The organism is Vibrio sp. DNB22_10_4 (genome assembly GCF_052879755.1).
Window position 1 is genome coordinate 1 of the sequence record NZ_JBNNXW010000019.1, and the last position, 56,068, is coordinate 56,068.

Annotated in this window: 55 protein-coding genes and 4 tRNA genes; 23 read left to right on the forward strand and 36 right to left on the reverse strand. The window is 48.0% G+C overall.

The genetic code is table 11. From position 1 onward, the window contains the following. The 5 genes from ACVA6Q_RS22625 to ACVA6Q_RS22645 form a co-directional block, all read right to left on the reverse strand. Positions 1 to 290, reverse strand: a 290-nt coding sequence (locus tag ACVA6Q_RS22625) for a GTP-binding protein (protein ID WP_446649004.1), incomplete at its 3' end; no start/stop codon positions are given. 137 nt (positions 291 to 427) lie between these two features. Beyond that, positions 428 to 503: transfer RNA gene (locus ACVA6Q_RS22630), tRNA-Thr, on the reverse strand. A 13-nt stretch (positions 504 to 516) separates the two neighbouring features. Next, positions 517 to 591 (reverse strand) — tRNA-Gly (locus ACVA6Q_RS22635). 35 nt (positions 592 to 626) lie between these two features. Further along, a tRNA-Tyr gene (locus tag ACVA6Q_RS22640) sits at positions 627 to 711 on the reverse strand. A gap of 48 nt (positions 712 to 759) precedes the next feature. Continuing rightward, positions 760 to 835: transfer RNA gene (locus tag ACVA6Q_RS22645), tRNA-Thr, on the reverse strand. Positions 836 to 1,044: 209 nt separating this feature from the next. On the opposite strand from ACVA6Q_RS22645, the gene coaA reads away from it, so the two are divergent. After that, complete coding sequence (gene coaA / locus ACVA6Q_RS22650) at positions 1,045 to 1,968, forward strand: type I pantothenate kinase (RefSeq protein WP_446649005.1); 924 nt, start codon at positions 1,045 to 1,047, stop codon at positions 1,966 to 1,968. A gap of 41 nt (positions 1,969 to 2,009) precedes the next feature. Here coaA and birA read toward each other — a convergent pair whose 3' ends face one another. Further along, entirely contained in the window at positions 2,010 to 2,972 is a 963-nt protein-coding gene (gene birA / locus ACVA6Q_RS22655; protein ID WP_446649006.1) for a bifunctional biotin--[acetyl-CoA-carboxylase] ligase/biotin operon repressor BirA, read from the reverse strand. Next, complete coding sequence (gene murB / locus ACVA6Q_RS22660; RefSeq protein ID WP_446649007.1) at positions 2,969 to 4,003, reverse strand: UDP-N-acetylmuramate dehydrogenase; 1,035 nt, start codon at positions 4,001 to 4,003, stop codon at positions 2,969 to 2,971. The genes birA and murB overlap by 4 nt, the downstream gene beginning before the upstream one ends. Positions 4,004 to 4,062: 59 nt before the next feature. Between murB and ACVA6Q_RS22665 the strand changes: the two genes are divergently transcribed. Next, positions 4,063 to 4,494 carry a GNAT family N-acetyltransferase gene (locus ACVA6Q_RS22665; protein ID WP_353497582.1) on the forward strand — a complete coding sequence of 144 codons (432 nt, stop codon included), beginning with the start codon at positions 4,063 to 4,065 and terminating at the stop codon, positions 4,492 to 4,494. 90 nt (positions 4,495 to 4,584) lie between these two features. Continuing rightward, positions 4,585 to 5,925, forward strand: coding sequence for a CDP-diacylglycerol--serine O-phosphatidyltransferase (gene pssA / locus ACVA6Q_RS22670; RefSeq protein WP_353497581.1), 1,341 nt, complete (start codon positions 4,585 to 4,587; stop codon positions 5,923 to 5,925). 90 nt (positions 5,926 to 6,015) lie between these two features. On the opposite strand, the gene typA is transcribed toward pssA, so the two are convergent. Next, complete coding sequence (gene typA / locus ACVA6Q_RS22675) at positions 6,016 to 7,848, reverse strand: translational GTPase TypA (protein WP_353497580.1); 1,833 nt, start codon at positions 7,846 to 7,848, stop codon at positions 6,016 to 6,018. A 511-nt stretch (positions 7,849 to 8,359) separates the two neighbouring features. Here typA and glnA point away from each other — a divergent pair. The 5 genes from glnA (at position 8,360) to ACVA6Q_RS22700 (ending at position 15,856) form a co-directional block, all read left to right on the forward strand. Next, positions 8,360 to 9,769, forward strand: a complete 1,410-nt coding sequence (gene glnA / locus ACVA6Q_RS22680) for a glutamate--ammonia ligase (protein WP_353497579.1) — start codon at positions 8,360 to 8,362, stop codon at positions 9,767 to 9,769. A gap of 135 nt (positions 9,770 to 9,904) precedes the next feature. After that, positions 9,905 to 10,465, forward strand: a complete 561-nt coding sequence (locus ACVA6Q_RS22685) for a DUF4124 domain-containing protein (protein ID WP_446649008.1) — start codon at positions 9,905 to 9,907, stop codon at positions 10,463 to 10,465. A gap of 134 nt (positions 10,466 to 10,599) precedes the next feature. Continuing rightward, positions 10,600 to 11,649, forward strand: a complete 1,050-nt coding sequence (glnL, locus tag ACVA6Q_RS22690; protein ID WP_353497577.1) for a nitrogen regulation protein NR(II) — start codon at positions 10,600 to 10,602, stop codon at positions 11,647 to 11,649. 45 nt (positions 11,650 to 11,694) lie between these two features. Next, the gene (gene glnG, locus ACVA6Q_RS22695) at positions 11,695 to 13,098 is read left to right on the forward strand and encodes a nitrogen regulation protein NR(I) (RefSeq protein ID WP_446649009.1); all 1,404 of its coding nucleotides are present in this window, start codon (positions 11,695 to 11,697) and stop codon (positions 13,096 to 13,098) included. 199 nt (positions 13,099 to 13,297) lie between these two features. Next, the gene (locus ACVA6Q_RS22700) at positions 13,298 to 15,856 is read left to right on the forward strand and encodes a bifunctional diguanylate cyclase/phosphodiesterase (protein WP_446649010.1); all 2,559 of its coding nucleotides are present in this window, start codon (positions 13,298 to 13,300) and stop codon (positions 15,854 to 15,856) included. A 53-nt stretch (positions 15,857 to 15,909) separates the two neighbouring features. On the opposite strand, the gene hemN is transcribed toward ACVA6Q_RS22700, so the two are convergent. From hemN to lexA, 5 genes are all read right to left on the reverse strand, one after another. Continuing rightward, positions 15,910 to 17,301 (reverse strand): oxygen-independent coproporphyrinogen III oxidase, encoded by a 1,392-nt coding sequence (gene hemN, locus ACVA6Q_RS22705; RefSeq protein ID WP_446649011.1) that lies wholly within the window; start codon positions 17,299 to 17,301, stop codon positions 15,910 to 15,912. 200 nt (positions 17,302 to 17,501) lie between these two features. Further along, a complete protein-coding gene (locus ACVA6Q_RS22710; RefSeq protein ID WP_353497573.1) occupies positions 17,502 to 17,996 on the reverse strand; it encodes a DUF2489 domain-containing protein in 495 nt (164 codons plus the stop codon). Positions 17,997 to 18,011: 15 nt separating this feature from the next. Further along, on the reverse strand, positions 18,012 to 18,569 hold the full coding sequence (yihI, locus tag ACVA6Q_RS22715) for a Der GTPase-activating protein YihI (RefSeq protein ID WP_446649012.1): 558 nt from the start codon (positions 18,567 to 18,569) through the stop codon (positions 18,012 to 18,014). Next, positions 18,569 to 19,207, reverse strand: coding sequence for a class I SAM-dependent methyltransferase (locus ACVA6Q_RS22720; protein ID WP_353497571.1), 639 nt, complete (start codon positions 19,205 to 19,207; stop codon positions 18,569 to 18,571). Before ACVA6Q_RS22720 ends, yihI begins: the two co-directional genes overlap by 1 nt. Before the next feature lie 160 nt (positions 19,208 to 19,367). Beyond that, positions 19,368 to 19,991 carry a transcriptional repressor LexA gene (gene lexA, locus ACVA6Q_RS22725; RefSeq protein WP_353497570.1) on the reverse strand — a complete coding sequence of 208 codons (624 nt, stop codon included), beginning with the start codon at positions 19,989 to 19,991 and terminating at the stop codon, positions 19,368 to 19,370. Positions 19,992 to 20,274: 283 nt separating this feature from the next. Between lexA and plsB the strand changes: the two genes are divergently transcribed. Beyond that, the gene (gene plsB, locus ACVA6Q_RS22730) at positions 20,275 to 22,737 is read left to right on the forward strand and encodes a glycerol-3-phosphate 1-O-acyltransferase PlsB (protein WP_446649013.1); all 2,463 of its coding nucleotides are present in this window, start codon (positions 20,275 to 20,277) and stop codon (positions 22,735 to 22,737) included. Positions 22,738 to 22,848: 111 nt separating this feature from the next. Here the strand turns inward: plsB and ubiA are convergent, their stop codons facing one another. Together ubiA and ACVA6Q_RS22740 are read right to left on the reverse strand one after the other, a co-directional pair. After that, on the reverse strand, positions 22,849 to 23,709 hold the full coding sequence (ubiA, locus tag ACVA6Q_RS22735) for a 4-hydroxybenzoate octaprenyltransferase (RefSeq protein WP_446649031.1): 861 nt from the start codon (positions 23,707 to 23,709) through the stop codon (positions 22,849 to 22,851). Positions 23,710 to 23,717: 8 nt separating this feature from the next. Next, entirely contained in the window at positions 23,718 to 24,260 is a 543-nt protein-coding gene (locus ACVA6Q_RS22740; RefSeq protein WP_353497568.1) for a chorismate lyase, read from the reverse strand. Positions 24,261 to 24,420: 160 nt separating this feature from the next. On the opposite strand from ACVA6Q_RS22740, the gene ACVA6Q_RS22745 reads away from it, so the two are divergent. Next, complete coding sequence (locus ACVA6Q_RS22745) at positions 24,421 to 24,828, forward strand: flagellar basal body-associated protein FliL (RefSeq protein ID WP_446649014.1); 408 nt, start codon at positions 24,421 to 24,423, stop codon at positions 24,826 to 24,828. 42 nt (positions 24,829 to 24,870) lie between these two features. On the opposite strand, the gene glpG is transcribed toward ACVA6Q_RS22745, so the two are convergent. The 6 genes from glpG to ftsY form a co-directional block, all read right to left on the reverse strand. Next, positions 24,871 to 25,701, reverse strand: coding sequence for a rhomboid family intramembrane serine protease GlpG (gene glpG / locus ACVA6Q_RS22750; protein WP_446649015.1), 831 nt, complete (start codon positions 25,699 to 25,701; stop codon positions 24,871 to 24,873). An 11-nt stretch (positions 25,702 to 25,712) separates the two neighbouring features. After that, entirely contained in the window at positions 25,713 to 26,039 is a 327-nt protein-coding gene (gene glpE, locus ACVA6Q_RS22755) for a thiosulfate sulfurtransferase GlpE (protein WP_446649016.1), read from the reverse strand. A 567-nt stretch (positions 26,040 to 26,606) separates the two neighbouring features. Continuing rightward, on the reverse strand, positions 26,607 to 27,464 hold the full coding sequence (rpoH, locus tag ACVA6Q_RS22760) for an RNA polymerase sigma factor RpoH (RefSeq protein ID WP_353497564.1): 858 nt from the start codon (positions 27,462 to 27,464) through the stop codon (positions 26,607 to 26,609). Positions 27,465 to 27,727: 263 nt separating this feature from the next. Next, positions 27,728 to 28,681, reverse strand: a complete 954-nt coding sequence (gene ftsX, locus ACVA6Q_RS22765; protein WP_446649017.1) for a permease-like cell division protein FtsX — start codon at positions 28,679 to 28,681, stop codon at positions 27,728 to 27,730. Beyond that, positions 28,671 to 29,342, reverse strand: coding sequence for a cell division ATP-binding protein FtsE (gene ftsE / locus ACVA6Q_RS22770; protein WP_042502875.1), 672 nt, complete (start codon positions 29,340 to 29,342; stop codon positions 28,671 to 28,673). The genes ftsX and ftsE overlap by 11 nt, the downstream gene beginning before the upstream one ends. A gap of 75 nt (positions 29,343 to 29,417) precedes the next feature. Then, positions 29,418 to 30,689, reverse strand: coding sequence for a signal recognition particle-docking protein FtsY (gene ftsY / locus ACVA6Q_RS22775; RefSeq protein ID WP_446649018.1), 1,272 nt, complete (start codon positions 30,687 to 30,689; stop codon positions 29,418 to 29,420). Positions 30,690 to 30,892: 203 nt separating this feature from the next. Here ftsY and rsmD point away from each other — a divergent pair, with 203 nt between their 5' ends. Both rsmD and ACVA6Q_RS22785 read left to right on the forward strand, forming a co-directional pair. Then, a complete protein-coding gene (rsmD, locus tag ACVA6Q_RS22780; protein WP_429761684.1) occupies positions 30,893 to 31,495 on the forward strand; it encodes a 16S rRNA (guanine(966)-N(2))-methyltransferase RsmD in 603 nt (200 codons plus the stop codon). Further along, positions 31,492 to 31,800 carry a DUF1145 domain-containing protein gene (locus ACVA6Q_RS22785; protein ID WP_353497560.1) on the forward strand — a complete coding sequence of 103 codons (309 nt, stop codon included), beginning with the start codon at positions 31,492 to 31,494 and terminating at the stop codon, positions 31,798 to 31,800. Before rsmD ends, ACVA6Q_RS22785 begins: the two co-directional genes overlap by 4 nt. A gap of 70 nt (positions 31,801 to 31,870) precedes the next feature. Here the strand turns inward: ACVA6Q_RS22785 and ACVA6Q_RS22790 are convergent, their stop codons facing one another. The 4 genes from ACVA6Q_RS22790 to ACVA6Q_RS22805 all read right to left on the reverse strand — a co-directional run bounded on the left by ACVA6Q_RS22790 (position 31,871) and on the right by ACVA6Q_RS22805 (position 34,797). Further along, positions 31,871 to 32,455, reverse strand: a complete 585-nt coding sequence (locus ACVA6Q_RS22790; RefSeq protein ID WP_429761683.1) for a YhgN family NAAT transporter — start codon at positions 32,453 to 32,455, stop codon at positions 31,871 to 31,873. A 53-nt stretch (positions 32,456 to 32,508) separates the two neighbouring features. Then, positions 32,509 to 32,748: a YecH family metal-binding protein gene (locus ACVA6Q_RS22795; protein WP_042502888.1), complete on the reverse strand. Its 240-nt coding sequence runs from the start codon at positions 32,746 to 32,748 to the stop codon at positions 32,509 to 32,511. A 99-nt stretch (positions 32,749 to 32,847) separates the two neighbouring features. Then, a complete protein-coding gene (locus ACVA6Q_RS22800) occupies positions 32,848 to 33,486 on the reverse strand; it encodes a lysoplasmalogenase family protein (RefSeq protein ID WP_353497558.1) in 639 nt (212 codons plus the stop codon). 939 nt (positions 33,487 to 34,425) lie between these two features. Continuing rightward, a complete protein-coding gene (locus ACVA6Q_RS22805) occupies positions 34,426 to 34,797 on the reverse strand; it encodes a DUF4145 domain-containing protein (RefSeq protein ID WP_353497557.1) in 372 nt (123 codons plus the stop codon). 258 nt (positions 34,798 to 35,055) lie between these two features. On the opposite strand from ACVA6Q_RS22805, the gene ACVA6Q_RS22810 reads away from it, so the two are divergent. Both ACVA6Q_RS22810 and ACVA6Q_RS22815 read left to right on the forward strand, forming a co-directional pair. Beyond that, positions 35,056 to 35,376: a DUF2500 domain-containing protein gene (locus tag ACVA6Q_RS22810; protein WP_042502891.1), complete on the forward strand. Its 321-nt coding sequence runs from the start codon at positions 35,056 to 35,058 to the stop codon at positions 35,374 to 35,376. Positions 35,377 to 35,472: 96 nt separating this feature from the next. After that, a complete protein-coding gene (locus ACVA6Q_RS22815) occupies positions 35,473 to 36,492 on the forward strand; it encodes an amidohydrolase family protein (protein WP_446649019.1) in 1,020 nt (339 codons plus the stop codon). A 2-nt stretch (positions 36,493 to 36,494) separates the two neighbouring features. On the opposite strand, the gene ACVA6Q_RS22820 is transcribed toward ACVA6Q_RS22815, so the two are convergent. Together ACVA6Q_RS22820 and rhtB are read right to left on the reverse strand one after the other, a co-directional pair. After that, positions 36,495 to 37,721 (reverse strand): EAL and HDOD domain-containing protein, encoded by a 1,227-nt coding sequence (locus ACVA6Q_RS22820; protein ID WP_446649032.1) that lies wholly within the window; start codon positions 37,719 to 37,721, stop codon positions 36,495 to 36,497. Positions 37,722 to 37,736: 15 nt separating this feature from the next. After that, on the reverse strand, positions 37,737 to 38,354 hold the full coding sequence (rhtB, locus tag ACVA6Q_RS22825; RefSeq protein ID WP_353497553.1) for a homoserine/homoserine lactone efflux protein: 618 nt from the start codon (positions 38,352 to 38,354) through the stop codon (positions 37,737 to 37,739). 127 nt (positions 38,355 to 38,481) lie between these two features. Here rhtB and ACVA6Q_RS22830 point away from each other — a divergent pair, with 127 nt between their 5' ends. Beyond that, positions 38,482 to 39,486: an alpha/beta fold hydrolase gene (locus tag ACVA6Q_RS22830; protein WP_446649020.1), complete on the forward strand. Its 1,005-nt coding sequence runs from the start codon at positions 38,482 to 38,484 to the stop codon at positions 39,484 to 39,486. A 165-nt stretch (positions 39,487 to 39,651) separates the two neighbouring features. Next, positions 39,652 to 40,473 carry a Cof-type HAD-IIB family hydrolase gene (locus tag ACVA6Q_RS22835; protein ID WP_446649021.1) on the forward strand — a complete coding sequence of 274 codons (822 nt, stop codon included), beginning with the start codon at positions 39,652 to 39,654 and terminating at the stop codon, positions 40,471 to 40,473. Positions 40,474 to 40,620: 147 nt separating this feature from the next. On the opposite strand, the gene ACVA6Q_RS22840 is transcribed toward ACVA6Q_RS22835, so the two are convergent. Next, complete coding sequence (locus tag ACVA6Q_RS22840; protein ID WP_446649022.1) at positions 40,621 to 41,079, reverse strand: EVE domain-containing protein; 459 nt, start codon at positions 41,077 to 41,079, stop codon at positions 40,621 to 40,623. 43 nt (positions 41,080 to 41,122) lie between these two features. Here ACVA6Q_RS22840 and ACVA6Q_RS22845 point away from each other — a divergent pair, with 43 nt between their 5' ends. Together ACVA6Q_RS22845 and ACVA6Q_RS22850 are read left to right on the forward strand one after the other, a co-directional pair. Then, positions 41,123 to 42,151 (forward strand): COG3650 family protein, encoded by a 1,029-nt coding sequence (locus ACVA6Q_RS22845; RefSeq protein WP_446649023.1) that lies wholly within the window; start codon positions 41,123 to 41,125, stop codon positions 42,149 to 42,151. A 9-nt stretch (positions 42,152 to 42,160) separates the two neighbouring features. After that, entirely contained in the window at positions 42,161 to 42,745 is a 585-nt protein-coding gene (locus tag ACVA6Q_RS22850; protein ID WP_446649024.1) for a tRNA-uridine aminocarboxypropyltransferase, read from the forward strand. 6 nt (positions 42,746 to 42,751) lie between these two features. On the opposite strand, the gene yigB is transcribed toward ACVA6Q_RS22850, so the two are convergent. The 6 genes from yigB to lptM form a co-directional block, all read right to left on the reverse strand. Beyond that, positions 42,752 to 43,471: a 5-amino-6-(5-phospho-D-ribitylamino)uracil phosphatase YigB gene (gene yigB / locus ACVA6Q_RS22855; protein ID WP_446649025.1), complete on the reverse strand. Its 720-nt coding sequence runs from the start codon at positions 43,469 to 43,471 to the stop codon at positions 42,752 to 42,754. Then, on the reverse strand, positions 43,471 to 44,427 hold the full coding sequence (gene xerC, locus ACVA6Q_RS22860) for a tyrosine recombinase XerC (protein ID WP_353497548.1): 957 nt from the start codon (positions 44,425 to 44,427) through the stop codon (positions 43,471 to 43,473). Before xerC ends, yigB begins: the two co-directional genes overlap by 1 nt. Beyond that, positions 44,405 to 45,121 carry a DUF484 family protein gene (locus ACVA6Q_RS22865; protein WP_446649026.1) on the reverse strand — a complete coding sequence of 239 codons (717 nt, stop codon included), beginning with the start codon at positions 45,119 to 45,121 and terminating at the stop codon, positions 44,405 to 44,407. Before ACVA6Q_RS22865 ends, xerC begins: the two co-directional genes overlap by 23 nt. An 82-nt stretch (positions 45,122 to 45,203) precedes the next feature. After that, the gene (gene dapF, locus ACVA6Q_RS22870) at positions 45,204 to 46,034 is read right to left on the reverse strand and encodes a diaminopimelate epimerase (RefSeq protein ID WP_446649027.1); all 831 of its coding nucleotides are present in this window, start codon (positions 46,032 to 46,034) and stop codon (positions 45,204 to 45,206) included. 10 nt (positions 46,035 to 46,044) lie between these two features. Beyond that, positions 46,045 to 47,298 (reverse strand): diaminopimelate decarboxylase, encoded by a 1,254-nt coding sequence (gene lysA / locus ACVA6Q_RS22875; protein ID WP_042502916.1) that lies wholly within the window; start codon positions 47,296 to 47,298, stop codon positions 46,045 to 46,047. Positions 47,299 to 47,334: 36 nt separating this feature from the next. Further along, complete coding sequence (gene lptM / locus ACVA6Q_RS22880) at positions 47,335 to 47,454, reverse strand: LPS translocon maturation chaperone LptM (RefSeq protein WP_420822964.1); 120 nt, start codon at positions 47,452 to 47,454, stop codon at positions 47,335 to 47,337. A 74-nt stretch (positions 47,455 to 47,528) separates the two neighbouring features. Between lptM and cyaY the strand changes: the two genes are divergently transcribed. Beyond that, positions 47,529 to 47,843 carry an iron donor protein CyaY gene (gene cyaY / locus ACVA6Q_RS22885; protein WP_353497545.1) on the forward strand — a complete coding sequence of 105 codons (315 nt, stop codon included), beginning with the start codon at positions 47,529 to 47,531 and terminating at the stop codon, positions 47,841 to 47,843. Positions 47,844 to 47,857: 14 nt separating this feature from the next. Here the strand turns inward: cyaY and ACVA6Q_RS22890 are convergent, their stop codons facing one another. Next, complete coding sequence (locus ACVA6Q_RS22890; RefSeq protein ID WP_446649028.1) at positions 47,858 to 50,392, reverse strand: class I adenylate cyclase; 2,535 nt, start codon at positions 50,390 to 50,392, stop codon at positions 47,858 to 47,860. Between the two features lie 344 nt (positions 50,393 to 50,736). Between ACVA6Q_RS22890 and hemC the strand changes: the two genes are divergently transcribed. The 4 genes from hemC to ACVA6Q_RS22910 are packed head-to-tail and all read left to right on the forward strand — an operon-like array spanning position 50,737 to position 54,786. Beyond that, positions 50,737 to 51,675 (forward strand): hydroxymethylbilane synthase, encoded by a 939-nt coding sequence (gene hemC, locus ACVA6Q_RS22895; RefSeq protein WP_353497543.1) that lies wholly within the window; start codon positions 50,737 to 50,739, stop codon positions 51,673 to 51,675. Between the two features lie 6 nt (positions 51,676 to 51,681). Continuing rightward, the gene (locus tag ACVA6Q_RS22900; RefSeq protein ID WP_353497542.1) at positions 51,682 to 52,440 is read left to right on the forward strand and encodes a uroporphyrinogen-III synthase; all 759 of its coding nucleotides are present in this window, start codon (positions 51,682 to 51,684) and stop codon (positions 52,438 to 52,440) included. Next, positions 52,424 to 53,605 carry a uroporphyrinogen-III C-methyltransferase gene (locus ACVA6Q_RS22905; RefSeq protein ID WP_446649029.1) on the forward strand — a complete coding sequence of 394 codons (1,182 nt, stop codon included), beginning with the start codon at positions 52,424 to 52,426 and terminating at the stop codon, positions 53,603 to 53,605. The genes ACVA6Q_RS22900 and ACVA6Q_RS22905 overlap by 17 nt, the downstream gene beginning before the upstream one ends. Continuing rightward, positions 53,605 to 54,786, forward strand: a complete 1,182-nt coding sequence (locus ACVA6Q_RS22910; RefSeq protein WP_353497540.1) for a heme biosynthesis protein HemY — start codon at positions 53,605 to 53,607, stop codon at positions 54,784 to 54,786. Before ACVA6Q_RS22905 ends, ACVA6Q_RS22910 begins: the two co-directional genes overlap by 1 nt. Positions 54,787 to 54,847: 61 nt before the next feature. Here ACVA6Q_RS22910 and ACVA6Q_RS22915 read toward each other — a convergent pair whose 3' ends face one another. After that, a complete protein-coding gene (locus tag ACVA6Q_RS22915; protein WP_446649030.1) occupies positions 54,848 to 55,840 on the reverse strand; it encodes a phosphotransferase in 993 nt (330 codons plus the stop codon). Between the last annotated feature and the right edge of the window lie 228 nt (positions 55,841 to 56,068).

Below are 56,068 nucleotides of genomic sequence, written 5' to 3' on the forward strand. Positions count from 1 at the left end.
GCAGCACCTGTGATCATGTTCTTAACATAATCCGCGTGTCCTGGACAGTCTACGTGTGCGTAGTGACGTGCTGGAGTATCGTACTCTACGTGAGAAGTAGCGATAGTGATACCGCGCTCACGCTCTTCTGGAGCGTTATCGATAGATGCGAAGTCTTTAGCTACACCGCCATACACTTTAGCAAGAGTAGTACAGATAGCTGCAGTTAGAGTTGTTTTACCGTGGTCAACGTGGCCGATAGTACCAACGTTTACGTGCGGTTTCGTACGTTCAAATTTTTCTTTAGACATGAGTTGTCCCTCTAGGTACGGATTTTGGTGGCTTTGAAGACCACGTAACCAAAAAATCTTGGTAATAAAGCTTCCTTCAACCAATAAACATAGTTTAGGCAAAAGAAAGTATCAAAAGGAAATATTGCTTTGAGAGCTGGTGCTGATAGGCAGACTCGAACTGCCGACCTCATCCTTACCAAGGATGCGCTCTACCACCTGAGCTATATCAGCACTCTAAATGAGTTGGAGCGGGCAGCGGGAATCGAACCCGCATCATCAGCTTGGAAGGCTGAGGTAATAGCCATTATACGATGCCCGCAACACGTAACTCTGAGAGCTATTCCCTAAAGAATATGGTGGGGGGGGACGGATTCGAACCATCGAAGGCAGTGCCGGCAGATTTACAGTCTGCTCCCTTTGGCCACTCGGGAACCCCCCCAAATTTTACTTACCATTTTCGTCATCATTGCCCTAGGCAAAGTGAAAATGGTGCCGACTACCGGAATCGAACTGGTGACCTACTGATTACAAGTCAGTTGCTCTACCTACTGAGCTAAGTCGGCATAAGTGGAGCGCATTCTATTGAATGAATCTTTTCGATGCAACCGTTAAATTAAAAAAAAATCCGATTTTCACCACATTCTTTTTGTTTGACGACTTTTTGTACACATTTCGGGGAATTAGCATCAGCCCATTGCATGAATTATTTGATTTATCCCTTGCTTCAGGTATGTTCAGCACTCTGTCACTTTATTCCATGGTTAGGTTACCTATGAGTCCCTTTATGTCATTCAGTCGAGAGCAATGGTCAGCGCTTCGCAACGCCGTACCCATGACCCTCACAGAAGAAGACCTAAAAGAGCTTCAAGGCATCAATGAAAAGCTAACTATGCAGGAAGCCACTGACGTCTACCTGCCTCTTTCTAGGTTGCTTAACCTTTATGTTGCAGCAAGGCAGCGCCGTAACTCTGTACTTGGTGAGTTTTTAGGCAATACCGAACATACGCCGCCGTTTGTCATCGGCATCGCGGGCAGTGTTGCTGTCGGTAAAAGCACCACCGCACGTCTTTTAAAAGCACTATTAAGCCGTTGGGACAATCACCCAAAAGTTGAGTTGATTACCACTGACGGCTTCTTGTACCCGAATAAGACGCTACTCGAAAAGGGGCTGATGGGTAAAAAGGGCTTTCCAGAGTCTTACGATATGCGCCGCTTAGTGCAGTTCGTGTCCGATGTGAAAGCGTGCAAAAGAAATGTTCAGGCGCCGGTCTATTCGCACATCACGTATGATATTACTGAGGAAGAAAAGGTCGTTGACCTTCCTGACGTGTTGATTATTGAAGGGCTGAACGTGCTGCAAAGCGGTATGGACTACCCACACGATCCACACCGCGTGTTCATCTCCGATTTTCTCGACTTTTCGCTCTATGTCGACGCAGACAGTGAGCAAATTGAGCAGTGGTACGTCAATCGCTTTATGAAGTTCCGTGAGGGTGCCTTTACTAAGCCTGGCTCTTACTTCAGCCACTATACCCAATTGAGCACAGCAGAAGCCGAATCAAAGGCAAAGAACATTTGGGCGTCGATCAACGGCCTAAACCTGGTCGAAAACATCCTACCGACCAAAGAGCGCGCTCAGCTGATCTTGCAGAAAGGCGCTGATCACAGCGTTGAAACGGTGTATTTGAGAAAGTAAATAACAACTATGGTTCCTAAGCTCTAGGAACCATAACACCATTAAACATCAGCTTTTCGTAGCGAAATTTCACCGCCAACGTACGACTCAATCCCTCTCTCGGTTTCAAGCAAGACCGCACCTGTGGCATCAATACCTTGCACGATACCTTTTATCTCACGCTGACCCATGATGAGTTTCACTTCCCTACCTAAGAAGTTATCGTGCTGGTTCCAGCGCTCTACAAAACCATGCAAACCGCGCAGTTCATAATCTTCCAATGCCGCTTGCCACGCTTTAATAAACGCGACGACTAAATCATTACGGCTAAACGGTGTGTCTACCACTTCACTGAGCGATGTCCAAGGCTGATCGATACCCGTCACTTGCTCACTCATGTTGAGGTTCATACCCATGCCAATCACTAAGTTGGCTGCACCGCCCGCTTGACCTGACATTTCAACCAAAATCCCTGCTAACTTCTTATCTCGGTAGTAAAGATCATTCGGCCATTTGAGCTTCACTCCCTCAATACCCAACTCTTGCAGCGCTTCGACTATAGCAACACCCACGACGAGGCTCAGCCCCATCGCCGCTGCCATACCCGCCTCTAAACGCCAGTACATCGATAGGTACAGGTTACTGCCAAACGGCGACACCCATTGTCTGCCGCGGCGTCCGCGACCTTTAGCTTGATACTCTGAGATGCAGACGCTACCAGAGTCTAAGGACTCTTGTTTGTCGAGTAGGTACTGGTTTGTTGAGTCAATGATTGGGATCAGCTCAAACGGTGTCGAAACACTCTGTGCAAGGCGCTTTTCGCTCAATAGCTCCATCGGCTGAGCTAATTGATAACCTTTGCCCTGAACTCGGAAAATATCTACGCCCCACGCTTGAATGCCTTTAATGTGCTTACTCACTGCCGCACGCGAGATCCCGAGCTCTTCACCCAATGCCTCACCAGAGTGGAAGCGACCAGTGGCGAGCCTAGCGAGAATGGCCAGTTTCATTTGATGCTCTTTCATAGCACGTCCTTTAAATACACTTCATGGCTTGCGCCCATAAAGCGCACCTCATGCTCAAGTTCAACACCAAACTTATCAAGCACGTTTTGACGTACAAACGCCGCCAGACGCACCACATCGTCAGCAGTTGCATCATCATGATTAACCAGAACCAAAGCTTGGTTTGGGTGCACCATAGCACCACCAATTTGATGCCCTTTCAGGCCACATTGGTCAATAAGCCAGCCCGCCGCAAGCTTCATCCCATCCTCAGCTGGATAAGCCACAACCGCGTCATGTCTAGATTTAACTGAGGCATACAGGGCTTGGCTGATAATTGGGTTTTTGAAGAAGCTACCCGCATTCCCAGTAATAGCAGGATCAGGCAGTTTCTCTTGGCGAACCTTCACAACCACATCAAACACCTGCTTAGGTGTTACTGTGGTCAGATCCAGCGATTGCAAAGGTCCATAGCTAAGGTTCGGTCGCCACTGCTTATCCAGCTCTAGACCTATAGCAGTAACGATCGCTTTATCTTTCAACGCATGTTTGAAAATGGAATCACGATAGCCGAACTGACATTCATCTCGAGAAAGCCTTTTGACTTCGAACGTTTGCAAGCAAAGATAATCAACGTAACGACAAACATCTTTTAGCTCAATGCCATAAGCGCCAATATTTTGGATCGGTGCACTGCCCGAACAGCCCGGTATCAAGGCCAGATTTTCAATGCCTGCATAGCCATGCTCCACGCACCACTTCACCAGGTTTGGCCAATCTTCACCGCCGCTAATATGAAGCTTGTGTGTGGTCGCCGTATCGCTCACCTCAATACCGCTCAAGCGATTGATGATCACCACCCCTTCAAATGGTTCAGTGAACAGCATATTACTGCCCTTACCTAACATCAGTTTTGGTAGAGCTTGCCACTCTGGGCGCTGATAGACAGTAATTAAGTCTTCAACCGAGTGAACCTCGACTAAAGCGTGACATTGCTGACTAATACCAAAGGTGTGATACGGGCGGAGCTGAGCGTTGTTTTGAATTTGCATGGGCGTCGATTGATGGCTTACACTGCCGCTATTCTATCCTTTTGGAGTCCGAATTGGCTATGGATACGTTAAATTTCGGTGTGCTTGACCCGATAAAGCTCCCTATTGCAAAAAAACTCTACAAAGCGCACTACCCTGCTGGTAAGCCTAAAAGCGATGAACGCATACTGACGCTAAGTCGTAATCAAACCCTAAGTGCCTTGGTTCGATTTCGCACCATTGAGCAGTATCGTCTCATGACAGGCATGCTGGTTATCCCCGAGCAGCGAGGCTTGGGGTTGGGTCACCAACTGATGGCGCATCTGCAACAAACTGAGCTCAATGATGGCGATTTTTGTTTCGCCCTGGGTCACCTTGAGAGTTTTTACGCACAGCATGGCTTTAAAACTCTAGCAGAAGAGGATCTGCCCAACCCACTTAAGCAGCTGTTTTGTCGCTATATTCAGGGTGGTAAGTCACTCGTTTCGATGCGTTACCTTGATCCCAGTTAAACTTATCAACGGTTTACTACCCATTAAGGACAAGAATTTGGTAAAATTCTAGGTTCGCAATTTTGCAATGACCAAAGGTACAGTCTCTACATGATGGCTTTTAGGAACTCTTTTGAACAGCTTCCCTCAATCGCGCAGGATCCGAGTAAACTCGATGTTTTGCTCTCTGCTAGCGACTATCGCGAACATATCATTCAAGCGATACGCGAAGCAAAGTCAAGAATCTACCTAGTCGCACTGTATTTGGAAGATGACGACGCAGGACGCCAAATTCTTAGCGAGCTTTATCAAGCGAAACAAAATAACCCAGCCCTGGATATCGCAGTCTGTGTTGACTGGCATCGAGCTCAGCGCGGCCTTATTGGCGCTAAGCAATCTGACGGCAACGCGGTGATGTATCGCGAGTTTCGTGAAAAACACCAATACGGCGTCCCTGTCTATGGCATACCGGTTCGCGGCCGTGAAGTGTTCGGCGTGCTGCACCTAAAAGGCTTTATCATCGACGATACCGTCATTTATAGCGGTGCTAGTCTTAATAACATCTACCTAAACTACAAAGATCGCTATCGTTTCGACCGCTATCACGTGCTCGAAAACGCCAAGCTTGCCGACAGCATGGCAAACTTTGTGGCCACAGAGATGATCGCCAATCCAGCAGTCAATGACTTGTCACAGCCACAAAAGCCAACCACAAAAGAAATCAAAGCGGAGATCCGCCAACTGCGTGGTTCACTCTCTCAAGCACGTTACGAGTTTGATGCCGAGCCTGCGAATGAGAACCAAGTGTCGGTCACGCCGATTGTGGGCATTGGCAAACGCCGCAACAAGCTAAATCAGAGCATCAATCAGCTTCTTGCTAGCGCTAAAGACGAAATCTTTATTTGTACTCCTTATTTCAACTTCCCTAAATCGGTGGCGAAAGAGATCAAACGCGCGCTAAAACGTGGCGTCAAAGTGCGTATTGTCGTTGGCGATAAAACCGCGAACGATTTCTACATTTCACCAGAAGAAGACTTTAAGACCATAGGTGGTCTACCGTATCTGTATGAAATGAACCTGCGCCGTTTCGCAAAAGCCAACGAAGCACACATTGCCAGCCGTAATCTGTGTATTCGCCTTTGGAAACACGATGCCAACAGCTTCCACTTAAAAGGCATTTGGGTCGATAAGCGCTACATGCTGATTACAGGTAACAACCTTAACCCACGCGCTTGGAGCTTGGATTTAGAGAACGCAATTCTAATTCAGGATCACTACTCGCACTTGGTTGAGAAGTTTGATGCTGAGATTGAGAATATTCTTGAGCATACTCAGTTGATTTGTACTTATAAGCAGCTTGAGAAAGTTGAGAATTATCCGCTGCCGGTGCAGAAGTTGTTGAAGAAGATTACTCGGGTTAGGGCTGATCGGGTTTTGAAGCAGTTGCTTTAAGCCTAAGAGATTAAATAGCGCTACGATCACCTAAACTCCAGACACAAAAAAACCAGCCTATATCGGCTGGTTTTTTTCATCTAACGAAGCTTACGCTTTCGCTGGACGGCTCGCACGCTTACGTTCGTTCTCGGTAAGAAGCTTCTTACGAATACGAATGTTCTCAGGCGTAACTTCTACTAGCTCATCTTCATCGATGAACTCTAGAGCTTGCTCAAGGGTGTGCTTAATTGGTGGCGACAGAACCTGCGCTTCATCAGTACCTGATGCGCGAACGTTTGTCAGCTGCTTACCTTTCAAACAGTTTACTGTTAGATCGTTCGAACGGTTGTGAATACCGATGATTTGGCCTTCGTATACCTCATCAGCGTGCTCAGCAAACAAGCGACCACGTTCTTGTAGGTTAAACAGCGCGTAAGTCAGAGCTTTACCTGTTGCGTTTGAAATCAGTACACCGTTGTTACGTTGACCAATTACGCCGCCTTTGTGTGGGCCGTAATGATCAAAAGTATGGTACAGCAGACCTGAACCAGACGTTAGTGTAAGGAATTCAGTTTGAAAACCGATAAGACCACGTGAAGGCATCATAAAGTCCATACGTACACGGCCTTTACCATCCGGAGCCATGTCCGTTAGTTCACCTTTACGCAGACCGATGTTTTCCATGATGCCACCTTGGTGTTCTTCTAGAACATCAATGGTAACTGTCTCGTATGGTTCTAGTAGCTGACCATCTTCTTCTTTGATGATAACTTCAGGACGAGATACCGCTAGCTCAAAACCTTCACGACGCATGTTCTCGATCAGGATAGATAGGTGAAGCTCACCACGACCTGAAACGCGGAACTTGTCTGGATCGTCCGTTTGTTCAACACGTAATGCTACGTTGTGAACTAGCTCTTTCTCTAAGCGCTCTAGGATGTTACGAGAGGTAACAAACTTACCTTCTTTACCAGCGAAAGGAGAAGTGTTTACTTGGAACGTCATAGTTACTGTAGGTTCGTCCACTGACAGTGGAGTCATCGCTTCAACAGTATTGACGTCACAGATTGTGTCCGAGATTTTCAGCTCACCAAGACCTGTGATCGCAATGATGTCACCTGCATTCGCTTGCTCAACTTCGTGACGGTCAAGGCCAAGGTAGCCAAGAACTGTACCAACTTTACCATTGCGTTTCTTACCGTCAGAACCAACGACAGTCACTTGCTGGTTTGGCTTAACAGAGCCGCGAGTTACACGACATACGCCAATGACACCCACGTATGAGCTGTAATCTAGCTGAGAAACCTGCATTTGCAGTGCGCCGTCAAGATCAACGTTTGGAGCATCTACGTTGTCAACGATAGCTTGGAACAATGGTTCCATGTTCTCGCCTTCTTCGCCTTCTTCTAGTGTTGCCCAACCATTAAGTGCTGATGCATAAACTACTTGGAAGTCCAATTGATCATCAGTTGCACCTAGGTTATCGAACAAGTCAAACACTTGGTCCATAACCCAATCTGGGCGAGCGCCCGGACGGTCGATTTTGTTGATAACAACAATCGGCTTAAGACCGTGAGCAAATGCTTTTTGTGTTACAAAGCGAGTTTGCGGCATTGGGCCATCTACTGCGTCTACGATAAGTAGTACAGAGTCTACCATCGACATAATACGCTCAACTTCGCCACCGAAATCCGCGTGTCCCGGAGTATCAACGATGTTGATGCGGTGATCGTTCCAGTTGATCGCTGTGTTTTTAGCAAGGATCGTGATACCACGTTCCTTTTCGATATCGTTCGAGTCCATAACTCGCTCTTCAGTTTCACCGCGAGACTCAAGAGTACCGGATTGCTGAAGCAGCTTGTCAACAAGGGTAGTTTTACCGTGGTCAACGTGCGCGATAATCGCAATGTTTCTTAACTTATCAATCTGTGGAGTTGACATAGATTTCTTTCACTCAGTCAAGAGTCGCCGCACGATAGCCGCTGACTCGATTAAAAAAACGCCCGCAATATACCAGAAATAACGAGAGTTGTGATCTTCTTCGTTGAAATCTTGCTTAAACATAGTCGCTTTAGACTGGTTTTGCCGTAAAACGACGCCATAAAGCGGTTGTTTCACCAAATCAAAGCATGACGAAAGCCAAGCTTCACGTATCGGTTGACAGGTGAGCCAAAACCATGCTGAATGTATGGGCTATTTGATTCAACTTGGTGCAAGAATTTAACATTGCACACTTATGGTGCAATCAATGATCATTTTGGTGCAAACGTTTGCTCCAATTTGGAACTAAGTTTTTTATAGTATTGAAAAATAACGGATTTATTTTTTGGCACGGTTCTGGCTTTATTAGAATCAGCATCGATTAACGCACTTCATTAAGCAGACGTTAATCAATGCCGATTAACACTAATCGAGCACTTAACCGCTTTAATAACACTGGAGGTTTTCCAAGATGTCAGTAGAAAATGTTCTATCGCTGATCCAAGAGAACGAAGTTAAATTCGTAGATCTACGCTTTACAGATACTAAGGGTAAAGAGCAACACGTTTCTATCCCTGCACACCAAGTAGACGCAGACTTCTTTGAAGAAGGTAAAATGTTTGACGGTTCTTCTGTTGCTGGCTGGAAAGGCATCAACGAGTCAGACATGGTGATGATGCCAGACGCAGCAAGCGCGGTTCTTGACCCATTCACTGAAGACGCAACTCTGAACATTCGTTGTGACATCCTAGAGCCTGCAACTATGCAAGGCTACGACCGTGATCCACGCTCAATCGCTAAGCGCGCTGAGGACTACCTACGTTCAACAGGTATCGCAGATACTGTTCTAGTGGGTCCAGAGCCAGAATTCTTCCTATTCGACGACGTTAAGTTTGCAACAGACATGTCTGGTTCATTCTTCAAAATTGACGACGTAGAAGCAGCTTGGAACACAGGTACTGACTTCGAAGGCGGTAACAAAGGTCACCGTCCTGGCGTTAAAGGTGGTTACTTCCCAGTAGCTCCAGTTGACTCTTCTCAAGACATCCGTTCTGCAATGTGTCTAGTTCTAGAAGAAATGGGTCAGGTTGTTGAAGCGCACCACCACGAAGTAGCGACTGCGGGTCAGAACGAAATCGCAACTCGTTTCAACACGCTAACGGCTAAAGCGGACGAAATCCAAGTTTACAAGTACGTTGTACACAACGTTGCTCACGCATTTGGTAAGACGGCAACATTCATGCCTAAGCCTCTAGTAGGTGATAACGGTTCTGGTATGCACGTTCACCAATCTCTAGCGAAAGACGGTGTTAACCTGTTCGCTGGCGACAAGTACGGCGGCCTATCTGAAATGGCTATTTACTACATCGGTGGTGTTATCAAGCACGCTAAAGCAATCAACGCATTTGCTAACGCATCAACTAACTCGTACAAGCGTCTTGTACCAGGCTTCGAAGCACCAGTTATGCTTGCTTACTCTGCACGTAACCGCAGCGCTTCTATCCGTATCCCAGTGGTACCAAGCCCGAAAGCACGTCGTATCGAGCTACGCTTCGGTGACCCATCTGCAAACCCATACCTATGTTTTGCAGCAATGCTTATGGCTGGTCTTGACGGTATCAAGAACAAGATCCACCCAGGCGAAGCAATGGATAAAGACCTTTACGATCTACCAGCTGAAGAAGCGGCAGAGATCCCAACAGTGGCTTACTCACTAAAAGAAGCGCTAGAGTGTCTAGACGCTGACCGTGAGTTCCTAACGTCTGGCGGTGTATTCTCTGATGACTTTATCGATTCTTACATCGACCTTAAGTCTCAAGACGTAGAGAAAGTAAACATGACCACTCACCCACTTGAGTTTGAACTGTACTACTCAGTTTAATCGACAAAATGGCATGAATTTCATGTTTTCATAAATATTAGGCTCGCCTCGCAGGTGGGCCTTTTTTCTATTCGAAATCCTCTCCCTGCGCGTTAGCATAACCAAACTCTTTAAACGCTACCTAAGGTCTCTTGCATGGTTACCGCGCGGCGCACTGTCACTCATCTCGTTGCTTTACTGTGCCTGGTTGGCGTATTGAGCCTTGCTGGTCATCACGTTTCTGCCACCGATATTTATCATTGGAAGGACGAGCAAGGAAACATTCACTTTAGTGACTTTCCCGACAGCCCAAACGCGCAGGCTCTATCGCTTCCAGACGTTCCTCCCCCCCCACAAGTCCTCAATGAGGCTCCTGTAGATTGGACATCAAGCCCGTATCTGGAGCAGAGTCAAAAGCAAGCAAGTACTAAGCTAGCGGTGGCTATCACGCGTCCACAGCATGATGCGACGCTGCGAAATAACTCCGGAGACTTCTCCGTCAGTGCCTCTATCTCAGGCTCTCTAACTGACATACAAACCCTGCAGCTTCTTCTCGATGGCAGGCCTTATGGCTCCCCACAAACCACGGCGAGTTGGAGTTTGACCAACATAGATCGCGGTACTCACACCTTAACCATACAAGTGCAGCAAAGCGGCAAGGTAATTGCATCATCCAATACTATAACAGTGCATCTTCATCGTGCATCGGTGCAATAGTAAGCAGAGCCGCCCTAACGCTTTTACTCTAGTTTAAATTGCGCCATACTTAGCTTATGCAATGCACCATTTTAGTGCACAGGGCGAACCTCGCTCGTGCAGTGCACCAATATAGAACAGAGTAAGGAGAGCGTGTGGCAAATTGTGAATTGACCGATGCAATACTCAACAATGTTGTGACTGCAACATTGATGCTCAACGAAGGGCTGACGGTTCAATATGCCAACCCTGCTGCCGAACAACTTTTTGCTCAAAGCGCCAAACGCTTGGTTGGCTGCCATTTATCGCAGTTTATCCAGCATGCATCACTCGATCTCGCGCTGCTGACCCAGCCGCTACAGAGCGGCCAAAGTATCACCGACAGCGACGTAACCTTTGTGGTCGATGGCAAACCTCTACTACTTGAAGTGACGGTCAGTCCGCTCTCTTGGAACAAGGAGCTGATGCTATTAGTAGAGATGCGCAAAATTGGCCAGCAAAAGAGACTGTCCCAAGAGCTCAACCAACATGCTCAGCAGCAAGCAGCAAAACTTCTGGTTCGTGGCCTTGCCCATGAAATTAAGAACCCGCTAGGTGGTTTACGTGGCGCCGCTCAGCTGCTGTCAAAGATGTTGCCCGATCCTTCTCTCAACGAATATACCAACATTATTATTGAGCAAGCTGACCGACTAAGAGCTCTTGTCGATCGGCTACTCGGCCCACAAAAACCTGGCACCAAAAAACAAGAAAACCTCCATCTGATTTTGGAGAAGGTACGCCAGTTGGTGGAGCTAGAGGCCGGTACAAGTCTTGCTATCGAGCGCGACTACGATCCTAGCCTGCCGCCGATATTAATGGATACGGATCAAATCGAGCAGGCGCTACTCAATATCACCAGCAATGCTGCGCAAATTCTCAGCCGCCAGGAGAATGGCAAGATCACCATGCGTACCCGCACCGTGCATCAAGCCAATATTCACGGCCAGCGCCACAAGCTCGCGGCTCGCATAGAAATTATCGACAATGGGCCAGGCATTCCTGCCGACCTTCAAGACACACTGTTTTACCCAATGGTCAGTGGCCGAGAAGGCGGTACCGGACTTGGCTTGTCCATTTCACAAAACTTGATCGACCAACACAATGGAAAAATAGACGTAGAAAGTTGGCCCGGTCGTACCATTTTTACAATTTATCTGCCCATTTAAAGCCCTAAGAGGCTATTGGATGGCTTGCTGTAAGGAAGTTTGGCTATGAGTAAAGGATATGTATGGGTCGTCGATGACGACAGCTCGATACGATGGGTAATGGACAAAACCCTATCGTCGGCAAACATCAAGTGTGAAACCTTCGCTGATGCAGAAAGCGTGCTAATGGCATTGGAGCGCGAAACACCAGATGTGTTGGTGTCCGACATTCGCATGCCTGGCATCGATGGCATTGAGCTGCTAAATCGCGTTCAGCAGAGCGCACCAGAGCTGCCAGTTATCATCATGACTGCGCATTCCGACTTAGACGCAGCGGTCAACGCTTATCAAAAAGGGGCGTTTGAGTACCTACCGAAACCGTTCGATATCGACGAAACCCTCACCTTAGTCGAGCGTGCTATCACCCATAGTCAGGAGCAAAAAAGCGCCCTATCCAGTGAAGAGACCATAGCCGCTGAAGCGCCAGAAATCATCGGTGAAGCACCAGCGATGCAAGAAGTGTTTCGCGCCATCGGCAGACTGTCACGCTCTTCCATCTCGGTGCTCATCAACGGTGAATCTGGTACAGGTAAGGAGCTCGTCGCTCATGCGCTGCATCGCCATAGTCCTCGCTCAAGTAAGCCGTTTATCGCCCTGAACATGGCGGCAATTCCAAAAGACCTCATTGAGTCAGAGCTGTTCGGCCATGAGAAAGGCGCATTTACTGGCGCCAACAGTGTTAGACAAGGCCGCTTCGAGCAAGCCAATGGCGGTACCCTGTTTCTCGATGAAATTGGCGACATGCCACTCGACATTCAAACTCGCTTACTGCGCGTACTGGCCGACGGTCAGTTCTATCGTGTTGGTGGGCACTCTGCGGTCAAAGTGGACGTGCGTATCGTCGCCGCTACGCACCAAAACCTCGAAAAACTGGTTAACGAAGGAGAGTTTCGTGAAGACTTGTTCCATCGTCTAAATGTTATTCGCATCCATATCCCTTCTCTAAGAGAACGTAAACAAGATATTGAAAAGCTCACGCTGCACTTCCTATCATTAGCTGCGGAAGAACTGGGCGTAGAAACCAAGTCACTCAACGCCGATACGGTCGAGATCCTCAATCAACTTGATTGGCCTGGTAACGTACGTCAGCTAGAAAACACCTGTCGCTGGCTAACAGTGATGGCAAGCGGTAGTGAAATACTGCCCAATGACTTGCCACCAGAGCTACTTGATGAACCCAAACGTATAACCGAAATGAGCGGCGGTGATTGGCAGCAACTGCTTTCGTCATGGGCACAACAAGCTTTAGCATCGGGAGAAACTGAGATCCTCAATCGCGCTCAACCTGAGTTTGAACGCATTTTGCTTGAGGCCGCGCTCTCGCATACCAATGGCCACAAACAAGATGCCGCCAAAGTGCTCGGCTGGGGTCGAAACACCCTAACCCGCAAGCTTAAAGAGCTTTATTAGAAAACCTGAGGCAGACAATGGGCATTTTGGGAAAATAACGACAGCAGCCACGTTAGTGTGCTGATTATCAACAAAATAGACGATTACTTGCCTTAATGTCCTAAACTTCCCATTGATTTAGCCGATAAAATAACAAAGCGCGATACCTAAAATCGCGCGCTACTCGAATAATGTTTTATCGGTTAAGTGTCTTATCTCTATGCCTGGTTTGTTTACGCTCTCTCTTAAAAAAGCACTCATTGCGCCTTTTATTGTGGTGTTCTTGTGCTCCGTTGGCACTATTTTGTGGCTACAGAAGCAGCGTTACGATGATTTGGCGCTAGATGTGAGTGAAAAGCAGCTATCGAGTTTAACTACCAATGTGGTTCAGAGCTTAGATATCTACTTAGATAAACCTATGACCGCGGTGAAAGCGCTCGCCCATGCCATTGAGTACCACAAACTCTACACGCCGAACGACGCGGCGAAGCTTGAGGATTATCTACGTTCCAGTTTCGCCACTCTCAATATCCAGTCACCACAAATCGACCTAATGGGATTTGGCGGCGAGCAGGGAGAGTTCTTGGCCATGAGAGCGGCAGAACGATCAGCAGAGAAGGTCAAATTCTCGCTAATGGTAAAAGATTCCGGCACCAACGGCGATCTACTGATCTACGCCGATGACCACAGAGGCTCAGATATCCTTGGCAACATTGCTGCCTACGACCCACGTCAACGCCCCTGGTATTTACCAATCCGCCAGCAGCATCAAGCTGCATGGTCTGAGGTTTACACCAACGCCGATGCTGCTCAAGAGGTCACCATTTCTGCCCTCGCCCCTGTGTTTCAATCGGATGCTCGACAGCGCTCCTTAGTCGGCGTCGCTGCTATCGATGTGCAGATCGATACCTTTCGACAGTTTTTGGCAGGTTTGAATGTCACCCACCAAGCCAAAGTCTATGTGATGGATGCCGAACAAGCGCTGATCGCGCAAAGCGATTCGACAACGATCCTTGATGACTTAGGCCAGCGCCGTTTGCTGACAAACAGCAAGGATCCAATGGTGCAGCGCATTAGCCAGGCTATTGAATCGCTGGCCAGTAAACAGTCTGTGCTACTGACTCATCAAGATGAGCAGACTCAATACATTATGGTCAGTCACTACCAAACCAACACTCAAATCAACTGGTATGTGGTTGTCGTCATCTCAGCTGCCGATCTGATGGGTGATATCCCCGTCGTCAGCCAGCAAACGCTTTGGGTTAGCCTGTTGCTTGGACTCTCTGGTATGGGACTAGGCATCTTTGTTCTCAACCGTCTCACTGTCCCATTATCGGAAACGGCAAAAGCGGCGAAACAGATCGCCAATGGCTCTTGGGATTACCCGCTACCTAAACGTAACCAGATCACGGAAATTTCACAGCTGCTGCAAAGCTTCTCAGCAATGCGCTCGCACCTTCAAGCCTCATTTCATGCGCTCAGAGAGCAACTTGTCCGAGACAACCTGACTAAGCTCTACAGCCGCCAAGGGTTTATAGAAACCTGCGATTCACTTAAAGTGCAACAAAACGGCTGCGGTGCCATACTGCTGATTGGTATCAACCAGTTTCGTGACATCAATGACAGCTTGGGTCACCATTCTGGTGATGTACTGTTAACCATTGTCGCTGAGCGCCTTAAAGCTTGGGTACTCACAGAAAGTGGCGTGTTAGGACGCGTCGGTGGTGACGAATTTGCCATCTATCTGCCCAATCTGAGCTCGCAAGAAAAGCTCTGTTATCAACATCGTCTAAAGCAGATTTTCGCAGCGCCGTTTGTTGTCGCTGGGGAGCCACTTAGTCTCAATATCTCCATCGGTGTCGCCCACGACTGTGATAATGCCGATATGTGCTTGAGAAATGCTGGAATTGCCTTGAGTCATGCCAAAACCGATAACAATCGGATCAGCGTCTACACGCCAGTAATGGCAGAGCAGTCTAAGAACAAGACTCGTATGTTGACTTATTTAAGACACGCACTCGACCATGACCTGTTTGAAGTTTACTTCCAGCCTTTGGTCGATATCCGTACTGGCGCTCCTTTTGGCGCTGAAGCGCTTTTAAGGCTGCGTGACCAAGATGGAAAGTTCATCTCACCATTGAGTTTTATTCCGCTGGCGGAGAGCTCTGGCCTTATCAAAGCCATCGGTCAGCATATGGCAGCAGATGCTATGCAGACCGTCAATCGCGCCATTGAACAAGGCACGCTACCACCGCAATTTCAACTGCACATCAATGTCTCTGTCATCGAGCTCTCTGACCATGAGTATATTGGCCAACTGCAGCGTTTACTTGAGCAAACAAGGTTTCCAGCGGCACAATTAACGGTAGAAATCACCGAATCACAGCTCGCCGATAACGACCCTGTTATCCTTGCCAATATGACGAAAATCAAAGCGCTTGGCGTGAGTATTGCGATTGATGACTTCGGCACCGGTTACTCATCGCTGGCCTACCTGCACAAGTTACCGTTTGATAGCATTAAGATCGATAAGGCGTTCGTCGATAGATTGACGCGTGACAATGCCGATGACAGCGTCGTCGCAGCAATCAGCAAACTGTCACGAAGCTTTGGTTTTAGTTTGGTGGCAGAAGGCGTTGAAACACAAGTGCAAGCGGAGCTTATCCGTATGTTGGGTTGTCATCATGCGCAGGGGTACTTATTCAGTCCACCGCTCCCACTTGAACAGTGGCCTTCCCTGCACTGGCAGCAAGAGCCCAACTTAGAGCCAACAACATAACAGGCACAAAAAAGTCCGCTATCGAGCGGACTTTTTACTGTCGGTATGAGCGGTTAAATCACTCGCGAGAACTGCTGCTGACGCGCGCGTTGACGTAAGTACTTATCAAAGCTCATGCAGATGTTACGAATCAACAAACGACCACGGAGCGTCACATCAATCGTGCGCTCAGAGACACTCACCAACTCATCGTCAATGAAAGTCTGCAGCAGTGACATATCTTCTGCAAAATACTGATTAAAGTCGACAGAGAAGGTGTTCTCGATGAACTTTTTGTCTAGGCTAAAGTTGCAGATAAGCTGTTTAATCACTTCACGGCGAATCAAGTCATCTTTATCCAATACAACCCCTTTCCACAAGGCATGACGCAATTCGTTAACCTGAGCGTAGTACTTCTTCAGCTCTTTTTGATTTTGTGCGTAGCTATCACCAATCATAGAGATCGCCGACACACCAAAGCCGACCAAATCACAGTCACCCTGTGTGGTGTAGCCTTGGAAGTTACGATGCAATTCACCCGCACGCTGAGCGACCGCCAGCTCATCTTCTGGAAGCGCGAAGTGATCCATACCGATAAACTGGTAGCCAGCACCAGTAAGCGTCGCGATGGTATCTTGCAAGATAGCCATCTTTTCTTCCGCTTGCGGTAAGTCTTCGTCTTTGATTTTACGCTGCGCGGCAAACAAGTTAGGCATATGAGCGTAGTTAAACACCGACAAGCGGCCAGGACGCATGGTCAGCACTTGCTCAAGAGTCTTAGCGAAACGCGCTTGAGTTTGCTTTGGCAAGCCGTAGATCAAATCGAGGTTGGTTGAACGAAAACCAAGCTCCTTAGCGCGCTTAGCCATCGCAAAGATAAACTCTTCGTCCTGCTCACGGTTAACTAAGGTTTGAACTTCTTTATTAAAGTCCTGCACACCGATGCTCAAGCGGTTAAAGCCTTCTTCGCGAAGATGGTCGAGCATATCCAGCTCGATTTCACGCGGGTCGACTTCAATACTGATTTCTGCACCCTGCTCAAAGAAGAACTCACCACGCAGTATCGCCATCAAACGACTGATTTGGCTCTTAGACAAAAACGTCGGCGTACCGCCACCAAAATGCAGTTGCGTGACTTTACGCCCTTGAAGCAAGGTCGCACGCTGACGAATTTCGTGCTCCAGCACATCTAAGTACTCATCCGCCTTATGAGCGTGACGAGTGATGACTTTATTGCAGCCACAGTAGTAACAAAGCTTGTGACAAAATGGGATATGTACGTACAGAGACAGTGGACGCTCTGGGTATTGGCTGCATGCCATATCGAAATCAGAAATGGTATACGCTTCATGAAACTCAACCGCTGTCGGATACGAGGTGTAACGTGGTCCCGAATAGTTGTACTTATCGAGAATCGCTTGATCCCATACGATTTGCTGTTGAGTGTCGGATTGATTTTGAGACATGGTCATACTTCCAATAAACACGGTGCTGTCACCCTGCGCCTTCGAACCCAACGTTGAGTCAGTGACGCTTTAGATAAGGCGCTATTTTGCCACACTAGTAAACAACATAGCGACTGTGGGCGTTTCAATCGCTATGGTTTATGGCGAGCAATCGCCAAATTTGCTAGGGCGATCACTCGCCCTTCGCTAGGTAAACGCCCCTAACCCACCAGCTTAATATCAATTTGATCGTTAAGCGGCTTTACAGTGCGTTGCAGCAGTTTCATCTCTTCAATGATACTGTCATTGAGGCGTGCTTCAGCTTTTTGCCTAGATAAATTATCACGCATACGCTGCTGTTTTTCCATTGCTTGCCTCGCTTCACCGCGGGGCATGTCTTTGACGACATGATAAAGCTCAGCGGTCGCAGGAAAGTCTTTATCGAAGTCGACACGCTCTTCACCTTGAACGTAGTCCATGATGTTATAGAGGCGAATCGCCGCTTCGGATAAATCGCACTGACCTTGGATCGTAGCTAAGCAAATGGTATCAACACTTTCAAAAATGTTGGCATTACGCTTTTTAATCGCCAGATCACGATGCTGCTGTTGCAACTCCTTTTGCTTTTTAAGTTGCAGTAGCAAATACCCAGCGTAACCTGCCAAACCCACAATAATGAGCGTGCCAACAATGGCTAACAGAGTAACGGTATTCATCTACTTTACCTCTCGCTATCCTTTGAACTGATCCATATCGACATCTTCGAACTGAGACAGAAGCTCGTCATCGCTGCTCGCTTTCTTGTTTGGTGCAGACGCTGGCTCTTCGAACATTTCTTCTTCGTCGTACTCAGGTTCCATCAGACCCAGTTGGTTCATCAGCCTCTCAATGCGATCCAGCTTCTCATCAACATATTTCTGTAGGCCTGCACCTAGGTTCTCACCACTTTCGATGCGATCCAGCAACACGTTCAGTTGTGCATCATTCTCTAGCATCTCTAGCTCTTGCTCAGCAGAAAGACGACGCTCAACTTTAGTTGGTTTCTTGTTCGGCTCAACAATCAGTGGGATCTTTTTCTTGCTACCAAGACGCGGATCCAGTTTGGCAGAACCTGTGCCCTGCTTCACTTCTTGACCTTCAGAGTGGCGACTGCCCGACTTCTGACCCTTACGCTTTTTCAAACGCTTACGAAGACGACCGTCTACGTCCGCTTGTGAACGGTTACGCGTAACCGCAACTACCGGCTCAGGGTTAGAACCCGGTTTTCTTGATTTTTTCTTACGACTCATTACGTAAGCTTCCTCAGTAAAATGACATCATTACCAATGAATTCTATGTCTAGCCCGTCTCGCTCTGCGAGGTACAAGAACGTGGCTCGACTAAAGAAAACAACATGTGTCTGGTCATTTTTGTAGTGCCATTTATCAAATGCGTCTACATCTATGACCAGTTTTGTCATTAAGCCTAACCATCCTCCAGGCTTAATGAGCGATAACCATTGTTGCCAAACCTGGTTTGGCTCATACAAGTGCTCGATCACCTCTGTCGCGGTCACCACATCGTAACTAGTATCGAGTACGGATTTATCCGGATAATAGTACAGATCGTACAGTGCCATGTCATGGCCTTGCTCTGTGAGCATCAGTGACAGAGTTGGACCAGGACCACATCCAAAGTCTAGTCCTTTTGAACCGGGTGCAATTCGCTGCAAAATTGGATCTGCCAATCGAGACAAAAAGCGACGGTATCCTTGGTCTTGGGGATCGTTATTATGGAGGTCATAGTGCGCCTTTTCACTCACCGCATCGAGACGCTGTTCTCTTGGCACAAACACCAGTTCACAACGCGTGCACTGCAAGTAATCACGCTTTTTGTCACTATGATAATGGTGGACGGATTGTCCCGAACACAGTGGGCAAGCTTCCACAATTCCTCTCCTTCGCGATACCCTGATCAATACAAGGGTGCGAAACATACCAGAAAGTGAGCACTGTGGGGAGTAGAGATGGGTATTTTTTCTACAATTTAGTCAATTTAATCGTGGAAAATCGGCGGACGACCAAGGATGACCGCACCGCCACGAGACATTACATCCAATCTGTGTTGCGAATAATGCCCACTGCAATACCTTCAATCGCAAGATGCTGTGCAGTCAGATCCACTTCAATCGGCGAAAACTCTTCATTTTCAGCATGCAGCAACACGGTTGCCCCTTTGCGCTCTAAACGCTTCACGGTTACGTCTTCATCTACGCGCGCTACAACGACTTGTCCATCACGAACGTCTTGCGTTTTGTGCACCGCGAGTAAATCGCCATCCATGATGCCGATGTCTTTCATACTCTCGCCGTTAACGCGAAGTAAAAAGTCAGCTTGAGGCTTAAACATGCCTGGATCGACTTGATAGTGCGCTTCAACGTGCTCTTGAGCCAAAATCGGCTCACCCGCTGCAACTTGACCAATAAGAGGCAAACCTGGATCTTCGTTCGCTGGTTCTTGCTCAAGCAAAATGCGGATCCCGCGCGAGGCGCCAGGGATAATTTCGATCGCTTTTTTACGAGCGAGGGCTTTTAGGTGTTCTTCGGCCGCATTCGCTGAACGGAACCCAAGTTCCTTGGCGATTTCGGCGCGCGTAGGTGGCATACCTACATCGTCTATTTTGGTTTTGATTAGATCAAAAACCTGCTGTTGTCGGGGCGTTAGCGGCTTCATACATCACCTGTCTGTTTATACAGTTAACTGTGAGTATATCCAGTAATTAGCTAATTGCAACGATAATTGGTTGTTTTTTTAGCAAGTTGGCACCATAACTAATCACAGTGGTGTGGTGATTCTTAAATCAACGGCTAGGTGCTTTTTTTAATAAAAGGTAAGACCAGTTTCTGGTATGCTTGGCGCGCGTTAAATTTAATGTCTAGGATTTATCTGTAACATGGTAATACCATGCTTACCCCTCGGCATTGTTTCTTTGAACAAATTGAGGCTGTGAACCTTTATGTCTTCAGGACAATCACTGTTCCGTTCCTTTATAAAACTGCCCATGTCGGTGCTAGTAAAAGGGACGGCGATTCCATCTAACCCCATCGAAGACCACAACATCGATATCTCGAAGCCTGTGGTATATGCACTGCCCTTCAGCTCTAACGTTGATCTGCTCACTCTACAAAAGCAAGCCATTGCTGTAGGACTGCCAGATCCACTCGAGCCGATCGTGCTTAATGGCGAAGAACGTAATCGCTTTGTGTTCATTGCATCAAGGCCAACCTTGATTAACAGCGACCAACATGTCCCTAGCGAATCCATTGCTCTGTTCTCAGACTTACTCAAAGAGCACGAAAAAGACCCAACGCTCGACGTGCAAGTGATCCCCACCACCGTACTGTGGGGGCGCAAGCCGGGCAAAGAAGAGACGCCAAAACCTTATTTGCAGCCAATGAACGGCCTACAGAAAACTCAGGCCGTGTTGGCCTCAGGACGCGACTGTATGGTGCGCTTTAGCCCAGTGGTCTCGCTGCGCTATATGGCTGACTCACACGGTACAGATGAGTCCATCGCCCATAAACTGGCACGTGTGGCTCGTATCCACTTCTCTCGCCAGAAATTAGCGGCGTCAGGTCCCAACCTGCCTAACCGCCAAGTGTTATTCCACCGCCTGTTGAACTCGCAAGTGATTGAGCAAGCGATTAAAGATCACGCGCAGAGCAACAACGTTCCAGAAGAGAAAGCGCGCAAAGAAGCGCAGCAAATCATGGATGAGATCGCCGCGGACTTCTCCTACAAACTGGTGAAGAGTGGTGACCATGTCCTCACTTGGCTTTGGAATAAGCTCTATCAAGGCATCAACGTCAGCAATGCCTCGACAGTACGTCGTCTAGCGCAAGACGGCCACGAAATTGTCTACGTACCTTGCCACCGCAGCCATATGGATTATCTGCTACTGTCTTACGTTCTATACAACGAAGGCATGGTGCCACCACATATCGCTGCGGGTATTAACCTGAACTTCTTCCCTGCGGGTCCGATTTTCCGCCGTGGTGGTGCGTTCTTTATTCGTCGTAGCTTCAAAGGCAACAAACTGTACTCAACAATTTTCCGTGAGTATCTCGCTGAGCTATTCGCCAAAGGCTACTCGGTCGAGTACTTTAGCGAAGGTGGTCGCTCACGTACTGGTCGCTTACTGCAAGCTAAGACGGGCATGCTGGCGATGACTATCCAAGCCATGCTACGCGGACTTAACCGCCCTGTGACGTTAGTACCGGTTTATATTGGCTATGAACACGTAATGGAAGTGAGCACGTACGCAAAAGAGCTGCGCGGTAAGCGAAAAGAAAAAGAGAACGCCGGTCAGGTACTGAAAACGCTACGTAAATTGCGTAACTTCGGTCAAGGCTACGTGAACTTTGGTGAGCCGATCCAAATCAACCAATATTTAAACGAAGCGGCGCCGAACTGGACGCAAGATATCGACCCTATGGGCACTAGCAAGCCTCAATGGCTGGTTCCTGCAGTAAACGACCTTGCGACTAAAATGATGACCAACATCAACGACGCGGCGGCAGCTAACGCCCTCACTCTCTGTGCTACTGCGTTGCTGGCCTCACGTCAACGTGCCTTATCTCGTGATAGCTTGGTTAATCAAATTGATTGTTACCTATCGCTGCTAAAACAGGTGCCTTACTCTAAGACATGTACGCTACCCAACGCCTCTGCGGAAGAGTTGGTTGCACACGCTGAGTCACTGGATAAGTTTGTGATTGAGTCCGATACCTTGGGCGACATTATCTCGCTCGATCGTCACCAGTCGATCTTGATGACCTACTATCGCAACAACATCATTCACTTGTTTGCATTGCCGTCACTCATCGCGCAGATGCTGATTCGTCAGCACAAGCTATCTCTTGAGCAAATCCAGTACAATGTTCGCAAACTGTACCCGTTCCTGAAAAAAGAGCTGTTCTTAAGTATTGAAGAGAGCGAACTGGAATCGGTGGTCGATAGCATTGTCAGTGAACTGACCAGGCAAGAGCTGGTGATCGTAGAGCAAGGTGTGGTGTCGATGAACCAATCGAACACTCAAACGCTGATGCTACTCGGTCGCACCATTTCAGAAACCTTGCAGCGCTATGCGATTTCTTTGAATCTTTTAGCCAGCTACCCTGAACTTGGTAAGAGCGATCTTGAACAGAAAAGCCAAGACATCGCTCAGCGCCTCGGTCGTCTACACAGCATTAACGCACCAGAGTTCTTTGATAAAGGCGTATTTGCTGCACTGTTCAGCACCCTAAAAGAGCAAGGCTACCTAGACATTGATGGCAACTGCGACATCGCCGCCACCGAGAATCTAGCAAGCCTGCTGTACGGTCTGCTTTATCCAGAAGTGCGCCTCACTATCCAAGAGAGCGTACATCAAAGCGAACCTTTACTAGAGGAAGCGAGCGACGAGCCAGAAGGTGCCTAACAAGCTAAACCCCAATTAAAAAGGGCGCGTTCATTGCGATGAACGCGCCCTTTTGTTATCTGTATTTTCTATTTTTGAACCATTGAAGCAACCGTTCATTGAAGCCACTGTTTACTGAAGCAAGAAGGCGCTCAGTAGGCCAACCGTCACTGCCATACCTACATAGTTGTTATTGAGGAAGGCTTGGAAGCAAAGTGGGCGCTCACGATGACGAATAAGCCACTGCTGATACACAAACAGCGCACTCACTGCCAAAAGGCTCCAATAGAAGCTCGCGCCTAACTGGTAGCTATAGCCGATCCCCATCAACATCAATAACGTTGTAAGCTGCAACACACCTATTATCAGCTTGTCGCGTTTACCGAACAAAATCGCTGTCGACTTGATGCCGATTTTTAGATCGTCTTCTCTATCCACCATCGCGTATTGAGTGTCATAGGCGATCGTCCACAGTGCATTGATAACAAACAAGAACCACACCACCGGCGGCAGAGCGTTAGCCTGCGCCGCAAAAGCCATAGGGATAGACCAGCTAAACGCCAAGCCCAAGAACAGTTGTGGCAAATGGGTATAGCGCTTCATAAACGGGTAAATAAATGCGAGCGCGACACCCACAAACGACAGTTGTATCGTCAGCGTGTTCATAGTCAGCACTAATACAAAAGAGGCCAATGCCAAAAACAGAAACAGACCCAAAGCTTCTTTTGATGAAACCATGCCAGAAGGCAATGGTCTGCCTTTGGTGCGCTCAACATGGCCATCGACCTTTCGATCCGCAAAGTCATTGATCACACAACCCGCGCTGCGCATCATGACCACCCCAAGAGTAAACACCACCAGTACTAACAAATCCGGCATGCCTTCGGCGGCAATCACCAGTGCCCACAATGTTGGCCACAACAGCAGCAGCGAGCCTATCGGCTTATTCATGCGCATTAATTGCCAGTAGGCTTTCGCCTTAGTTGAGGTCATAGCTGAGGTCATTGACCACTCTCCTGTTGGTAAATTGGCGCCTTGGGCAGAAACAGCTCAGCAACCAAAATAGGGTGTCCCTTTACCCACAATCTTGAGCGACGAGCAAACAGCTCGCCATTTGACGTCGCAATTCTTGCTACTTGCAGCGCATCACGCTTAGTGTCTGCGCTAGAAAACACCGTAACCCCAATCGGCACAGTGCCTTGCTGGGAAATGTCATATTGGCTGCGATCCATCGACTCTAGTGACATGAGAGTCCGGCCGATGACCCAAGGGGTATCATCACCACAGAGCACCACTTCGCGTAGCCAGCATGCCTCATGGTCAAGGAGCTCGACTTCATCTTGCAACATGTCCTGTGATGGGCTGGCCTCACTGCGTACTATCTCAACAGAAAAATGGTCACAATGCGTAGCCAATTTGTGAGAAAGCGATCCCTGCTCCGTCAGCCATTGCAACGCATGGTGATTGAGAGAAGGAAACTCGTCGGGGGATTGCCATTGAGCTTGGCGTAATATTTTCAGATAGTCGACAGCGGAATCATTCATTTTTGCTATTCAATAACACGCGCTAAGCGCGTACAATCATTGTTCATCTCGATGGCGTATTGTACCATCGTTAGAGCACGTTCACTCCAACGATATTACGTCATTGTAACAAAATTAGACTCATGGAATATCGGCTAAATCGAGTTTGAAAGAGAGAAATATGCGTAAACGTTACCTGACCCAGTTTTTCCTCATCATGGGCTTGACTGCAGCGATGCCTGCACTGGCATCCCAAGAGTCAGCGCCTAGCCTCGCCTATTTCACCCTAGAACCAGAACTGACCACCAACTTTTACACCAAAGGTAAGCGCCTAGGCTATGTTCAAGTGCGTATCGATGTCATGGTGGCCGATGTCAATGACTTAGCAGTGATTGAACATCACCAGCCACTGATTCGCGACGCGGTAGTCGAACTGCTTGGCAAACAAAATGCCGATGTGATTAAGTCGTTGGCAGGAAGAGAAGAAATTCGCCAAGCGCTAGTGAGCAATCTCAATAACCTACTACTGGCCGAAACGGGCAAAGCAGTCATTGCCGACCTGCTTTTCACCAAATACCTCTATCAATAAACGCTCAGCGCGATGTGCTGAGCGTGTAATTTGATGCTTCATTTATCGTTTGAGGCGTCGGCTATCAATCAGTCCAAGCAACACGCCCGCTGCCAGTCCTGACAGATGCGCCATATTGGCGATCGCCATAAATGGCTGCACAAAACCGAGCACCAGCCATACCAACATAAAGCCGACGATAGGTTTTTGGATCTCGAGTCCAAGGTCTGGGCGTTTAATGGTTAGCATCCATAAATAGCCGACTAACGCATACACCACACCCGACAAGCCACCAAAGTTGGCGCCCTCAACCCAATATTGACCTGTGCCGGAGACGGCCGCCGACAACAAAAAGATTTCTAACAACTTCTTCGCACCAAGACGCTGCTCGATATCACCGCCAAGTTGCCACCACCACAACAGGTTGAAGATGATGTGCATCGCCGAGAAGTGCAGCAGCGCATGACTGAACCAGCGCCAGATTTGCCATTGCTGACCATCAAACGCAGGGAAATGCAGCGCTGCAAAAATCGCATTGCCTAGTCCAAGCTGTTGCAGGATAAAGATAACCGAGCAGATCACCATGATGGTCAGTGTCACCACGCCTGCTTTGGCTTTAATCATCGACATAAAGCTGGGTGTTTGATAGCGAAATGAGTTGTGTCTCGTTTCGGCCATGTCCCATGATGACGCTTGATACTTAGCGTCAAATGGATTGTCGAGAAACTGCTTGAGCTCTACTTCGGCTTCAAGCTGGTCTTCACTGTTCATCAACCACAAGGCAAATTGACCCTCACCCTCAGGCATCATCTGCACATCAATGCGCCTTGACGCCATATAGTCAATAAACGCCTGCCCCATTCTCGGGTTCTGAAGGGTGATAAGTCTAACCATGTTTATCCTCGTTAACTGTGACTTTCTGTCGGCAGTGCGGCGCGGTGCCAGGCTTCAAAGCCGCCATCCACGCTATATACCTGCTCAAAGCCTTGGTTCAGCAAATACTGAGCAGCACCTTGGCTGCTAATACCGTGATAGCACATCACTAACACGGGTGCATCAAACTCAACTTGCTGCATGAAATCGACGATGCTGTCATTGGTGAGATGGTAAGCACTGGTTGCGTGTGCAACCGAGAAACTTTGGATATCACGAATGTCCACCAGCCTCGCGTCTTCGTTCTCTTGTAGTAACTGATGTGCCGCTTGCACATCGATGTGTTGAAACTGCTCCATAGAGTCTAATCCTTTACTTTCATCACACATGGCGCCACATCAAAGTTAAGCGTATTCCATGCGTTTTTTTCATAATTTTATTAGCTTCGATAATAGCACTATTCAGTGCTAACAAAGTACCGACACCTTTTAGGGTTATCCACCCCAGTCTATATTTTCGCCAGCTGTGAGTAACCCTGTGGATTGCGTTGATAAAGTGGTTTTGGATCTTTTGATCCACTATATCTGGGTATGATCTTGATCTAACTGTGGGTAAGGCAAAAGGTATCCCCAAGGCCAAAAGCCTCGAAACGCCCCATTTGTCGCTGCTTTCTGACAGTTGGCAAATAATTTTGTCACAGACTTATCCACAGGCAGTGACAACAAAATCCGGATCGATGATCGGCAAGGGAAACGACTGTCGATCACCATTGCGATCAACATCATGTGCTTGGTCTGATTTTGAGTACGATAGGTGGTAGAGAGGTGATCAAACGCGAACCATCAAAAAGGCCGAAGTCTTTCGACTTCGGCCTTTCAAATTTGAACTGCGCGTTATGCTTCGTTGTGATTAGAGCTCAACGGTTATTAAAACTCACCGACTGCGGCTTTGAGCTTTTTCATCGCATTCTTTTCTAGCTGACGAATACGTTCAGCAGATACACCGTAGTTATCGGCTAAGTCTTGTAGCGTCGACTTGTTGTCATCTAACCAACGAGAGCGAACGATATGTTGGCTACGCTCATCCAGTGTCGCCAGTGCATGACCAAGACGGTTATTAGTGTGCGCTTCCCAGTTTTGAGCTTCGTAGTCTTCAGCAAGATCTGAGCTTTTGTCTTCTAGGTACAGCGCTGGCGCCGTATATGTGGTACCCGCTTCATCGTCATCGCTTGGCATTTCAAACGCTGGGTCTTGCGCGGCTAAACGTGATTCCATCTCGCGAACTTCAGCTGGTTCTACACCCAGCTCTTTTGCGACCGTTTCCACTTCACCGTTATTAAACCAACCAAGACGCTTCTTGGACTTACGTAGGTTGAAGAACAATTTGCGCTGCGCTTTTGTGGTCGCAATCTTAACAATACGCCAGTTACGCAACACGTACTCATGGATTTCAGCTTTGATCCAATGTACTGCAAACGACACCAGTCTTACCCCAACTTCTGGGTTAAAGCGTTTTACCGCCTTCATCAGACCAATGTTGCCCTCTTGCACCAGATCCGCCATAGGCAGGCCGTAACCTGAATAGCCACGAGCGACGTGAACAACAAAGCGAAGGTGTGACAAGATGAGCCCTTTCGCCGCATCAATCTCACCGTCGTAATGCAATCTTTCTGCTAGTTCACGCTCCTCATCAGCGGTCAGCATTGGGTAGCTGTTCACTGAGCGGATGTAGCTGTCTAAGCTATCTTGTGTTACTAAAGCCATTGGATACGCTTGGTTTGCCATTCACTTCCTCATCTATCTCGAGTAGGGTTAACACCTTCTTAACCTGTCAATACTGAACCTAATCGGTGACAGTTTCAAGAAGGGGTTAGTAATTATGCATAATCAATGAGTCTAAACAAGTGTATTTACCGATTAAATTTCACTTATTAATAGGTGAACACCCTGTTAATGAGACACAAATCTCACTATCTTGTTGAATCCCGTTATGATTATGACGCTAGCCCCTATAACGCTTTGTTACCGATTATTTGGATTGCAGTTCTCTAAACCGGTTCAATTTCTTTTAAATGACGCTTGGCAGAAATTCTTGCCGCCCCAGTTCCGAGGAACAGGCCGAGCATCAAGATAAGCAGCGTCTCATCCCAACTAAGTCCAAGCAGGCGAAAATCACTGTCATACATCATCGCCAATTCAGTCACTGTGCTGTTGATGATCACCGTTAGCAAAGCAGTCAGTAGCCAAGCCACAAGCGCACCGATGAGGCCGAACCACATACCTGAATACAGATAAGGCCTTAAGATAAAGGCATCGGTGGCACCAATGAGTTTCATGGTCTGGATGGCCTCTTTATTGGCTAGCACATTAAAGCGCAGCGTGTTGCCAACGATCAGGAATACCGACACCAACATCAGCACCGACAAGCTCACCACCAGCGTCGAGGCTAAATTCTTGATCGCATCGAAGCGGCCTAGCCAATCTTCATCGCGGCGCACATCGGTGATGTCACCTCGCGTACGCAGTTTCGAGACCAACTCCCGGTCAGTCTCTACGCTGGTATCACTAGGAATGATCACTAGTACGCCAGGCAAGGCATAACCATCGAGTAGGCTTAACGCCTGGTCAAGGCCAGAATGCTCGCTCAAATCAGCTAAGCCTTGTTGCGGCGTAATGTATTCCACCTTGCTGACCGTATCCCAGCTTTCGATGTCATCTTTGAGTACTAGAACTCTGGCATCGGCGACACCGACATCAATGAACGCAGTAATTTGCGACTGATTGGCTACATTGGAGGTCACGGCGGCAACGTTTTTACCCAGCAAGTACAAACAAGCCGGCATGGTCAACGCCATGGAAATCACTGCCAGAGTCAAAATATTACCGAGCGGACGCTGCCACATTTCGATAAGCGAGTTTTTCGCTTGGCGCCAATGCACAGCAAAAAAGCCATCAGATTTCAGGCGGTGTTTCACCTGTTTTTGTTTACGCTTAAACGCCATCACTCACCTCACTCAAAAAGCCTTGGTTCAGCTCAAGGTAGCGGTACTGTGGGCGCGAGCGCACCAAATTAATGTCGTGAGTTGCTAGTAGTATCGAGACGCCGGCACGGTTGAACTCTTCAAACAGCTTCAGCACCTTGTTCGACAGCTCTGGGTCGAGGTTACCGGTAGGCTCATCGGCAAGTAGCATGGTAGGTCGATTGACCACCGCACGAGCAATACCGACACGCTGCTGTTCGCCACCAGAGAGCTGGCTTGGCAAACACTTCATTTTGTCGAGTAGACCCGTTTTATCCAATGCTGCCGACACTCGGCGCTTGATTTCATTTTCTGAAATAGACTCAATGCGCATCGGCAAAGCGACGTTGTCAAACACGGTGCGATCCATCAGTAATCGGTGATCTTGAAACACGATGCCGATATTGCGACGTAAGAAAGGAATGTCCTTTGCTGGCAGTCGACTAATGTCATAATCGTTAAACAGTATGCGACCGTCAGTTGGTCGCTCGATGGCGCAGATAAGTTTTAATAGGGTACTCTTACCTGCACCCGAGTGGCCGCCCAAAAACGCCATTTCACCGCGTTTTAGGTGGAAGTCGACTTTTTGCAGTGCTTGTCGTCCCCCACGGTAGGCTTTACTCACTTGTTCAAATTTGATCACCGAATCATTCCTCTGATCTGGACATCCTAGGTCAGAAAAGGGATGCCATGCATCCCCTTCTATTATTTATATCGACTAGTCTTCTCGACTAAACAGTGCGTCGATAAAATCTTGCGTCTCAAATGGCCTTAAGTCATCAATCCCTTCACCGACACCAATATAGCGGATTGGGATCTGGAATTGGTCAGCGAGGGCAAAGATCACCCCGCCTTTTGCCGTACCATCAAGTTTGGTGAGCGTTATACCGGTAAGCGGCGCGACATCACTAAACAGCTTCGCTTGGCTAATGGCGTTTTGGCCAGTGCCCGCATCCAGCGTCAGCATGATCTCGTGCGGCGCCGAGTCATCAATCTTCTTCATCACACGCACGATCTTGCGCAGCTCTTCCATAAGGTTAGCTTTGTTTTGCAAACGGCCGGCGGTATCGGCGATGACTACGTCCGCGCCGCGTGCTTTCGCCGCTTCAATCGCATCGTAGATAACAGAGGCACTATCCGCACCCGTATGCTGAGCAATCACAGGAACGTCGTTGCGTTCACCCCATACCTGAAGCTGCTCAACGGCTGCCGCTCGGAAGGTATCACCCGCCGCCAGCATGACTTTCTTGCCTTCAGCCTGAAACTGCTTCGCCAGTTTACCGATAGTGGTGGTTTTACCGACACCATTGACGCCCACCATAAGGATCACGAATGGCGTTTTGGTCGTATCCACTTGCAGCGGCTTTTCAACCTGAACTAGGATCTCCGCCATCTCTTCTTTAAGAAGGCCGTATAACGCTTCACCATCTTTTAAATCGGCACGAGACGCTTTTTCTGTAAGATTATCAATAATTTTTACCGTGGTGTTCATGCCCACGTCAGCAATTAGGAGCTGCTCTTCAAGCTCTTCAAACAGCTCATCGTCAATTTCTTTGCCTTTAAATAAACCAAAGAAACCTGCACCGATGTTAGCTTTAGTGCGGCTTAAGCTGCGCTTTAGACGCGCGAAGAAGCTTTCTGTTGGCTTCTCTTGCTCTTGAACTCGCGCAGCGACAGGCTCGTCTGCTTCTGCTTCTGCTTCTGCTTCTGCTTCTGCTTCTGCTTCTGCTTTTTCAGTATCTTGAGTTTCATCCTCAGCAACCACGTCTTGGTCTACTGAATCTAGAGCCGCTTGCTCTTCTTGCGGTTCTAGCGCCTCTTCAACACTGGCTTCAACCTTGTCAGTTTGCGGCTGATGATCATCAGCTGATTCTGCTGATGGCTGCTCTGATTCGGTCTGTGCCGACGTGTCTTGCTGTTTTTGCTCAGTTTGCTCTTCGTCGCCAAAACCAAGCCAAGAGAGGAGTCCGCGTTTTTTCTTTTCTGTCATCTGAAACTATCCTGAATACTGTCTTTTCAAATGTCTTAAATTCGTCGTTGCTAAGACGCGTCAATTTCACGTCTGGCGCTGCAAAAATAATTGTGACAAAGCAGTGAAAACTTTTCTCAGAGATTGGTACACTTCGTCACTTATCAATTTAAGCTCTTTAATGAGCCCGTTATAGTATCACTTTATTGGCGGTCAAAAAATCTATGGTTAGACGTCGCAAGCAAACTCCATCACAAAAACCATCGAGCCAGATGGGCAGTGTTCGCATCATCAGCGGACTTTGGCGTGGTCGCAAGCTCCCTGTGCACGATGCAGAAGGACTCAGACCCACCACCGATCGCGTCAAAGAGACGGTGTTTAACTGGCTAGCTCAAGATGTTCCGCACGCCAAAGTGCTCGATCTGTTCGCAGGTTCCGGCGGTCTAGGTTTTGAAGCCGCGTCGAGACAAGCCGAACAAGTCACTATGATCGAGCTTAATGACAAAGCCTACAAGCAAATTGTCAGTAATATCGCACTGGTCAAAGCAGACAACATCAAAGCTCATCACGGTGATGCACTGAGTTTCTTGTCTCAAGCTGGGCAACCACAGGATTTGGTGTTTATCGATCCTCCTTTTCGCAAAGGGTTGCTACCGGATGTCATAGAACGCCTAGAGAGCAATGGCTGGCTGGCTAACAATGCGTTAATCTATATTGAAACGGAAAAAGAACTGCAGCTTGACGCTATCCCAGAGCACTGGGATCTCCTAAAAGAAAAAACAGCGGGTCAGGTTAGCTACCGATTATTTGAGAGGGAATCACAATGAAAGCGCTATTAATGCTGGCAAAAATCGCCTTTGGATTTGTTTGGTTTGTGTTGATCTTAAACATCTTCCACCCATTTCCAGGTAAGGGCGCGATCGCGCTGTACATCATGACCGCATTCCTATTTATGATGCACGGCATTCAAATGGCGATTTTCATTGGTGCCTTCGGCGACAAACTCAAACTCGGCACTTGGGAGAAATACTCAATTCTGGCGTTTGGTATTTTCGCGCTGCTGGACATCCGCCAAAAGCACATGATGGGACCGGCGCCAGAGCAAGATGACGAGAGCCAAGAGCAAAAGTAGTCTCGATCTCGAACAAGTAATAGAAAAAGAGCCGCGAATGCGGCTCTTTTTTGTTATTTATGTCTCGAGATTAACCCATGTAGCTTTTCAGCCCGTTTAGGAACATTTGGGTGGAAATCATCACCAGCATCAAGCCCATCAAGCGCTCGACCGCTTTCAAGCCCCTTTCTCCCAGCAGTTTGTGGAAGAAGTTATAGAACATCAAAATAAAGAACGTTGCGCCCCAAGCAATTAACACCGCAGCAGACAGCTCAACCAAACTATCTGGATTTTGCGTTGAGAGCAGCAAAACGGACGCAATCACTGATGGCCCCGCAATCATAGGGATCGCCATAGGGACAATGAATGGCTCTTCACCTGCGGCTAACCCCGTCACACTGCCCGCCTGTGGGAAAATCATCCTAATCGCAATGATAAATAAGATAATACCGCCCGAAATACTCAGCGTTTCTGGCTCAACGTGTAAGAAGCTAAGTATGCCTTTGCCTGCAAAAAGGAACAGAAGCAGAATGAGCAAAGCAAAACACAACTCGCGCACCAGTATCTTGCGACGACGCTCAGGATCGACGTGTTTGAGTATTGAAAGTATGATGGGAAGGTTGCCGAGCGGATCCATGATGAGGAATAACATGGTCGCCGCTGAAAGAATATCCATGGATTACAGCCTGCTAACGAAATTTTCTGGGAGTATAGCAGGCTATTTATCGTTTAGTGAGAACAGACGCGCTCGATGTTTAGGCTCCACAGTCCATCATTCTCAATCACTTTTTGCTTTTCGACAAAAAAAGCCAGTAAAGAGTCAAGGTCAAAACCATCGCGACTGCAAGTGCGAAAAGTGGCATTGGCGCCAAACTGCTCAATAACGGTTTGCTCAAGTTGCGTTCGGCTCATCGGCTGCTCGCGCAACAGATTAAGAACTTTATGAGCGTGGATGTCAGATGCTGTCATGATGAATACCTTACTAAATGTTCAGGTCGCCATGCTAGCCCAGTCTATTGCCAATCTCGATGATCTATCGCAAAGGCGCAGACATAAACCAATAATCGGTTACTGCGCCGCGAAAGACAAAGCAGAAGCGACCAGCAAACTTTGCGCTGCATAGTAGCTACCAGATACCGCATAACGGGCTCGCCTAGACTGAAAGTGATATTGGTCGAGCGCCAAAAGTAGTGCAGATAACATCAATACCAGCGCCCCGCAAAAGCCCAAGGTAGATGATGAAGTACCGGCGATCAGCCACGCCTCTCCTGCAGCACAAAGCAAGTGCACTAAAGACAGTCCCATGAATGCCACTGGCATTAAAAACGAGTCCAAACGCGGTAAAAGTAATAGAAATGTCACTATGGCAATACACAGCAGTAGTGCTGGCAACCAGAGCACAAACTGACTGTTCACGACTCCCCACATCGCCCAGCTATAAACCAGCTGAGCAAGTATAAAGCCAACAAAGCTCAATTTAGTATGCTGTTGCCACTGTGCTATCGCGTCGCTCACCGCGAACACTCCAAGCCCAAGCAACATCCACATTTGATAGGACTGCAAATGGTCAGTGGCCAATATCATTGTGGCCAACAGTGCATGCGTCAGCAAACTGAACAGCACCATTCTGACCTTGTCCCCTTTTTCATCCGCAAAAATATACAGCAAGCCCGAAAGCGCGACTGCCAGCCAACTCCACATACACATACCCAGTTCTTATTATCGCTCCCAGTGTATGAAGCTCACTTATCCTGTCCAGTGGTAAGGGGTAAAAGTTGGACTTGTCTTAAACTAAACCATTCTCGTTTTGACATTGGCAAATTTCACGCCTTTATAGGCCTTGTTACTGACAAAAGCATGAACTTAAAAAGCAAACGTTTACTTAACTATTAGCCAATAGAGCTTCTATTTCTTCTGCTCTACTGGAGCATGGCAACATATTCCTTTCATATCCGCTCCCCAAAAGACCAGTAAGCCACTGTTTTAAAATAGTATTAATCTAAAACGAACCAACACGAAGAAACGTTAACTTTCTAATAACCTAACAAAAATATCGGTTTTCTATCACTGAGCAAGAAAACCCAGACCAATTTCTCACCCCTCAAGATAACTGCGGCGAAAAACCTTGGCTCCAACATCACTACAAACACCACTGAGACCAGTGAGAACACCAAAGCCTCAAAAGTACACATTGGTTTATTGAGCAACATGTAAACACAATTTAATCCAATTAAAACAACGTGTTATTGAGGATATACATCACAAAACGTCATGCGGACAAAATTAACACAAAATAAATACACTGTTTCTTTGTGGCATTAAGATCAAATTACCGTTAGAAAAGGTCATAAAATAGAAAGAATTTGAGAATATTATTGCCTAAAAGCCAAAAACAGTGCTATTCTTATTTCCAACGACAGAATTATTGAAAGGAGCAGTGTTATGATTTCATCTTCTCAGAAGCAAGGTCTAGTGATGATAGCCGTAGTAGTAGGGCTAATGACACTGCCGATACTCTACTAGTATTGACTGAGTCAAAACCGTAAGATCAAAAAAAGGGACGCTTTCAGCGTCCCTTTTTCGTTTCTGTTTGATGAATAGTCAGACTAGCCGCTCGCTTGAGCGTCAATCGACTACCTCACACGACTATTTGGCGAGAATGTGCAGCACTTTTTCCCAGTGCACGTAATAAAACCCCATCGCGATTAAAGTAATCAAGGCCATCAGCCACATCGCGGTGCGCCAGATAAAACGGCTACTGCGTGGTGTGAGTTCTTGTTCACACTCATCGCAAGCACGTAAAAAACCAGACTTGTCGTCTAATTCAAAATCGTCCTCATGAACGATTTTATTGCGAATGGTGGCGATATAACGCAATTTACTAACCACATCATGAGGCAGACGCTCTTCACAGCTCGTCACTAGCTGATGCAGACCTTTACCATCCGCTCGATATTGCTGCCTGAGCAATTTTTCCAAACGTCTTGTGCGGATAACCACACTTTCTATATCAGACATATCCATCCCTCCCAACACCAGCGAAATGTGAAAAAGCCGTGCTGGCTCATGTCTTTACTTCCGGTTCACTCCATTGTTAACCATCTGTATTAAGAATTCGACAATTGTTAGGTAAATTCAAGTAAAGATTTAACCCTAATTCCACTGCCTTTTGTGTGATATGAGCCTAAAATTCTCGGCAAAACACACGATGACAGCTTATTTTCTGCGGTTTTTATGCGATCTTACTTCCAGCGCATTGGAATATACGGGGTTTGTATGCCTATCTCTCTCATTCTAGCGGTGGTGCTACTGATTGGCGTCGCCGGCTATCTCTTTGTTTTTGTTCAACGAAAGCACACGTTTGGTGTCGATGCACCGGAACGAAAAGCGGCGGTCACTATTCTCGATAAGCAGGTGGTGGCTACCGAAGATCCAACCCAAGAAGACGAGTATTGGATCTATATTCAAAAAGGCACCTTCGGGCCCAAGCGAGAGTTTCAGATCGGCGTTCACTATTATCACCACCTTAACCCTGGTGACAAAGGGATGCTGACCTATCAAGGTGATAAATTCTTACACTTCGCTCTTAAGCGTTAGTAAAAACAGCAAACCGCTTAGATTTACGTCACTTAGCTGTCGTGATAGCGTTAGCCGTGATAGTTTTAGCAAAGCTAAATCACAGGGACGTAAATCATGAAATTAGCCTCAAGCGCGACACGCAATGCAATGCTTGCGTGTTTTGCCATACTCACATCAGGTTGCAGTGCCGCCTATCAGGGGCGCATCAATGACGCCGAAGTCCACCTTGTCGACTATTTCCAACGCTCTGATGGCGCTGCAGCATTAATCAGCACCATGGACGAACAAAACATCGACCATGCCTACGTCATGGGCTTACCCGTGATGAAAAAGTGGGATGCCAGCGCACCAAAAGCGCCCCGCTTTGTCTACGGTGACGATACTCCTGTGTATTACTACTCCTTCACCGATGAACTCATCGCACGTGAAGTAGAATCATTGCCAACCGAAAGCCAAGCCAGACTGCACCCATTTGTCAGTGGCTTCAACACCACAGACATGAATGCAGCTGAGCATATCGAGCGAGAGCTCAACTACCGTCCTGGGTTTTGGCAAGGTATTGGCGAAGTGATTACCCGCCATGACCACCTAACCGCGCTGACCTCAGATGAAAAACCGCGAGCCAACCACCCTGCACTGAGCAAGGTGTATAACCTCGCCGCGCGCCACGATATGCCGGTACTGCTGCACACCAACATCACCTCACAGCGAGAAGACAATCCTCTCTACTTGCAAGAGCTAGAACAAGCACTAAACCAGCACCCAGACACCCGCTTTCTCTGGGCGCACGCAGGAACGACGACGACTCTGACCAGAACCATCACCATGAAGTTTCTGCACCAGACCGTTGCGGATTTGCTAAGCGAGCACGATAACCTGTATATCTTGGCATCATGGAGTTTGATTGAGGTTATGATGCCTCAGGGGCAAATTGATCGCCGCTGGCTATCGCTGATTGAAGCCTATCCAGAGCGGTTTATGATTGGTAGTGATGTAGTTGGACAGTTCCAATATCAGGCAGGAGCCTTGGCAGTATGGTCGCCGATCTTGTCCGCACTTCCGACGCACGTTGCCGACAAGATGGCCTACCAAAACATGCTGAGTGTGTTACCGAAGAAACCGCAGCAGAAGTGAGATTAACTCAACGCTTGAACTTTTTGGCTCCAGCGCTGTGCATCAGCCAGCGCTGCAAACAACTGATTTTGTGACACACCAAGTTGCACCCGGTGCTGCTCAAGCCCTTGCCAGTCTGCAGATTCAAAACACTCACCAATCAACAATAGACGACCATACGGCCCCTGGCGCTCAAGCAAAGCGCGCTTTATCTCTTCACATAACGGCAGTTGAGTAATCAATTGCTCAAGAGAGAGATCCATCAACGCATCCAAAATCGAGAACAGACCTATCATGAAGGCTTGATCTTTGTATTGTCTAAATGGCGGGTATTTGGTCATTAAGCGACAAAATTGCGCTCGCTGCAGCGATAGCTCATACAGAGCTTTAGGCTTGTTGCTTGAAATAAATGACGCCACGGTGAGTGACACAAACAGTTTGAGCTTGTCTTGTCCAAGGTAGACCAAAGCCTGGCGAAACGATGAAATCTCCGACTCTAGACGCGGACTCATGGTATTCACAAACTGCAGTAGCTTGTAGGATAAAGAGACATCCTTGGCGACAATCTGTTCAATTTTATCAAAGTCGACTTCAGGCACACACACTTGCTGAAACAGCTCCATGGCCACCAGCTGCTCAGGGCTAATATAGACCTGCTTTTCCATGATGGGTTTGCTAAAGAAAAAGCCCTGAAAGAACTTGAATCCGGCCTGTTTGGTGAGCAAAAACTCCTGTTCCGTTTCGACTCGCTCAGCCAGATAGTGCCTTGGACTGCCTTTGGCTTTCTGACGTTTAACAAATTGACAGGCTTGTTCGACACCCATCGACATGATGTCGAGCTTAACGATCTGCACAAAGGGCAGGAAACGCTCCCACGCTTCCTTATAAACAAAGTCATCAAGAGCAATCATGTAACCGCTGCGCGATAACTCTTTGATGGCCTCATAAAGCTCATCATTGGGCTCGCAGGTTTCTAAGATCTCAATCACCACTCGCTCTTTTGGCAAAATGAGTGGTAAGCGACGTATTAGACTCTGCTGTGGGAAATTAATGAAGCAGCGGGAATTAGAAATCGTGGGATTGACCCCAAGAGCAAGGAAATTTTCTGCGATAAGGCGATAAGTCGCTCGGTTGGCCTCAACATGAGCCGGAAACGCATTGCGCTCACCATCACGAAACAGCAGCTCGTAGCCCAAAGTATGCCGACGTGCATTAAAGATGGGCTGACGAGCTACGTAGGTGGCGTACATATCCAAACCGCTAGCCTACGACTTGGCTGCGGCCAACAAAGCGCCGCACCCCACAAACATAGAGCCAAACACTTTGTTAATGCGTCCCATAACTCGATCTGAACGGATATAACGCCCCATCTGAGAGGCAAGCGAGGTATAACCAAGCATGACCAAAGAATCGATAACAACGGTGGTAATGCCTAAAATCATCAGCTGTTGAAACTGGTCGCCCGCCGGATCGATAAACTGCGGAAACAGTGCCACCAAAAACACTATCGATTTCGGGTTGGTGAGGTTGATCAGCACCGCACTGCGCAGCAGTTGTCCTGCACTGCGACTTTCATGTGCAGCTTTAGCGGATACAGATTCTGTATCTCGCCATTTTTGAATGCCAAGCCAAATGAGGTACACCACCCCAACCCACTTGATCACACTGAATGCCAATGCAGATTGTGCGACAAGTGCGCCAATACCTGCACCCACCAGAACAATATGAATCGCCAGCCCGATCTGCAAACCCGCAATGGCTGCAAGGGATTTACGCGTCCCATAGCTCAAGCCATTGCTGATCGAATTAACGGTGCCCGATCCCGGCGCCAAACTGAACACGATTGCTGTCACCACGTAAGCGAACCAAACATGATAATCCATTGTATTTCCTCACCACTGGTTTACTCTTAACTAAATAAGACATCCCGTGGACTAATTACCCTGTACATCGACACAAAAATGTCGAAAAAACAGTGCATTATACACAAATATTGAAGTAGGCCTATGTATGCACAAAAAAAATGCTACTGACATCTCTTATACTCAAGAGCCACAATTTGAGCAAGTAATAAACACACAAATCGCTCAATTATGGGAGAGTCGCCATGAGGGCAAGCTCCGAGCAAAAGATGGCACAAAGCTTTATTGGTGTAAGTTAACCCACGAGAGCCATACCAAAGCCCTTGTGGTCGTCAACGGGCGCATCGAGTCAGCCTGGAAATATCAGGAGCTGTTTTTCGACTTCTACCAGCAAGGCTACAACATTTATTCATTTGATCATCGCGGTCAGGGACTGTCTACTCACCTAGCACCCAACCCTGAAATGGGTCACATCAATGAGTTTGACGACTACCTCGATGACATGCAGCTGCTGCTAGAGAGCTTTGATTTAAGCCACTATGAGCAGCGCCACTTACTCGCACACTCGATGGGCGGCAATATTTCTACTCGATATCTGCAAACTCGCCCCAATCATGGTTTCGATAAGATTGCACTGAGCGCCCCCATGTATGGCGTGAACGTCCCTTGGTACCTGAAGCCGATCGCCATTTGGCTCTCGCAGATCATGACAGCGATTTACCCAACCCCAACCTATGCACCCGGCTATCAAGGTTATGTAGCAAAACCGTTCGACATCAACCCGCTCTCTTCAAGTAAAGTGCGTTACCACTGGTTTCGTGACCTGTATGAAAAGATGCCAGAGCTAAAAATTGGTGGTCCGAGCACGCGTTGGGTATGGCAAGGCTTGATGGCGGCTAAACAATGTATTCAACAGACTAGGCAGGTCAATATTCCACTGCTTGTCGTCCAAGCTGGCGCCGATCAAATTGTGAGTAACCAAGACCAACTGCGTTTTATCAATAAACTGTCAGGCACCAATGCCAACGCAGCCCTTGTGACTGTCGATGGCGCCAAACACGAAGTGCTGTTTGAAAAAGACCAATATCGCAACCAAGCACTGGATGCGATAACCACATTCTTTGGCGACAACACGTTCTTTACTGATAAATAGAACTGAAAGCCATAAATTGCGGAAAAGTCGGTAAATGAGGAAACAAATCAATTCACCATTTACCCTCTTTTTCTGCGCCTAGATCCCCTACAATTGTCACCATTGTGACGGCTTTATTGGCCGCGCCAAGCGACTCGCTTTTACCTGTGACACCAAGAGAGAACTATGACCCTGAATCGAGATTCCATCAAAATTGTTGCCTCTGATCTAGACGGTACCCTACTGGCACCGGATCACCTTCTAAGCGCCAACTCAAAACAAACCTTAAAAGAGCTACACGCGAAAGGTTACACCTTTATCTTCGCCACGGGTCGTCATCACGTAGACGTGGCGGGCATTCGCGAATCGGTCGGTATTCCTGCTTACATGATCACCTCTAACGGCGCCCGTGTTCACGATGAGAAAGATGAACTGCTATACAGCGAAAACATTCCACAAGACATGGTTCAATCTGTAGTGGATGCTTTGAACACCGACAGCGAACTGTTTGTTCACATGTATCAAGATGACACTTGGCTACTAAACCAAGAAGATGAGTTCTTACGTAAATTCCATACTGAGACGGGCTTTACCTATACCTTGTTTGATGCCAGCAACGCACCAACTCAAGGTATCGCTAAGATTTTCATCACCCACCCAAAGCAAGACCATGAACACTTGGTTGAGTTTGAAGACGCACTGCGCGAAAAGTTTGGTGATTCGCTCAATATCGCATTCTCAACACCTTGGTGCTTAGAAGTGATGGCAAAAGAAGTGTCTAAAGGTGAAGCGCTGAAAGCTGTCGCAGAGAAGCTAGGGTACGGACTTGAAAACTGTATCGCATTTGGCGATGGCATGAACGATGCCGAGATGCTGAGCATGGCGGGTCATGGTTTTGTGATGGAAAATGCTCACGAGAAAGTGAAAAAAGCCCTACCAAACAATACCGTCATTGGCAGCAATGCCGATGATGCCGTTGCAGAGTTTTTAAAGAAACACCTACTGTAACGAATTAGTATCGAATCCAAACTCCCATGCTCACCCCTATATGGCGCATATCCTCGCCATTGAGCATGGGAGCTTGCTGAACTTTATTCCCAACAGCAAAAAGCTTCATAAACAAAAGTCCCACGAACAAAAGTCTCACGCACAAATCTAGCGAACTACTCGCGCCAAAATCGCTGACCACTCAGACTCTGCTACTGGCATCACAGATAAGCGATTACCTCGTTTTACCAACGGCATATTCTCAAGCTCAGGCATCCCTTTAAGGGTACTTAGTGGCAGAACGCGCTTAAACTTTTCGACATATTCAATGTCTACCATTAACCAGCGCGGGTTATCAGGATCCGATTTAGGGTCGTAGTAGTCGCTGTTAATATCAAACTGGAAGTGGTCGGGATAGGCCTCTTTGGTGATACGAGCAATACCAGCCACGCCTATCGTCTTGCATGAGGAGTGATAAATGAGCACTAAATCGCCCAGCTTCATCTCGTCACGAATCATATTCCGCGCTTGATAATTACGAACGCCTTCCCAGCATGAGCTTCCTTTTACGCGCAGCGTGTCGATGGAAAACTCATCTGGCTCTGTTTTAAATAACCAATATGCCATAATGGTGTGGATACCTGTGATCGTTCTAAATAAGGAAAATTCAATGACAATGTCGCGTCTACCGCTCGCGGTTGCTCCGCTCATATTGCTTCAAGCCTGTTCGTCTTTCAACTCAGAGTCGCCGCAAAGCGCGCCTCAAGTGCCTTCTGCTGAGCTATCACGTCCAGAAACGATCACACCGCAAACCTATGTGATGCGCGGACAAGCTGTCATTGGTCATGAGACACGTACCATTCAGCCTTGTGGCAGTCAGCACCAATATTGGCTCGAACTGCCCAAAAACGTTCGCCCTGAAGCTGAGAAATTAACCCGCAAGCCTTATCAGCCCGTGTATGCTGAAGTTATCGGCTATCTTGAGCCGCCAAGCCATCGCGGTTTTGATTCCGATTACACCGGGCGCTTTGTGGTGAAACAGGTCAACATGCTCACCGCAGAAAACCCAAAGCGTTGCGATCAACCACTAAGACCAACTCAGGTGCTGGGTAACGAACCTTTCTGGTCACTAAAGTTCGACAACAGCAAACAAGCAAGCTTTGCGATGATGGGTGAAGAGAAGCAGTCGCTCAAGCTCAAAGATCGCAAGCTTACCCAAACGACACGCCGATACGAGTTTGACGACGCCAATCTGCAAATGAGCAATAAGCTGTGTAACGACACCATGAGTGACACCCTGTATGGCTGGACTGGCGTCATCACCATAGACGGCCAAACTCGACAAGGCTGCGCCACGTTATCCAACTCGGATACTACGCTAAGCTGGACTGGCAACTATGTTGCACAGTCCACTGAAACGGCTGGGTTCACGGTCTCAATGACGCTACTCCCAGACCATACCGCCATCACTCGCTATGAGTACCCAGACAATTCACCAGCAACCGAAGAGCGCGGTTTTTGGCAGCAACTGAATAACAAGCAAGCGCAAGTCATCATGACGCGCCACCAGCAGCAATACTTAGTGTCACAGCGAATTTTCACCCTAGACGGCAATAAGCTGATCGCAAAACAAGAGAAAGTGGGCGATATCGTTTACCCCATCGCTAATGGCGGCCTGGTGCTGTTTAAAGGCGAATAGATCCCGACCATGAAGCCGATGTGTACAACCTGTGGTTTTATCCACAATTGCTATTGTGAGGCGATCCCAACGATCGCCTCTGATCTTTGCTTTACCCTACTCACTCACCCTAATGAGCTTTCTCGCGCAACCAATACTGGAAAGCTGATCGATAGATTATTTGCGAGTAGCCAGGTAACCCAATGGCAACGGAAACAGCCCTGTGAGCGCTGCTTGCCAAAAACCAGCCCTAGCCTGCCCGTATTAGTATTTCCAAGTGAAGACAGTGTGCCGCTTGAAGAGTGGCAAGCGCAGCAGCAAGGACAAACAAGTAACTTCATCGTGCTGGATGGCACCTGGCAGGAAGCGAAAAAGATGCTCAATCGCAGCGCTTGGCTGCAAGCGCTACCCAAAGTGCATCTGGATACAGAACTGCTATCGAGATATGCATTGCGAAGAAACCAACAAGCCGGGAATTTGTGTACTTTTGAGGTGTGTGCTGAGATAACGCGACAAGTGGCAAGCAAGCACGACGCCAACGCCATGCTCACGTTCTTTGACGAGTATACGCTGCGCTTTCAAGCAGAACGCAGCGGACACGCTTTGACGCGATAATGCCTATTAGCGCGTGAGCTCAAGCAGCTGCTCAATGCGGCTTATCTCAACGTCTGGCAGCAGCTTCATTCGGCGAACATCACGAGGTTCAAGACCTTTATAGTTAAACCAGCAAGCACTAAAACCGTTACGCTTGGCTCCTGCTACATCCGTCACCACATGATCGCCCACATGCAAGATCTGCTGGCGCGGCAAGGCCAGAAAATCTGCCGCTTTGTCGAACATATCCGCATAAGGCTTGGCTCTGCCATCAGGGCCTGCCTTTAACACTAAGGAAAAGTAGCGCCCCAAACCGATTTTATCGACATCGACATTGCCATTGGTGATGGCCACCAGTGGCATCTTCTTACTCAAGGTTGTCAAAAACTGATGTGTTTCATGTGGAACATCAAAGTCGCTGCGCCATTTCAACACATGATTTACTAGCGTTTTCGCAGCCTCGGTAGCTTTGGGATCATCGTAACCCAAATGCCCCAGCCCCTGTTTTATCTGCTGATAACGCCACTCGGTGACATCGTGTTTCAGCATCGGGTTTGTCTCTGCTAACTGAAATTTGAACGCTTGCCACTGGGCTTTGTCCCACTGCTGGCTAATCGGGTGGTGTTGCTGCAACCACTGAGTCGCTTTTCTCTCTACCTCACGAATGATCGGCCAATTGTCATAAAGGGTGTCATCAAGGTCAAAGGTCATCGCCTTGATGGTCTCTAGACTACGATAAAAGCGCATTAGGAATCCTCTTGTTGCTTAGGCTTACCTTTCTTATGTGCTCTAGGGTGAGCTTGATCATACGCTTGGGCAAGATGTTGGAAATCAAGGTGGGTATAGATCTGTGTGGTTGAGATGTTCTCATGACCCAGCAGCTCTTGTACCGCACGTAAGTTATTGCTCGACTCAAGCATGTGAGTCGCAAACGAGTGACGCAGTTTGTGCGGGCTGACATGACTTGCCAAGGACTGCTTTTGTCCCCACTCCGCCATGCGCTTTTGTACACTGCGATGGGAAATGCGCGTACCCAGTTTGGAGACGAACAATGCTGGCTCCCCCGGCTTTGCTAGCTCACCACGCACTTTAAGCCACTTTTGCGCCCATTCCGTCGCATACCCAGAGAAAGGTACCTTACGCTCTTTGTTACCTTTACCGATAACGCGAATTTCGCCACTCGACAAATTGAGGTGCTTAACATCAATCCCCACCATTTCCGCCAAACGTAGCCCTGCGCCATACATCATTTCCATCATGGCGCGGTCGCGAATCGCCAGCGGGTCGGTTTCATCCACTTCCAGAAGCTGGGAGACTTCATCCACATCTAAGTTCTTAGGTAGAGGTCTTTGCTTACGCGGCGCACTGACGCCTTTTGCAGGGTTTGCAGTCAGTTCACCACGCAGAATAAGGAAATCGAAGAAGCTGCGCAGCGACGATAGACGCGTGGCAATGCTGCTCGCTTTCATCCCCTCACGCATCCCTTTACCCGCAAGCTGCCTTACCCACCCAGCATCCACTTGAGTCCAAGCTTTCACACCCATTTCATTTAGGTGTTGCCCCATTGTTTCAAGCTGCTGGCGGTAATTGCGTTGAGTATGCAGGCTAAGCCCTTTCTCGCTACGCAGATACTCGTAGAACTTATCTAGCGGCTTTTGCAGCCCGCTAGGTAGGTTTGCTTTAGGCGTGGCTTGGTCTGACATTGTCTTCCTCTTGCACCTGCCAATCGAGGTGCTCGCATAGATAGGAAACCACCAGCGCTAGGTGGCGCAAAAACAGGGTATCCATATCCGGTTGGAAGTGACCTCCGTCGTCACTTGAGAAGATGAGCAGACCTTGAGCAAACTTTCGTTTGAGCGGCAGAACCACGTAAGAACCAAGCTCTGGCACCTGGCCATCGCTGATTTGCTGCTCAGTAAATAGCATGCTGCGGTCAGCTTGACGTAGCCGCCCTAAGTACGCCTCTTTGCCATTGAGATGATTGGTGGTAAAGCGTTTCCAGCTTTCCATCGACAATGGGTCGGCATGGTCATCGCTGTCGATAAGCTTAAGGTAACCACGCAGATTCAGGCCGGTTGCGGTGTGTTTAATGGCTGAAACGACACTTTGCAGATCATGGCACTTCAACAGGTTTTCTTGCAGCGACATAAACTCATAGAAGGTTCTATCATTACGAGCAGCTAGCGACATCAAGGCGGTGATCTCTTCTTCCAGTGCTTCAATGCGTTCACGCTGTCGTTGCAGTTGAATCCCCACTAAAGACACCGCACCTTGCTGCTGGTGAGGTAAGGAAAGCGACTCTACTAACGACTCTCTACCCTTAAAAAAATCTGGATGATCAGAAAGATACTCTGCTACCACTTCTGCTGTTAGGTGACTCGCTTCAAACTCAGACAAAATGATTCCCTTTAATCCCTGTCAGATAATAAAAAAAATGGCGGGTCTCAAAAGACCCGCCATTAGTATAATGGGTTATTGGCTAACAAGAAATCTGCCCATCGAAAACGTGAGCCGCTGCGCCTGTCATATACAGTGGATGACCTGGACCTTTCCAACTGATCTTCAAGTCGCCGCCCGGCAAGTGCACTTGCACCGTTTCATCCAGTAACCCTTGCACGATACCCACCGCGACCGCACCACACGCGCCACTACCACAAGCTTGGGTTTCACCCGCACCGCGTTCATAGACGCGAAGATTCACTTCATCACGGCTAAGCACTTGCATAAAGCCTGCGTTAACGCGCTCAGGGAAGCGTTCATGCGACTCCAACAGCGGACCTAAATTATCCACATCCGCGGTTTGCGTATCATCAACCACGGTGACGACGTGGGGATTACCCATACTGACGGCACCACAGAATAAGGTATGGTCGCCAGCACGTAGAATATAGGTCTTTTCTTTTTGCTTAGCTTTAAATGGGATCTTGCTCGGCTCGAACTCAGGTTGACCCATGTTGACCGTCACCAAGTCATTGTCTTCTAACTTGAGCACCATTTTGCCTTTCTTAGTGCTGACACTGATGCTGTACTTGTTGGTGAGCCCTTTCATCTGCACAAAGCGAGCAAAACAGCGTGCGCCATTGCCACACTGCTCTACCTCACTGCCATCCGCGTTGAAAATGCGGTAATGGAAATCCGTTTCAGGATCGTAAGGTGCTTCAACAATCAACAGTTGGTCAAAACCAACGCCTGTGTGCCTATCTGCTAAACGGCGGATAAGCTCAGGTGAAAAGAAAACGTTCTGGGTAATACAGTCAACAACCATAAAGTCGTTACCCAAACCGTGCATTTTAGAAAAGTGGAAGTGCATAGTGGTTCTGTTACTCCGGCAAAATGCTTTCTAGTTCCCAAAGACTCTCTAAGGTTTCACGCTTACGTACAAGGTGCGCCGTCTCGCCGTCAACCATCACTTCTGCAACTCGTGGTCGCGTATTGTAGTTAGAAGACATAACAAAACCGTAAGCACCAGCAGAGCGAACGGCCAGTAGATCGTTTGGCTCAAGTGCTAAGGCGCGATCTTTACCGATGAAGTCGCCCGTTTCACAGATTGGGCCAACCAAATCGTAAGTCGTAGCTTCACCCTCACGAGGCGTAACCGGGATGATATCTTGCCATGCTTGATACAGCGCCGGGCGCATAAGATCGTTCATTGCCGCATCAATGATGGCGAAGTTTTTATGCTCAGTGTGCTTTAGGAACTCAACCTTAGTCAGTAGTACGCCAGCGTTAGCCGCAATCGCACGACCCGGCTCAAAAATCAGTTCAAGCTCTGGATGGTTCTCTAAGCGAGCTAGCAGTGCTTTGGCGTAATCCGATGGCTGTGGTGGCAACTCATCACGATAAACCACACCAAGGCCACCACCGACATCTAAGTGACGAATATCAACGCCGTCGCCACGTAATTGGTCAATAAGGGCTAACAAACGATCGGTCGCATCAATGAATGGTTCGATATCCGTTAGCTGTGAGCCGATATGGCAGTCGATACCATGAACCGCTAGGTTAGGTAAGCTGCTGGCAAACTTGTAGACCGCTGGTGCGCGATCAAACGCAATACCAAACTTGTTATCACGAAGACCGGTTGAAATGTATGGATGAGTATTCGCATCGACATCAGGGTTAATACGCAATGAGATTGGTGCTACGACACCCATCTCGCCAGCGACTTGGTTTAGACGCTCTAGCTCAGGTTCCGATTCAACATTGAAGCACTTAATACCAAGCTCAAGCGCACGACGCATCTCTTGCGCGGTTTTACCTACACCTGAGAACACCACTTTACTAGGATCGCCACCCGCGGCAACCACACGTTCTAGCTCGCCGCCAGAAACAATATCAAAGCCTGAACCCAAACGTGCCAGTACGTTAAGCACACCGATATTCGAGTTCGCTTTCACTGCATAACACACCAAGTGTGGGTGGTCGCCAACAGATTTATCAAATGCATTCCAGTGACGCTCTAGCGTCGCACGAGAATAAACATAAAGTGGTGTGCCGTATTGCTCGGCAAGTTCGGTAAGTGACGTATTCTCGGCCCAAAGCTGGCCATCGTCCTGATAGTTGAAATAATCCAAATCCTGTATCCCTTTACACTGTGTCGATGGCTATCGTTATTGTGCTTGCTCGTTGGTTGGTGCGTCTTCAGCAGGCATATACAAGTCGCCAGTCTGGCCGCATCCCGCTAGTCCTACTATTACAAGCATAAACATTGCTGTAATCGTCTTTTTCATTTTGCATATCGTGATTATTGAATCAATGCCCCCTATAATCGCACCACGAATTAGAAAAGCAATAGGATTACAAAATGAACGACACGGAATTTCACCAACTGGTCGATGCTCAACTACAAAACATCGAAGAAGCCATCGACGAATCGGGTGCCGATATCGATTATGAAGTGACGGGCAACGTCATGACACTGGAATTTGAAGATCGCAGTCAAATCATCATCAACCGCCAAGAGCCGATGCACGAAATCTGGCTTGCGTCAAAATCAGGTGGCTTTCACTTCAAGCTGATTGAAGATAAGTGGATATGCTCAAAGACCGGTCTTGAACTGATGACTATGGTCAAAGAAGAGTGTGAGAAACACGCGAGTGAAGACATCGATTGGGTATAAGCCCAACCGATGCATCAAGCATTGACTGCTTTTGAATTACGAGAGTTGGAAGAGCCGCCGTCGTTACGGTAAGGAATGATGTAAGGCTCTCCTTCTTCCGCATGCACAAGCTGGTAGTACTGCGGCAAGTTGAAGTTAATCAGCTTCGATGACACCTCACTGTCGTCGTTGACGTTTGAGGTGTAGAAACTGTTTACGCTAGCAATCATCTCATCTTTGCTGCCGCGCATCTGGTGGTAAACCTCAATCTGATTTGATTCATCCAACACATAAATGTTGAAGCCGTTGTCAGTGTCTTCGAAGAAGAACTGAATCAAACCTTCGCTGGCAAACCCATCGACCACTTGAGGCAGCTGATACTCCACTTCTTTATCCAGCATGAGTAGCGGTGAACCTTGCAGCTTATTGGTTGAGATACTGCGGTAGAAGTCCACCGAGTTCTCCAATTTCTGCACCGAAACACCGCGACGTTCAAAGAACAAGCCATACATCTGGTTGGCGACTTTCAGTGCTTTGAAGCGGCGACGCTTTTCCTGGTCAATCGGCTTCAAGCGCAGCTCAATACACTCAGCTAGCAACTGATAGACAGTGTTTCTTAACACGCCGCGTAAGTTCTTGCTGTAGCAGAACACGTCTACCGACTCTGGCGGGAACGCGTCTTGGTGCATTTTGCCGAGCACAGTTTTCAGCGCATCCAGCATTGCAGTTTCGCCTTCAAAATGAAGGGTACGCACTTCATGCCAAGAGTTACGGTACACCAAATCAACCGAGCCAATTAGGCTTTTGCCTTCGCTGCCAAAGCTTAAGATGTCGACATTTTTCAAATCGACTTTGGACGCCTTCGCAGAAAGCTCCTGCGTTGGGTCGTTCTCAAAGTTGATGAACATGGCGAGCTGGCTGATCTCACACGGGCTGCCCAATGCTTGCATACTCGGACGGCGCTTGCGCAGTGAGAAGGTATTACGCAGATCGCTGACCATCTGATAGAACTTATCGATATCAATATGCGCATCACGCACTACCGAGTTCAGACGTGTCGACTCAGTGATAAGTCCATTAAAGAACGCCCAAGCAACCAGCTTACTTAAGTACTCGTTATGCTCGAGTGGCGCTTGGCCTAGGATTCGATGCGGGATCAGCGGCTGCTTATACAAATACCAACCCGACTGGTAGCTCTTGCCTTCCTGAACCTCGATAAACGTTAGATCAGGCTCATGCAAGTCAGGTGAGATTTGTGGATTGAGCAGAGTGACTTTGCCAGGCAGTACCTCAAAAGCGGCATACAGCTTACGAGCAAGAATACTGATGTCTTGCGGACTGATTGCCGAGGTGATGTCATTACGTCTCGCAAACTGAATCAGGTTACGATAGCTGAGCATCAGTGCATCAAGCAGAGAATTATGCACTTGCATCACCTGCTCAACCTTCCAATTACGGCGGTTGTCGAGCTCTTTAAGCACCTCTTGCGACCAATTCCAATTGGTGGTCATTTGCGTCAGCGCTTCACGGCGCCACGGCATCGAACCGACACCAGGCTCGCGAGATAATTTCTCGTGCGTTTTGAGATAGAAACAGCGACGTACCAAATCCAAGCGGGTCTCATCGCCGATACGCTCAAGATAGCGCGTTACTTTCTCTAGCATCAGATAATACGCGTCCATCCCATAGAGATCAGGCTCATGGGCAAAGAAGCGACGTTTAGTATCAATGCTTAATAATTGGGTGTGCGGGTATTCCCAAGAATACGCCTCAAGCAAAATAGCTTTAAGTACCGACTTATAAGGGGAGTCGATACTCTTATAGAGTTGCCATAGGCTCGAGCCAAAGTACTCTTCTGCAGGAATGCGATTCAGACGCCCGAAGTCGATCCACTCATCGCAGTTGATGTGGCCTTCATTGCACATTTTGGCGACGTAATCTTCGTAGCACTCTTCCATCTCTGGCGGCACGATTTGCCACAACAGACGCTGGCCGCCGAGGCGGACCGCTGAACGATAGAACTCATCCAGTAGCAATAGGTGTTGTGATGAACCACAGTTATCACCCGTCATCTCCTCAGAGATGTTGCTGCGAAAACGGTCTTCATCCATCAAGAAGAAGTTCGCTTCAACCCCAAGGCCTTTTGCCCAGTCTGTTATCAGCAAACACTTATTGCTGAGCAGTTCTCTGGATTTAGTCGACATTTGCGGGGAGATACAGACCCAGATATCCAAATCACTTGACGTGCTTTGACCTATCGATGAGGTACTTCCCATAGTGTACAGACCAAGGATCTCGTTTTGACTTGGCTGTGGCAAAGGTTGACCCAATGCGAGCGCGATATCATCGAGGAATTGCTGCTGGAGTTCGTTGGCTTCAAAACCAAACAAGCCGCTTGGGCTATTGGCTTCGTAAAAACCGGGAATGATCGGGTGGTTGAAGTGAAACAGTGCTGGAATAAGCTGGAATACACGTTGGCCTTGCAGATCCATAAGTGCCAGCGCGCGCTCAATACGCTGCTGGTTTAGGGTATCTAACCTTTGTATAAGGGTTTGAGTGTATGCCTGCAAGGGTGATTCCTAGGTTCAATCTAACTGCTATTTTGCATAGGTTTTAAACAAACAAGCGTTCAAAACGTGATCAATGTATCATTTTTATTATAAGCGGTAAAGTGATACTCGGCACTACGACAACTCAATACCCACTGCGGTGGCGTTTGGTTTAGCCTTCCAAATCATAGCGGACAATTCTAACAGTAGTTACCACAACAAATGCGATTAATCTCACACTATTGATAATATCTGTGATCGCTAAAGTTCTCGTTTGCGCCTGGGTTTGGGAAATCGCTAAGCATTTCTTTGAGTCAATGATACGATTGAACTATCAGAACAAACGAGATGCTTACGAGAACACTATGACCCAGACTCAGCCTATTCGAATTGCTACCCGTAAAAGTCCCCTTGCACTATGGCAAGCTCACTATGTGAAGGACGCATTGATTGCTGCACACCCTGGACTCGAGGTTGAATTGGTGACTATGGTAACCAAAGGCGACATTATCCTAGACACGCCCCTAGCAAAGGTTGGTGGTAAAGGGCTGTTCGTTAAAGAGCTTGAAGTGGCGATGCTGGAAGGTCGTGCTGACCTAGCTGTGCACTCGATGAAAGATGTCCCGGTTGATTTTCCAGAAGGCCTGGGACTTGTGACCATCTGTGAGCGTGAAGATCCACGTGATGCATTTGTCTCTAATACCTATGCAAGCATTAGTGACCTACCGCAAGGCGCTATCGTCGGTACGTGTAGTTTGCGTAGGCAGTGTCAGCTCAAAGAGCAGCGTCCTGATCTGATCATCAAAGAGTTGCGCGGCAACGTAGGCACCCGTCTGGGTAAACTCGACAACGGTGAGTACGATGCCATTATTCTTGCCGCTGCTGGCCTTAAGCGTCTTGAGCTTGAGTCACGTATTCGCAGCTTTATCGAGCCTGAGGAATCTCTTCCTGCAGTTGGTCAAGGCGCGGTTGGCATTGAGTGCCGCCTTGATGATGAGCGCCTGATCAAATTACTGGAGCCACTAAACCACACAGAAACCGCCGATCGTGTGCGCTGTGAGCGCGCCATGAACCTGACGCTAGAAGGTGGCTGTCAGGTGCCAATTGGCAGCTACTCTCTGATTGATGGTGACAACATTTGGCTACGCGCTCTAGTCGGTGAGCCCGACGGCAGCAAAATCGTACGCGGTGAAATCCAAGGTAGCCGCCAAGATGCCGAAGCATTGGGTGTACAGCTAGCGAACCAGCTCCTCGCCGATGGCGCTAAAGAAATCCTTGAGAAGCTTTACCAAGATCACGAGTAATGCCTGATGAGAGTACTGGTGACAAGGCCTGAAACCCAAGGTATTGAACTCTGCGCTCTGATTGAAAAGATGGGGGGCTATGCCCTCCATTACCCCCTTATTGATATTCATCTGACTTCCCTCGATTCATCTCAACTCACCAAACTTCGCTGCGCCGACATTGTTATAGCAGTCAGCCAATACGCCGTGCATGGCCTTTCAAAGCCGCTTTCAACACACCCAGACAGCATGCCGAATCACGCTATTTATCTTGGGGTTGGTCAAAAAACCGCACATGAATTGAGCAAAATAGTGCAACAAAACGTACACTATCCCTCGGTTAGCGACAGTGAACACCTGCTCGCCATGCCTGAGCTAGTCGGCGTTGCCGGCAAGCGTGTTGTCATTCTTCGTGGCAATGGCGGGCGTGAGCTCATCTTCGATGAGTTGACGAAACGAGGCGCCCATGTGCATTATTTGCAGCTATATCAGCGCCAATATCGAGCCGTCGAATCTGCCGCGATAGAACAATGGCAACAAGCCCAGATTGATACCATGGTGGTCACAAGTGCGGAACAACTGGATCATTTAGTGGCTGCAATGCCAGAATCACAACATGCATGGTTGAAACAACAATGGCTATTGGTTCCCAGTGAACGAATCGCCAAGCAAGCGATAGCCCAAGGATTTAATAACATTACTAATAGCCAAGGTGCATCGAACTCTACTCTATTTGCTGCTCTCCAGCGTCTAAAAACAGGACTAAACAATGACGAACAAAAATAAAGACGAGCAAATCCAGTCTGAAGACAAAAAAGACGTAACTCTAGCCCCAGAGAACACTGAACAATCTAACGAGCCCGAGACGAACACCGTCGACGACCAAACCACGCAACCAAAAGCCCCTGGGTTTGAAGAAAAGCAGGGTAAGCGTGGTGTGAAGCTTGGTACAGCTGCCATCATTATTGCTCTGCTACTAGGTGGTGGCATGACCTTTATGATGCAAAAGCAGGCTGGCGACTACGAAGCTCGTATCGCAAGGCTTGAAGCCCAAATCAAAGCATCACAAAGCTCGCTAAGCTCTGAAATGCAGCAAGTTCAAGCTGACACGTTAGAGCAAGCAAAAACCATGACTCACAAAGCAGAAGTGGTATTAGGTCAGCAGAAGAAGAGCATCAAGAGCCTGCAACTTGCTGTCGCCGATGTAAAAGGCCGCCGTCCTAATGATTGGCTATTAGCAGAAGCGGATTACTTGGTAAAGCTGGCTGGACGTAAACTGTTCCTAGAACACGATGTGGTCAGTGCAACACGCTTGATGGAGAGTGCTGATCAACGCATCGCTGCGCTCAACGACCCAAGCCTTGTTTCCCTGCGCCAATCCATGGCAAACGACATCACTAAGCTGCGCACAGTACCTTTGATTGACCGTGATGGTTTAGTGCTTCGCCTGACTTCCCTGCAGCGCGAAGTCGACCAACTGCCACTTGCCAACGCTATTCTGCCTGATGCTCCGGCGGTAGAAAAACGTCAGGTATCGCAGGATATCTACGACTGGCAAGATAACTTGATGACTTCTTTGAAAGATTTCTCAGAGAACTTCATCACCTTCCGCAGCCGTGACGGCAATGTTATCCCACTACTGTCACCAGAACAGCACTTTTACCTACGTGAGAACATCAAGTCGAAAATTGAGACGGCAATACGAGCTGTGTACGAAGAGCAAGGTGAGATCTACAAGATGTCACTGGAGACCGCAGATCAATGGTCAGAATCCTTCTTCGATATGGATAATAACAGCGTTAAAGAGTTTAATGCGGCACTGGGTAAGCTGAGTCAGCAAAACATCCAAGTGAACTACCCTGTGAAACTTGAAACACAAGCGCAGCTGTCTGATGTGATTAGCGAACGCCTGCGCCGTGAAGTGACAACCATTATCACGGAGGAGAAATAATGATTCGATTAATCTTCCTCTTCGTTGTACTGGGCGCAGGGCTGTTTGTCGGCACCCAGTTCACTGGTCAACAAGGCTATGTGCTGATATCGATTGCCGATAAGACCATTGAAATGAGTGTCACGACACTGGTTGTCTTTGTGATTGCCGCGCTTGCCGTGCTGTTTCTGCTGGAGTACATCATCAAGAAGATCCTCTACACCAGTGTGACCACATTCAACTACTTCAGCGTGCGTAAGATGCGCCGCTCTCGCCGCTACACTAACGAAGGTATTGTTAAGCTGTTAGAAGGTGACTGGAAGCTTGCTGAGAAAAAAGTGACTCGCTGGGCGAACTATCATGATATGCCTCTGCTGTGTTATCTCGTGGCCTCTGAAGCTGCGTTAGGTCAAGGCGATAAAGCGAAACGCGACCACTACCTTGAGCTGGCTTCTCAGCAAGAAAACTCGGATCTCGCGGTTCAGCTTACTCGTGCTAAGCAAGCTGTGCGTGAAGAAGAGTGGGAACTTGCGGCCTCAACACTTGAGACACTAAAAGCCGAGTATCCAAGCAATACGATCGTTCTAAGCCTACTAAAAACCACCTATCGTGAACTTGGCGAGTGGCAAGCACTGATCGATCTACTGCCAAAGCTTAACAAAGCCAAGCTTATCGATATTGAAGAGCAAGTGGAACTTGAAGAGCGTGCTCAATGTGGCCTGCTTGAAGACATTGCTAGCCAACAAGGTAGTGAGGGTCTAATCGGTCATTGGAACAAACTGCCTCGTAAAACGCGTCAAAGCACACACCTAGTGGGTTGCTTTACAAAGCAGCTTATCGCTCGCAAAGCGGATGCTGAAGCCTTTACCGTGATTAAAGAGACGCTGAAGAAGCAAGGTCACGATGACCTTTATACTCTACTACCAGAGCTGAACCTAGCGGATGCTCACCCAGTGGTTGTGATGCTAGAAGATGTTGTTAAAAAGCAACCAGACAACGCCAAAGCTCAGAGTGCTCTCGCTCAGTTTTACTTCCGCGAAGAGAAATGGCCTGAGGCACAGCGCCACTTTGAGCGCGCACTGTCGGTTCGCCCAGACGTTTCGGATTATGCGTATCTAGCTGATACGCTTGAGAAGCAAGATCTCACTAAAGCAGCAGGTGAAGTGTCTCGTAAAGCGTTGACCTTGATTGACAGTAAGTAACTGGAACACTTCTATAAATGATAAAGAAGCTCCCTCGGGAGCTTTTTTTACAACTGGCTTTTTACAACTGAAAATCGTCGAGTGCCTCTAAAGTCAACCTATTCGTAAAGGCATTCACTCGCACATGAACTGGGCTCCAGCCAAGCAAAAAACGCTGATAGTCAGCCCACGCGAGTCCTAGTAGCTTTCGCCACTCATGACACACATCACTTGCATCCACATTAGGCTGATAGCGAGCCAGCGCTGCCTGTAACGCTTCAAAATAAGTTTCAACATGGGTGTCGATAGATAAGTGAGGATCATCAAAATCGAGCACTGTGCAAAGAAATAGTGCGACATCTTTCACCCCCACGCCACCGCCAACATACTGAAAATCAACCGCACTGACCTTAGTGCCGGTTTCGTTGAAACAAAAGTTAGCCAGCTTCGCATCGCCATGTACTAGGGTTTGGTAACGGCAATCATTGAGTATGTCATCTATGCGCTCAGCAGCTGATTTACAACGACTTGACGTCATTGCCTGCCACTCATCTGGGCGAGTGGCTAAATGCCAATAGGTGCCTTGCTGCCACAGTCCAGTAGTCTCAGTGCCCAACCAAAAAGCATGAAACTGAGCTAACCAGCAAAGTACCGTTTCAATCTCTTGGTTTGATGGAGTTTTTACCACCCGAGCACAACCAGCAAGTTTGAGATCTTCCAATACCAACTCATAGTGTGAATCACGACTTTCAGCAGCTAAACAACGTGGCGCCCAACCGATAGGCATTCGAGCAACATAGTGCTGGTACCAATGAAACTCCACTTGATAAGACTTAAGCTTTCTTTGGTTTGAAAGCTCGGTATTCCAACCTTTCGGGTGATGCTTAGGTGCAACCTTAGGTAGGTCAATGGCCTTAACGATCAGACTAGGCAGCTCTGGGTTATCGGTATAAACGCGAAATAGTTCGCCATATCCGCTCCAAAGGCTCTGTATTGGCTCTTTTGAAACCGCATTGTGTTGGTCACCAAGCTGTTTTTTCAAGGACTCTGCTGGCTCGTAAGAACAAGAACTCAAGGTTTGGTTACCTTTAATGGTTGAGGAGTAAAGCTTACTTTGACAGACAAAGACAGTAAACGGAAGGGCAACGGAGTTCGATAGTGGCTAGGTTAGCGCTTTAAGAATCTCAGATATGAAAAAAGCCCGCTGATTTCTCAGCGGGCTTTCCAATGTGGCGGAGAGATAGGGATTTGAACCCTAGAACCGCTATTAACGGTTGCCGGTTTTCAAGACCGGTGCTTTCGA

Excerpts from the sequence above, each read along its gene's own strand:
- ACVA6Q_RS22710 (WP_353497573.1), bottom strand. The coding sequence starts at position 17,996 with ATGAATACCGTTACTCTGTTAGCCATTGTTGGCACGCTCATTATTGTG.
- ACVA6Q_RS22830 (WP_446649020.1), top strand. The coding sequence starts at position 38,482 with ATGCACAAAAAAAATGCTACTGACATCTCTTATACTCAAGAGCCACAA.
- ACVA6Q_RS22840 (WP_446649022.1), bottom strand. The coding sequence starts at position 41,079 with ATGGCATATTGGTTATTTAAAACAGAGCCAGATGAGTTTTCCATCGAC.
- ACVA6Q_RS22785 (WP_353497560.1), top strand. The coding sequence starts at position 31,492 with ATGAAAGCGCTATTAATGCTGGCAAAAATCGCCTTTGGATTTGTTTGG.
- murB (WP_446649007.1), bottom strand. The coding sequence starts at position 4,003 with ATGCAAATTCAAAACAACGCTCAGCTCCGCCCGTATCACACCTTTGGT.
- ACVA6Q_RS22905 (WP_446649029.1), top strand. The coding sequence starts at position 52,424 with ATGACGAACAAAAATAAAGACGAGCAAATCCAGTCTGAAGACAAAAAA.
- ACVA6Q_RS22800 (WP_353497558.1), bottom strand. The coding sequence starts at position 33,486 with ATGTGTATGTGGAGTTGGCTGGCAGTCGCGCTTTCGGGCTTGCTGTAT.
- pssA (WP_353497581.1), top strand. The coding sequence starts at position 4,585 with ATGATGGCTTTTAGGAACTCTTTTGAACAGCTTCCCTCAATCGCGCAG.
- ACVA6Q_RS22665 (WP_353497582.1), top strand. The coding sequence starts at position 4,063 with ATGGATACGTTAAATTTCGGTGTGCTTGACCCGATAAAGCTCCCTATT.
- ACVA6Q_RS22795 (WP_042502888.1), bottom strand. The coding sequence starts at position 32,748 with ATGACAGCATCTGACATCCACGCTCATAAAGTTCTTAATCTGTTGCGC.
- xerC (WP_353497548.1), bottom strand. The coding sequence starts at position 44,427 with ATGTCAGACCAAGCCACGCCTAAAGCAAACCTACCTAGCGGGCTGCAA.
- ACVA6Q_RS22835 (WP_446649021.1), top strand. The coding sequence starts at position 39,652 with ATGACCCTGAATCGAGATTCCATCAAAATTGTTGCCTCTGATCTAGAC.
- cyaY (WP_353497545.1), top strand. The coding sequence starts at position 47,529 with ATGAACGACACGGAATTTCACCAACTGGTCGATGCTCAACTACAAAAC.
- rsmD (WP_429761684.1), top strand. The coding sequence starts at position 30,893 with ATGGTTAGACGTCGCAAGCAAACTCCATCACAAAAACCATCGAGCCAG.
- ACVA6Q_RS22820 (WP_446649032.1), bottom strand. The coding sequence starts at position 37,721 with ATGTACGCCACCTACGTAGCTCGTCAGCCCATCTTTAATGCACGTCGG.
- ACVA6Q_RS22790 (WP_429761683.1), bottom strand. The coding sequence starts at position 32,455 with ATGGATATTCTTTCAGCGGCGACCATGTTATTCCTCATCATGGATCCG.
- ftsX (WP_446649017.1), bottom strand. The coding sequence starts at position 28,681 with ATGGCGTTTAAGCGTAAACAAAAACAGGTGAAACACCGCCTGAAATCT.
- ACVA6Q_RS22815 (WP_446649019.1), top strand. The coding sequence starts at position 35,473 with ATGAAATTAGCCTCAAGCGCGACACGCAATGCAATGCTTGCGTGTTTT.
- ubiA (WP_446649031.1), bottom strand. The coding sequence starts at position 23,709 with ATGACCTCAACTAAGGCGAAAGCCTACTGGCAATTAATGCGCATGAAT.
- ACVA6Q_RS22900 (WP_353497542.1), top strand. The coding sequence starts at position 51,682 with ATGAGAGTACTGGTGACAAGGCCTGAAACCCAAGGTATTGAACTCTGC.
- rpoH (WP_353497564.1), bottom strand. The coding sequence starts at position 27,464 with ATGGCAAACCAAGCGTATCCAATGGCTTTAGTAACACAAGATAGCTTA.
- glnA (WP_353497579.1), top strand. The coding sequence starts at position 8,360 with ATGTCAGTAGAAAATGTTCTATCGCTGATCCAAGAGAACGAAGTTAAA.
- hemC (WP_353497543.1), top strand. The coding sequence starts at position 50,737 with ATGACCCAGACTCAGCCTATTCGAATTGCTACCCGTAAAAGTCCCCTT.
- glpG (WP_446649015.1), bottom strand. The coding sequence starts at position 25,701 with ATGGTTAGACTTATCACCCTTCAGAACCCGAGAATGGGGCAGGCGTTT.
- ACVA6Q_RS22740 (WP_353497568.1), bottom strand. The coding sequence starts at position 24,260 with ATGAATGATTCCGCTGTCGACTATCTGAAAATATTACGCCAAGCTCAA.
- yihI (WP_446649012.1), bottom strand. The coding sequence starts at position 18,569 with ATGAGTCGTAAGAAAAAATCAAGAAAACCGGGTTCTAACCCTGAGCCG.
- glpE (WP_446649016.1), bottom strand. The coding sequence starts at position 26,039 with ATGGAGCAGTTTCAACACATCGATGTGCAAGCGGCACATCAGTTACTA.
- ACVA6Q_RS22745 (WP_446649014.1), top strand. The coding sequence starts at position 24,421 with ATGCGTAAACGTTACCTGACCCAGTTTTTCCTCATCATGGGCTTGACT.
- ftsY (WP_446649018.1), bottom strand. The coding sequence starts at position 30,689 with ATGACAGAAAAGAAAAAACGCGGACTCCTCTCTTGGCTTGGTTTTGGC.
- rhtB (WP_353497553.1), bottom strand. The coding sequence starts at position 38,354 with ATGGATTATCATGTTTGGTTCGCTTACGTGGTGACAGCAATCGTGTTC.
- ACVA6Q_RS22810 (WP_042502891.1), top strand. The coding sequence starts at position 35,056 with ATGCCTATCTCTCTCATTCTAGCGGTGGTGCTACTGATTGGCGTCGCC.
- hemN (WP_446649011.1), bottom strand. The coding sequence starts at position 17,301 with ATGTCTCAAAATCAATCCGACACTCAACAGCAAATCGTATGGGATCAA.
- ACVA6Q_RS22850 (WP_446649024.1), top strand. The coding sequence starts at position 42,161 with ATGAAGCCGATGTGTACAACCTGTGGTTTTATCCACAATTGCTATTGT.
- plsB (WP_446649013.1), top strand. The coding sequence starts at position 20,275 with ATGTCTTCAGGACAATCACTGTTCCGTTCCTTTATAAAACTGCCCATG.
- ACVA6Q_RS22910 (WP_353497540.1), top strand. The coding sequence starts at position 53,605 with ATGATTCGATTAATCTTCCTCTTCGTTGTACTGGGCGCAGGGCTGTTT.
- ACVA6Q_RS22685 (WP_446649008.1), top strand. The coding sequence starts at position 9,905 with ATGGTTACCGCGCGGCGCACTGTCACTCATCTCGTTGCTTTACTGTGC.
- yigB (WP_446649025.1), bottom strand. The coding sequence starts at position 43,471 with ATGCGCTTTTATCGTAGTCTAGAGACCATCAAGGCGATGACCTTTGAC.
- birA (WP_446649006.1), bottom strand. The coding sequence starts at position 2,972 with ATGAAAGAGCATCAAATGAAACTGGCCATTCTCGCTAGGCTCGCCACT.
- lexA (WP_353497570.1), bottom strand. The coding sequence starts at position 19,991 with ATGAAGCCGCTAACGCCCCGACAACAGCAGGTTTTTGATCTAATCAAA.
- lptM (WP_420822964.1), bottom strand. The coding sequence starts at position 47,454 with ATGAAAAAGACGATTACAGCAATGTTTATGCTTGTAATAGTAGGACTA.
- typA (WP_353497580.1), bottom strand. The coding sequence starts at position 7,848 with ATGTCAACTCCACAGATTGATAAGTTAAGAAACATTGCGATTATCGCG.
- ACVA6Q_RS22700 (WP_446649010.1), top strand. The coding sequence starts at position 13,298 with ATGCCTGGTTTGTTTACGCTCTCTCTTAAAAAAGCACTCATTGCGCCT.
- ACVA6Q_RS22845 (WP_446649023.1), top strand. The coding sequence starts at position 41,123 with ATGACAATGTCGCGTCTACCGCTCGCGGTTGCTCCGCTCATATTGCTT.
- ACVA6Q_RS22805 (WP_353497557.1), bottom strand. The coding sequence starts at position 34,797 with ATGTCTGATATAGAAAGTGTGGTTATCCGCACAAGACGTTTGGAAAAA.
- dapF (WP_446649027.1), bottom strand. The coding sequence starts at position 46,034 with ATGCACTTCCACTTTTCTAAAATGCACGGTTTGGGTAACGACTTTATG.
- glnG (WP_446649009.1), top strand. The coding sequence starts at position 11,695 with ATGAGTAAAGGATATGTATGGGTCGTCGATGACGACAGCTCGATACGA.
- coaA (WP_446649005.1), top strand. The coding sequence starts at position 1,045 with ATGAGTCCCTTTATGTCATTCAGTCGAGAGCAATGGTCAGCGCTTCGC.